Genomic DNA, 41,776 nt, shown 5'->3' on the forward strand with positions numbered 1-41,776 from the left:
GATCGCATAGCGAAGAATAGCAGAGCAAATCTATGCTATCATAACACCAATAGCAAAGGAACGTCAAGACATGGTATTACAATCATCTAACAATTATGGTAATTATGCCGTTCTCCGATTGGGTACAATCGCCGCATGAGTGAATCTGGAACGCTGACCAATGGAGAAGTTGCGCGGGTTTTTGAACGGATCGCCGGGATTATGGAGATCCAGGGCGAGAATGCATTCAAGATACGCGCTTACCGCAACGCCGTCGAAACCCTGAATACGCTGCCCGAACCGATCGCCCAGGTCGCCGCAGCCGGCCGCCTGGACGACATCCCCGGCTTTGGTGAGGCCATCCAGGCCAAAGTCAAGGATATCCTCGCGACCGGCACCACGGCTCTTTATGAGCGCATCAAAGACAAAGTCCCCGCCGGTGTTGTGGAGATGCTTTCCATCCCGGGACTGGGCGCGAAAACGGTGCGCCAGGTCTGGGAAGGCCTGAAGATCGAAAGCATTGCCGCGCTGGAGACCGCCGCGCAGTCGGGCAAGCTGACGGAACTGCCGGGTATGGGCGAGAAAACCGTCCAGAAGATCCTGCAATCCATCGAACGCTATCGCCGTTACAGCGGGCGAATCCGTATCGGGGACGCGCTGCCGTTGGCGGAATCTCTGATCTCAGCCATCCAAAATTTTCCAGGCGTCTCCGAAGCACATATCGCCGGAAGCGTGGCGCGTGGGCGGGAAACCGTGGCGAATATCAATCTGGCCGCCGCTGCGACATCTCCCGCCGAAGCGCTGCAAGGCTTCACGCAGCTGCCTCAAGTCAGCTCCATCGTCTCGCAGGACGAGCGCTCGGCGCTCGTCGTTCTGCACGGCGGCATGGAGGCGGACTTATTTGTCGCCGCGCCGGACGAGTTCGCGGAGCTGCTGGACGAACGCATCGGCTCGGCTGCTTACAATGAAGCGCGCCGAGCCCAGACAGAAGTTTCCGCCGACCTCCTGAAGCGAGTTCCCATGGAGATCCGTGAGAACGGCGGCGAGATCGAAGCGGCGCTCGCGGGAACGCTCCCTACCCTCGTGACGCTGGCGGACATCCGAGGCGATGTCCACGCGCACACGACGGCGTCCGACGGCAAGGTGACGATCCAGCAAATGGCGGTCGCCGCGAAGGCGCACGGCTACGAGTACATGGCGATCACCGACCATTCGCAAAGTCTCTATATCGCCAACGGCCTGACGCCCGACCGGCTGCGCGCGCAGATCGCCGAAATCCGCGCCCTGGAAGACAGCCTCGGGATCCGTATCTTCACTGGCTCTGAAGTGGATATCAAAGCCGATGGAACCATGGACTTCGACGACGATCTGCTCCAAGAACTGGACATCGTGATCGCGTCGGCCCACATGCACAACAATCAAGACAAAGATACACAGACGAAACGGATCATCAAGGCGATCGAGAACCCGAACGTCGATCTGATCGCGCACCCCAGCGGGCGCATCATCAACCGACGTGATCCGTTCGACTTCGATTTTGACGCCGTGGTCGCCGCCGCTCTGCGCACGGACACGGCGCTGGAGATCAACGCCGCGCCCGAGCGCCTCGACATGAGCGATGTCCACGCGCGGCAGGCCGGCGCCGCAGGCGTCAAGATCCTCATCAACACCGACGCCCACTCTATTGAAAATTACGATCTGATGCGCTACGGCGTGCTCGTGGCCCGCCGCGCCTGGCTGACGCCCCACAACGTATTCAACACCCGCCCGCTCGCCGAGTTCGAAGCCTGGCTGCGCCGATAGGAAACTTCATGTCTGTTCCGTCCTCTACCCTTGGCCTGCTCTACGATCCCATCTTACTGGAACATGTGACGCCGCGCGGGCACCCCGAGCGTCCGGAGCGCGTGCAGGCCGTCATCGACGGACTGAAAAACAGTCCGATTTGGAATCAGGTCGCCCACCTGCCCGTCACCCCCGCGACATGCGAACAGCTTCGTCTTGTTCATACCGAAGCGCATCTTCGTCTGATTGAGGAAACATGCGCGTCGGGCGGCGGCTTTGTGGACGGCGGAGACACCTATGTCTGCCCGCGTTCCTGGCTGGCGGCCCTGACTGCCGCCGGAGCCGCGATTGGGGCCGTGGACGCCGTTCTGCACGGAGAGTTCAGTCGCGCCTTCGCCGTTGTCCGCCCTCCCGGTCACCACGCGACGCCGCTCGGTCCCATGGGCTTCTGTCTGTTCAATAACGCGGCCATCGCCGCCGCGCACGCCGTGGCCGCCCATCACCTGGAGCGCGTCCTCATCGTGGACTTCGACGTCCACCACGGCAACGGAACTCAGGACGCCTTTTACAACGACGCGCGCGTTCTGTACTTCTCCACGCACCAAAGTCCCGCCTATCCGCACACGGGCGGAGCGCTGGATGTCGGTGAGGGCAATGGCGTCGGTTTCAATGTCAACGTCCCGCTCCCGGCCCACGTCGGCGACGACGGCTTTCTCGCGGCGTTTGACGAAATCCTCATGCCCATCGCCGATCGATTTCACCCACAGCTTGTCATCGCTTCCGCCGGTTACGACGCTCACTGGCGCAACAGCAAGTACGTTCAGGGGATCGACGAGCGTATGACGACCACCGGCTTTTACGCGCTGTCGGACCGATTGCGGGAGATATCGGACAAGCACTGTCCTAGACGCTTAGTCGGGATTTTGGAAGGCGGATATGATCTAGAATCGCTGGCGCTCGGCGTACAGCAAACACTATCGTCATGGCTGGGCCAGCCGCCATTAGACGATACGATCGGAACGCCGCCAGGCGGCGCGGATTCGGCGGAGACGCTGGAACGATTGTGGGTGAAGCTCCGGGGGATTCATGGGCTGTGAGAAGACGCCCCGGCCCGATTGAGGGGCGGGGGGGGCGTCTTACCCTTCAAAGCACCGAGCTGCAAACCGCTCCAAATTCTCATTCACCTCATCGTAACATTCCAACAGATTCAAATGGCCGCAGTTTTTGTGGATGACTAACTCAGCGTCGGGAATGCGCGCCGCCATCTCCCGCTGGATTTCTATCGGCATGTTGACATCCAAATCGCCCGTCATGAGCAGCACGGGGACTGAGATTAGGGGCAGGGCTTCGCGGGCGTCAAACCCGAAGCAGGCGATTGCGCCAAGGCCCGTGGCGCCCATGGAGAAGCGGGCGCAGCGCTCCGCGACGAAATCGTTCTGCCCTCGGCTTTCGCGGCCGCAGTGCAGGCCGTACATCAGCGCCATATGCAGACAACCGGTCTGCCAAATGCCACGAGCGCCGATTTCGAACAGCGTCGGCCATTTGGCGAGGATCTTCCCCAGAGGCTCCCAAAGAATTTTTCGCGTGGGAGCGAGCCAGCGGCGGCCACGCATCGTTTCCAATAATGGCCGGTCGGTTCCCGCCAGCATCGCGAGGCCCCGGACATGGCGCATCTGTTCTGGGAAGCGCTCCGCGAAGAGCGGCAGCAGCATGGCGCCCAGCGAATGGCCGACGAGAAGGCAGCCGTCCGGATGCCGCCCCGCGCCGCTCGCGTCGAATATAGCCGCCATGTCGAACAGCAAAGTGTCCACGGAATAATCGTCATTGATGGGTTCCGCCGAACGACCGTTGGCGCGCATGTCCCAGGCGATCACCCGATAGTTTTTACTGAGCGCCTTTTTCTGATAGTACCAAATCTCCTGTGTCAGCGACCAGCCGTGACAAAGAAGAATGGCGGGCGCGTCCGCCGGACCACACTCTTCCCACGCCAGCGCCACGCCGCCCGCGCCGAGCGTCACGCCCCGGCGCTCCGGCGCAATGGTCTTCGGTTCATCCTCGCTCATCGGACGCAAGTACCGCAGCCACCAGCGCCCCGTAAGCGACAGCACAACAAGCGCTAGGCCGAAGAGCTCGTCCGCGCTCGCGCGACGCTCTTTGAAAGCTTTGACAATCTTCACAACGCCGGCGAGAAATGCGATTACGGGGGTCGGTAAAAAGAAAAGCGCGAACAAGGGAAGCCACATAGTGATCCATCATTACCCGCGAAGCACGGCGGCGAAAACAAAGATGATCGCCATGTCGAACACCAAACCATGCCAGAGGATCGGCACGATGATCGAACGTGTCCGCCGATAGATCCAGGCAAAGAACAACCCGGAAAGCATGATGCCGAGCACCGTGAGCTCCGCCCAGCCGGGACGCAGCAGCAGGCGGATAACGAGATAGTGCCACCCGCCGAACGCCAGCGCCGTCCAGATCGCGCCGAAGGTCCAAACAGCGTCTCCCATCCCGCGCAACTCATTCAGCACCACCCCGCGCCAAAACAGCTCTTCCAGTGTGGCGTTGACGGGAATAAAATAAAGCGCCAATGGAATGAGAAGCTGCGTGCGAAAGCCACGGTGCGTGACGACGGACAATACATCGTTTGCGTCGAACAGGCGGCTTCCAATCGCATGATACGCGGCGATAGAGGCGGGGATCGTGATCGCCGTCACAAGCGCCAGCGCCGCCCACTCGCGCGGCGAAGGCCACCGGAGCGCATCGCGCCAGAGCTTGCGGCCCCAATAGATCGCCGGCGCCAGGCACAGGCCATGATAGAGGGCGAACGTGACCGCAAGGTTATCGAACCGGTAAAGGCCAAGCCAGACCGCCGGCCAAGGCAGCAAAGTGAGCAGCAGCACGAGCAGGAGGCGGCGCTCCATGCGTATCCATTGAAGTTTCTTCACGCACTCACGTTAGCATAACCTCTTTCCCGAAGTCAAGGGAACTTTGACGGCCCGGCGCGGTGTTTTGATTTTATAGGCCGATGTGCTAGAATGGATGGGGCGCGGACGGCTCGCGCAGAGGAGTACAGAGGTGACCAGCAGTATCGAACATGACGTGCGCAATGTAGTGATTATCGGTTCCGGACCAGCGGGACTGACGGCGGCGATTTACGCGGCGCGAGCAAACCTGAATCCGCTCGTGATTGAAGGCGGCGCGCCGAACTTGCCCGGCGGACAACTGATGATCACATCGGACGTCGAAAACTTTCCTGGTTTCGCCCACGGGATCATGGGACCGGAGCTGATGGACCAGATGCGCCAGCAGGCAGCCCGCGTCGGCGCGGAGTTCTGGACGGAAAATGTGACGGACGTCGACTTCACGGACCGCCCGTTCCATATCAAAACGGACGGCGATCGGGAAGTTTACGCGAAGACGGCAATTGTGACGACGGGGGCCTCGGCAAAGTGGCTGGGCCTGCCGTCGGAAACCGCGCTCTACGGCAAGGGCGTCTCCGCCTGCGCCACCTGCGACGGCTTTTTCTTCCGCAACCGCGAAGTGATCGTGGTCGGCGGCGGCGACACCGCGCTGGAGGAAGCAAACTATCTGGCGCGCATGGCCTCCAAAGTGACCCTCATCCACCGGCGCGAGTCCCTGCGCGGCTCGCATATCATGCAGAAGCGCGCGCTGGATAACCCGAAGATCGAGATTGCCTGGAACAGCGTTGTCACCGAGATCCACGATCCCAAAGAAGGCAAAGTGACGGGCGTTACGCTCCACAACCTGAAAACGGATGAGGATTCCTTTCTGGCGACCGACGGCCTGTTCATTGCGATCGGTCACCATCCGAACACCAAGCTGTTCGAAGGAAAGCTGACGATGGACCCGCAAGGTTACATCATCACCACAAGCGGCCGGCCTCTCACCAGCGTCCCCGGCGTCTTCGCCGCAGGCGACGTTCAGGACACGATCTACAAGCAAGCCGTCACCGCAGCCGGATCCGGATGTATGGCGGCGATTGAGGCGGAACGGTTCCTGGAAGAGGAAGATTCGCACGGGTAAGACTGAGGCCCTCATCCCTACTCCGGCCGCTCCCTCCGGGTGACCCACCCCGGCGCTTCGCGCCACCCTTCCCATGGAACTGGGAAGGGTAATTAGGAATGGGTTTCGCAGGCAGCTTTCGTCCGATAGTCTCCTTCCAACCCTTCCCAGCTTCATGGGAGGGGTGGCGCGAAGCGCCGGGGTGGGTCACCCGGAGGGAGCGACCAGGATTTAAGTAGAAGCGAAAGGGCGAATGGCCAGGAGATGAATAACATCGAACCCGAGTTCCAAAAAATCTACGATGTCGTCCGCGCCATTCCGCGCGGTTCGGTTCTTTCCTACGGCGAAGTCGCCAAAATCGCCGGCAGCACGGCGCGAACAGTCGGCTGGGCGATGGGCAATGTCGAAGACCCAGACGTCCCCTGGCAGCGCGTGGTGGGCGCGGACGGGTATCTGCGTATCGGCGCCCGATCGCCGGAGCTGAAAGCGAAGCAGCATCGGCTTCTTTTGGAGGAAGGCGTCGAGTTCCTGGAGAACGGCTACGTCGATATGGCCAAACAGCGCGACGCCGGCGCGCCCCCACCCGCGCCGCAAACCCTCTCCCTCGATTTGGACGAATAGGACTTCTCCTCCCCATGGTCATTCACGATATCAGCCTTGCCGTTTCACCCAAAACCGTCACCTGGGACGGAGTCGAGCTGGGATTTTCGCCGCTGTGGACCTGCCGGATCGGACCGGGAAGCGACTGCAACGTGTCGATGTGGACGGTGGGCGCGCATACGGGCACGCATGTGGATGCGCCGCTGCACTTTGTGGCGAACGGGGGCGATATCGCCGGCCTGGACCTCAACACGCTGGTGGGACCGGCTCAGGTCGTGGAGATTTTGGGGACGCAGGAAATTACGTCAGAAGATCTGGACACCGCTGGAATCGGCGAGGATATCGTCCGGGTAATCTTCAAGACGGACAACACGCAGCGACAGCTTGTACACGACACGAAGTTCCACGCCGATTACACCGGAGTTGGTCAGGAAGCCGCCGAATGGCTCGTCGCGCACGGCGTCAAATTGGTGGGAGTGGATTACCTGTCCGTCGGCGTATACGGAGAGAAGAACACCAAGGTGCATCAGACGCTTCTGGGCGCGGGCGTGGTCATTTTAGAGACATTGTCGCTGGACGAGATCGTTCCCGGCCGGTATCTGCTGGCCGCCCTTCCGCCAAAGATCGCCGATATCGAAGGCAGCCCCTGCCGCGCCATACTGATCGAGGAGTAGAAATTTATGAACGAAGCACCGCAGCCGATTTCGATGACGCGCATCGATTCCGACGATTTGATTCAAGACGAAGAAACCCCGGAAGCCATCGACTTCTCCATCATGCTGTCTCAGACACCGCCTGAGGAGTGGATCGCCTCCTTCACGGCAGCCTATCTCGCGCTTCACCACGACATCAAGCCCCCCAGCCATATCGAAGGTGACCGGATCTGGATCAGCTATCTGCCCAGATATAACGGCGAGCTACCCGCATATTTAAAGTTCTTGCAGGCCGTCGTCAACGAGTCGAACCGGCAGGTCCAGCTGACGTACGAAATCCATCAGAACAGCGCCAAAGACCAGATGCGCATGCAGTTCCGCGACCTGCTTCGGCAGACGGCGCTGCCTTCGTAAAAGACGCCACGCAAAAAATCCCCGCTGGAAACCCAGCGGGGATTTTTTTGGATGGCCCTCATCCCCTACTGAATCTTATTCTTCTTGTTGTACGCATCCACGGCGTTGCGCAGCTGCAAGGCGTACTTCGCGATCTGAACGCGCGCCTTGTCGTATTCGGAATCTGGAAGCAAAGCGAGCGGTTTGTCGAGATAGGTCTTGACATATCCTTCAGCCTCATCGATCATCGGTTTGGCGAGGTGGGCGTCCTTGGCCTCGCGGAGCGCGGCGTAGAACGTGGTGAGATAGCGGACGTCGTTGACGCCTTCCCGCAGCGCTTCCCATTGCAGGGTATCCAGAACGCCGCCCTGCGCAGGATAGGTCAGCATCCGGGGCCGATACGGCGCGAGCGCCGGCGGAGCGCCAGCGGACGTATCGTCGTAGGGATCCGTTCCGGTGGCGAACTGGTACTCAGGGACATAGGCGCCATAGAGGTTCGCACGCCAGAGCAGATATCCCGCGCTGAGGCGGTTGTCATGCGCATCCTCGTTCGAAGCATCCCAGTACCACCAGTCGTGCTTGTTGGACTTGCGGACGCCGTGCGTGCGCAGCAGTTCCTGCGGGTACTCGGAGTCACGGTCGTAAACGACGAGCGCCAGCTTATCCTGAAGCGTATCGTAGTCGCTCTGGCGCGTAACGTAGGTTGCGCCGCTCAGACCGGCTTTGTTCAGAGCCGCCAGCTGAAGACTCCCACTGTCGCTGGGATCGGCGAAGTAGACGAACTCTGGCGCATGGCTGTTCTGACGCTCTTTCTCGACATCGGCGGCCAAAGATGGCCCTTTGTAAACGTACGGGCCCAGCACGCCGGCGGCGGTGTACGCCTGGAGCGCATCGGGAAGCGTCTCGGCGCTGTCGTGCAGGGAAACGTAGCGAAAACCGTGCGAGACGATATTTGTCAGCTGTGACGCCAGCATGTCCTTGGTGACAAAGTCCGTCACCGAGTCTCCGGTCTCCGAAGGCAGGGTCGCCGGCGGAGCGTCGAGACGAGAACGCAGGTCGATCGCGTACTGCTTAGCGGCGCTCAGCAAGCGCATCGGCAGCACATCAACATCGATCGGAACCGTGACCGTTTTCGATCCAGGCGCCGTCACTAAGAAGCGTCCGCTATAGTGTCCCGGCTGCGCATTTCGCGGCGTCGCCAGGGTCACCCAGAACTGTTTGGCCGTATCCATCGGAATATCGGTCTGAGGCGCGCCGGTCAGCCGGATCTCTGGGGCTGGTCCGGACAGCGGAACTCGATCGTCTTTCACCAGGAGCTCCGGCGTCAGACCGGCTTCATCGGGATTACGCAGCGCGCTCGTCCCCTGCTGCTTCCAGACCTTGACCACACGCACATCGACGGCGGACTTCGGAAGCGTCTTCCCGACCGCCTGAAGATCGTCGGCCAACTGCACGGTCACATTGTTCATGGCCTGGCGGGTATAGATGCAGAAACTCGCCGCCTGCACCTGTTCCGGGCAGACCTGCAGGGTGATGCTGGAGCTTGTCCCAGAAGGCTCGGGCAGAGACCACGGATAGACAGGATCGAAGAGCGAAGCTGGAGTGAACACAAGCGTGCTATTCCCAGTCGCCGCCATGACGCGGTTGGCCGAGGGGAAAAGAACCGTGTTACGCCGCGCCGCCGGGCTCAGAATATCCATCTTGAAGGCGACCCGCCCACCATGGACCATCGCCGGAGCGGTCGCAAGACCATAATTTACGGTCGCCGTCGCAGACGGCGCGCCAAGCGGGGTCCAGGCCGCCACGTTTCCTTTTTCAAAATCGTCCACCGAATCGCCGGAGGTCACAGCGCCGCTGGCGTCGACGGTCACCCAGGTCAGGTCGTCAATCACCAGGGAAGATTTCGAGGGAACACCCATTTCGACCGCGAGCGCGTTCACCCGCGCAAACGCAGGCGGAACCACGGGACGCGTGGAGACCGCGCCCTGCGCATCCGCCGGCAGATCGAGATCCAGGCCGACCGTCTCGCTTCCGACCCGGTGCAGCGTAAACTTTTCGCGCGGCAAGAGGATTTCACGCCATCCCTTGAAGCTGACCTTGACAGGGTCAGACACCCAGGTGGGACGCAGCAGCGCCGAATCGTCGGTCGCCGCCGGCTCCAGCGCCATCAGACGGATACGCACCGTGGCCCCAGAGCCATCGCCGCGCAGCCAGAAACGCAGCCCATTGTTGGTCCCCATAGGCACGTCGCTGCGCCGCAGCATCAGATTATGCGCCGCGCCGCCCGCAAATGATCCCGCCCAGGGCGAGTTCGCGATCGCAGTCGGTGATGTGGAAATGGGTGGAGGGACAACAGCCGGAACAACAGGCGTGGGCGTCGTGCGCGGCTTCTTCAGCGGCGCCTTCTTTACGGCCTTTTTGGGAGCAACGGCCTGCGCCGCAAAAGAGGAATGGACGGCAAATGGCAAACAAAGCGCCAGTGAGGCGGCCAAAGCGACAGGACGAGAAATTGAGCGCGGCTTGCGGAAAATCGGCGCCGCGCCGCGCCGTGCGTATGGGTCAAAGTACAACCGGTAAATCCTCCAAACGAACTGTTCTGCCTGAGTGATGGTAGAGAGACGACAGCAGAGAGTACAAAAGTTCCCGGAAATACAATGAGTTTCCTGCATGTCCGCCACAATAAACAGAAACGGCCCTCCAGACATCATGCTTGGAGGGCCATCAAGATTAACCGCCTCGGTCGGGATCGAGCCATGGCGTCCCCGAATAGTACCATCGATCGACCCGCATTCCCTTGACATGCCCATCCGTAAACAGCGTTTCCGTCATATTATTGCTGTGACGGACTGTGGGGCCGGACCAATCCTCATTGGCGGATTGCCCATTCGCATCTTGTGGATCGATCAGATTCCACGCGGTATGTTTCGGCAGATTGGGAACCAGATACGGCGCGGCTGAGATTGTCGTCGTACCGCCGTCCGCCATCAAAACCGTTGTTGACGGCGACACAACACGACTGAGGGGAATCAATCCATATATCACATAGGCGTTCGCCACGTACGATGTATGAAAAGGCTTGGTGTAACCCATCGAGCCATTCGCGGCCGCCCAAACAGGGATGGTCTTTGAATCGGAATCGTCTGGGCACTGGAATATCTGCTGGCTTTTTGTGTATGTCTGTAATATTTGCGGCCATAGAATCGCATGCCCTTGGGCGCAAACGCCGATGGGATAGCCGGGGATATCGCACACTTCTGCGGGTGTGTAGTACTCGTCGTAGTCTTGCGTATACTGCATGACGCCAAGGCTGATCTGCCGTAAATTCGAAAGGCAGGAAGTTTGGCGCGCCTTTTCACGAGCTTGCGCAAATACGGGGAATAATATTGCCGCGAGAATCGCGATAATCGCGATCACAACGAGAAGCTCAATGAGTGTAAATCCGGACCGCTTCATAAGATATTCCTCTTTAACAGCAGTTTATTTTCAGTTTAATTATAACACAGCTTGGTAGATAATTCACACATAAATCTATTTTATTCGTATTCTCACACTCATATAATTACGACTGTCTGCTTACATCTAAAGAGATACTTTTTAATTGATCAGCAAGACACAGTCGTACGGAATTGACATAAGACGTATTTCAGTCCATAATAAACCAGTTCTAAACCAGTTTGCAAGAGCGAAATTCACATGGGCCGTCACATCAGCGAAGTCGAGAGCCGTCTGCGGGATTATCTGCGGCGGCCGGAGCAGTCCGCCGGCGACAAGCTGCCCGGAGAGCGCGATCTGGCGTTGGCGCTGGGAGTGGGCCGCACGGCGCTTCGGCCGGCCCTGAAGGCGCTGGAGGATGAGGGCGTCATCCGCCGCCACGCGCGATCCGGCGCGGTGCTCGTTTCCATTCCTGCGCCGGCGGGGCGCGGCGCGACAATCGCCGTGGTGGCGCCCCTGCAAATTGGAGACGATCGGATCGACGGGAACGAGCCATGGTGGATCCATCGCGTCGTGTCGACCATTGAACGCGTCGCGAGCGCGGCCGGCGCGGAAGTCGTCCTTTATGACCAATCCCCTCTTGTCGCCGATCCCTGCTCCGTAAAAGACCTCGCCATTCGGGCGGCCCATGAGGGCGCGCAGGCCGTGATTCTCCTCCATGCGGTCGGGGCCCGCGCCAAGACTTCCCATGCGCTCGCGGTGCTGCACGACAAGGGCGTTCACCCGATTATTATTTCATCACGCAGTTATCCGGGACTCGCCAGTCAGGTCTATTTTGATTCCGGCTGGGGGACATATCTGGCGGTTCGGCACGTTCTGGAGCATGGACACACGCGCATAGGTTTCGTGGGCGGCTCCAGCGGGCATGAATGGGTGCGTGACCGTCTCGCCGGATACAGATCGGCGCTGGAGGCGGCGGACATTGAGGCGTCTGCGTCGTGGATCGTCGCGGATGACGAGGGAGAGCGCGCCGTGACGCCGGCGGACGGCGCCGCCGCGCTCCGGCATTGGCGCGCGCTGCCGGCGGATGAGCGTCCGACAGCGATCATCGCCGCGAATGACATTCTCGCGGAAGGAGTGCTTGCCGAAGCGGACGCTCTGGGATTGTCACTGCCCGGCGACTTCTCTCTGGTCGGCTTCGACAACGACCCGGCCGCCATGCGCCTGGGGCTCACCACCATCGAGCGCCCCACCGAAACGCTGGGCGACGCTGTGGCGCGCACGGTTTTAGAGCGGCTCGCCGCCGGCCCTGAAGCGGAAAGCGTCACCCTTCGCCTGCGTCCCGTTCTGATCCCGCGAAAAACCGTCGGTCCACCGCCGAAATAAAGTTCTTGATCGACTAAACTCTCTGCCTCGCCGCAATATTATTAGATACGGAGAAAGTAAATGACCACCCCCAAGATACGTATCAGCCGCGCCGGAACTCTCACCATCGCACTCGGAGCCGCAAGCGCGCTGACGATTATGGCGCTCTGCCCAGCGGCCAAGACCGAACCGCAGAAAGTTCATGCGCCCAATGAGCTGCTGACCGGACAGGCCGCCATCAATTCCGACTGGACCGACGATCAGCCGGGGCTGCGCCGCCATGTGACCGTTGCGGACCTGCCGGCCGCCTATGATACACGTTCCGTGGACAATGGCGCGCATATGGTTCCCAAGCCCGAAGGCGCGATTCCCAAAGCGCCCGCCGGTTTTACCGTCGAGGCGTTCGCTACCGGCCTGAATAATCCACGCAAGATCATCACAGCGCCCAACGGCGACCTGTTCATCGCGGAAAGCGGCCCAAATCGGGTCCGTGTGATCCGCGATACGGACGGCGACGGCAAGCCCGACTCGAACGAGATCTTCGTCGAAGGCCTTAAGCAGCCGTTCGGCCTGGCCTTCTATCCCAGCGGCGCTAACCCCAAGTATCTCTACGTCGCCAATACGGACTCCGTCGTGCGCTTCCCCTATCAAAACGGCGATCTGAAGGCGACCGGAGCGGGCGAGACGATCATCGACGATATCTCCGGCGGCGGACGCCTGCGCGGCGGCGGACACTGGACGCGTGACATCGTGTTCTCCAAGGATGGGAAGAACCTCTTCGTTTCCGTCGGCTCCCGCTCCAACGTTCAGGAAAACGATGGCTTGATCGAAGTGGAAAAGCGGCGCGCGCGCATTTTTCAATTCGACGCCGACGGCAAGAACGAGCAGGTCTTCGCCAGAGGCATCCGAAACCCGGTCGGCATCGCCATCAACCCAGTCACCGCGCAGCTCTGGACTTCGGTCAACGAGCGCGACGGCCTGGGCGATAACCTGGTTCCCGATTATGTGACCCATGTTGAAAAGGGAGGCTTTTATGGCTGGCCCTACTACTATATGGGCAACAACCCGGACACCCGCGCCAAGGGCGCCCCGACGGATCTCGGCGCCAAAGTGCTCGTTCCAGACACCCTGCTTCAGTCGCACTCTGCTTCGCTCGCCATGACCTTCTACACGGGCAAGCAGTTCCCGCGCGAGTATGCGAATGACGCCTTCGCCGCCCAGCACGGCTCCTGGAACCGCGCCCGCCGCACGGGCTACAAGGTCATTCGCGTTATGACGAAGAACGGCAAAGCCACGGGCGCCTATCAGGACTTCCTGACCGGCTTCGTCACCCCCGAAGGCGATGTCTGGGGACGCCCGGTCGGCGTGACCGTCGGCAAAAATGGCGATCTGTTCGTCACCGATGACGGCTCCAATACCGTCTGGCGTGTTTCGTACAAGAAATAGGCGCGAAGAGATACGAGTCTCATAGATCAGGAGGCGGCCGATGAAATACAATAGCTTGGGACGCACCGGGGCGCAGGTGAGCAATCTCTGCCTGGGCGCCATGACCTTTGGATGGAAGACGGAAGAGGACGAAGCATTCCGGATCGTCGACCGGTTCATGGAAGCGGGCGGCAACTTCGTGGACACGGCGAATGTTTATGGACGCGGTAAGTCCGAGATTATTACGGGTAAGGCGCTTGCGCGCGATGGCAAGCGCGATCGAATCTTCCTCGCGACCAAAGCGCACGGTAAGATGAATGACGACGATCCCAACGCCTGGGGCAATCACGCGTTCAACATCATTCGCGCCTGCGAAGCGTCCCTCCAGCGATTGGGCGCGGACCATATCGATCTGTACCAAATCCACCGTCCGCAGTCGTCAATCCCGATCGACGAGACCCTCCGCGCGCTGGACCATCTTGTCCGATCCGGCAAGGTTCGCTATATCGGAACCAGCACCTACGCCGCCTGGCAAGTGCTGGAGTCGCTGTGGGTTTCCAAGGAATACGGCCTCAGCCGCTTCGTTACCGAGCAGCCGCCGTATAACATTCTGGACCGCCGCATCGAGCGCGAATTGATCCCGCTGTCACAGTCCTATGGGATTGGCATCATTCCATGGTCGCCCCTCGCCGGCGGCAAGCTGACGGGGAAATACAAGCGCGATCAAGCCGCGCCGGACAACTCACGAGAAGATCCTGCGAAGTTCGCCGAAGGAACCTGGAAGGCTCTCGAAGGGCTGGACACCATCAGTCAGGAGAAAGGCGTCACCCCCACAGCCTTCGCGCTGGCGTGGCTGAACGCGATGCCCGGCGTCACAAGCCCGATTATCGGTCCGAACTCCGTGGCGCAACTGGAAGACAACCTCGCCGCATCCGAGGTCGAGATTACCGACGAAGACAAAAAGCGTGTGGACGCTCTTGTCGCTCCGGGAACGCACGTCGAGGATTATTACAAAGCGGACTTCGGACCCAACGCACGCTGGTAGTCACATAACAATTGTCGTGGAGAAAAAGCAAGCATGGAATTACGCAGGGTAGGCCGAACGGGCCTGCAAGTTTCGGAGATTTGCCTGGGTACGATGCAGTTCGGCTGGACGGCGGATGAAGCAACATCATTTGCCGTCATGGATACCTTCCGTGAGGCTGGCGGAAACTTTATCGACACCGCCGACATTTACTCGAACTGGGTTGGCGACGCTTCTTATGGCGGCAAGACCGAGGAGATCATCGGGAAGTGGATCGCGGCGCGGGGCGTCCGTCAGGACGTCGTGCTCGCCACCAAGGTCCGTGGAAAGATGTGGGAAGGCGCGAACGGCGAGGGCCTGTCGCGCGCCCATATTATACGCGCATGTGACGAATCGCTGCGGCGTCTTCAGACCGACTATATCGACCTTTATCAGTGCCACTGGGCCGATCTGAACACGCCGATCGAAGAAACGCTGGAAACACTCAACGATCTTGTCCGCGCCGGGAAAGTACGCTACATTGGCGCTTCCAACTACCCGGCTTGGCGCTTGATGGAGGCGGTTTCCCTCTCCGAGCGCCGCGCACTGGCGCGGTTCGACAGCTACCAGCCCGAATACTCACTGATGGAGCGGCAGCTGTTCGAATACGAAGCCGCTCCGTTCTGTAAGCACTACGGTCTTGGCGTCATCCCCTACTCTCCCCTTGCGGGCGGCTTTCTGACCGGCAAGTATCGCCGCGATACTCCCAGCCCGGACAGCGTCCGCGCCAAGGGGAATCTGGAAAAGTACGGGAACGATCAGGGCTGGGCCGCAATCGACGCCTTAGACGAGATCGCCAAATCGCATGGCAAAACCGTCGCGCAGACCGCGCTCGCATGGCAGCTTTCCAACCCCATTATTACCGCCCCAATCATCGGCGCCAATACGCCCGATCAGCTGACGGACATTCTGGGGGCGATTGGGTATCGGCTGACTCAAGAAGAGATGGCGCGCCTGAACGAGACCACCCAATGGAAACGCAACTGGCGTCCGATCTGGGATTGATCAAATCAAAAAGAGCGCCCGGGCCGATTGGCCTGGGCGCTCTTTTTTGTTTCGTGACCGATTACTGTTCGCTGCTGTTCTGCTCGTCGTCCGATGTCACCAGCGGATTCGGCGAGGAGTTGACGGCGATGATGTACCAGAGATCGTCCTTATGGCGCAGAGTGTAAGCGACATAAACGACTTTCTCTTCACCGGGAGCCGGATCGCCCGCCTGATCGTACGGCTGATCGCTGTCGAACGGAACCGTGTCGGTATCCTTCACTGCGGTGTCGCCGCTCGTTGCGTCGTCCGAGGTGCGGTAGATGTGCTTGCCATAGGCCGTGACATCACCGTTCTTGGCCTTGCGCAGCCGCGTGAACTTGAACGATACGGTGGACAGGCGGTCCAGCGCGTCGCGGGTGATTTGTTCGAAGTCGCCCGACGCGATCGAGTAAGCGTATTTGCGCTTCAGCAGGATGCTGACCTTGGTGTCGTCATCCCGCAGATGCTTGCGCAGCGTCGCGATGTTTCCGCTCGACCAGGCCTTGGCGATATCCGCGAACGCCGCCTGATACGTACCATCCGTATAAGCAGACTTCACGGCCGCCTTTGCGGTCTCGCCGCCTTCGCGGATATCCGACGCCCGGTCTTCACTCGTCGTGTAGTAGTTTGTCTGGTTGTAAGTCACCTGATACGACGGCTGATAGAACGGCAGATATGGGGTCGTATAGACAGGATAGTACGGCTGGCTGAGAACGATCACCGACGGGTTGCAGATATACTGCGGGAAGCCGCCGTAGATCGTGTAAACCGAGGGATAGATGTTATCCCCATATCCGTAGCTCGTGTAGTTGCCGTAATAGTAACCACCCAGCAGCACTGGGCCGTTGGTAATGATGGTGGTTCCACCACCGCCGTAGACATAGTTGTCGTGGTGATGATGCCGATCATCATTCCAATTCTGGTCCCAATCGCGCTGTCCCTGCGGGGTTGTCACGCGGATCGGCTGCGAACTTTCCGGATGCAGTCGGCGATAGCTCTCCTCCGCCATATCCAGCAGTGGATTGTAGGGACGCTTGGTTTCGGTGGAAGAACCGCCATTGCGGCCTCCGCCCCGTCCGTTCCGCGCCGTCGAGTTATTCGAATTGGAGTCATTTCGGTTCGATCCACCCTGACGCCAAAAATTGTTCTGACCGCCGTTATTGGCGCCGCGCGATGGGTCGGTTGTGTACCCATTCTGCGTCGCGCCTGTTCCCATCGGAGGGTTGCCGTTGTTGTTGATGACGGCTCCCGGCGCGATAGCGCCACCATTGCGGCGGACATTTCCATTGGACTGTCCAAACCCATTTCCGCCGTTATTGTTGCCGACGTTATTGTTATATACCGGCGGGGTCACGGGCATGGATTGCTGCGGCGGAGGCGTGTACTGCCTGGGAGGTCCCGGAACCGGAATATATTGAGATGGCGGCGCCACGCGGGTCGGCGCGGGCGGCGGGGTGATATTGACGCGCGGGGGCATGTTCTGCGGCGGCGCTGGCTGTGACGAAGGCGCATTGCGGCTATTGTCGGACGACGACGAGCTTCCGCCGGTCTGTTGCTGTTGCTGATGACCGGCGCTGGGGCCGCCACTGCGCCGGCCAAAGCCCCCCATGGATTGCGCGGAGGCCGACGTGACCGCCAAGCCGCCGGCGAGAGCGGCGGCCACGAGGGCGCGCAGGGTCTGACTTCGTTGTGAATCGTAATTGCGTGAATTTCTAAAGCGCATCGTGTTTCCTCTCCTAGGCGTTGGTTTGGAAGCAAGCGCGCCTCCAGACACAGCATGATATGGTTAAATGACGGTCGCTGCGCCGCAATTGTTCCACAACGCACAAATTAATTCATTCCCAATAATATTACCCTCTAAGCGGCTGCCGCCAGTTCCGGAAAGCGCGGTTCGGAGGAGGAAAACTGTGGGTTCCACAGGGTCTCCCGTCGTGCGATTTCTTCGGCGATCAAGCGCGCCATGGCGGGATGCTCGCCGGCGGTGCGTGCGTACAGTGGCGCGAGATCCTCGTCGTTCATAGACGCGAGGATGCGCTGGTACGCATCATGATAATGTCTCAGCATCGTCCGAAGTTCCTTCCATGTTACGGCGGCGGCTCATACGCCAGGCAAAGCCGTCCATCCAAATATCAAAACCGATGTATAACACCCAAAGGATTACGGCAAACCCCAGGATTAATGTTGTGGTAAACGAAGAATGGAAGCTGCTCGACATGACCGCGAAGATCTCCTTCACTCCATCCGAGCTGAACTTCCCATGGCGGAAGACAAGGTCCCATGTGTTAAACCGAGAAATTAGCCCCAAGTAGACCCCAAGTGAACACAGAAAAAACCCCAGCGGCTTCGCCCACGCAAGCAGCTTCCCAACTCGGGCGCGCGCCAGCCGCTCCAGCGGCCAGATCGCCAGAAAGAAGGACAGCAGTCCCGCGCCGCTGTAGACGATATAAAACCCGGTCGAAACCAGAAGGCTTACCAGAGCATCGCGGCTGCGCGTCGCGTAAAAAGAAATACGGCTCGTGGTCAAATCCTGGAGATAGTGACGCCACTCCGTCAGCAGATAGCAGGTATTCGGCAGAAACAAGAGCCAAACCAGCAGCACCGGCGCCCACAGCCACCACCGAACCCGGTTGTCACGGCGCACGTCCTCCCGCACGCCCCGCGCGACGATCAGCGCGAGCACCACGGGAATCGCCGCCAGGAACAAGTTCCAGATGACGTTATGGGCCGGACGCAGCATAACATATTGGAGCATAATGGTTTAGGAGCCCTGCCCCGCCGCCTGCACGATCCGCTCCAGCGCGCCTAAGTAATCATGGAAGGCTTTTCGTCCGGCGTCAGTGGGGGTGTAAGTCGTATGCGGCTTCTTGCGGACGAACTCCTTGCGACTCAAAATATAGCCTGCATCCTCTAATTTAGTGAGGTGGATGGAGAGGTTGCCGTCGGTGACGTTCAGTGTCTCCTTGAGGAACCGGAAGTCAGCCTCCTGGCTCGCCATCAGAGCCGACATGATCCCTAATCGCACCTTCTGGTGGATGATCTCGTCGAGCGATTCGACCGATGCGAACAGCGCCGATGGGGCGCCCTCTGCTACCATCCGTGACGCCTCGCAATCGCCACGCCGTAGACGATATGAAAGCCGCCGAACGCGATGGCCATCATCGGCAGCTGATACGAAAGAGAAAGAAGCAAGGTGACCGCCCCGGCAAGCACGAAGGCGACGCCGAGATAGGTGACGGGGCGGGCGGAGAATAAGCCGACGGCGCTGATGGCCAGCCCATAACAGAGCATCCAGATTCCGCAGATGTGAAGCGCGAGGCCGTGCATGGAGAAAAAGGCGGTGAGAACCGCAGCGCCGAGAAACGCCGGAAGCGCCGCTATCGCGACATGCGCGCCGAGGCGTGAAACGACGTGCTTCCCCACCCTGCGCGCGCGGATCTTGTTGCAGAGAAACTCCGCGCTGACGGCCAGGATCAGCGCCGTCAGCCAGATGCCCGCAAGCGTCGGCAGAGCGCCTGGCGCCGTTTGGCCGATGTCATGGCGCAGAGCGACGACCCGATAGGTCGCCCAAACAGCCGCCAGCGCGATCAATCCGATCAGGACTCCGGACCATCCCGAAAGCGTCGAATACTGCGTCGAACGCTCCATCGTTTGCCGGATGACCCGGAGGTTTTCCCGCGCTTCATCCAGCGGGGAGATCAATGCGGACATGCTTGAACCTCTCAAAACTTTAACATACAAAGTGCTTTGATTACAGTATAGCAAATACGAGGCGCGGCTGTCAAGAAGAGATCGCAAATTCGCATCCACCGTTATTTTCCAATGGGGAGCAAAGCCATCTTCCCATCCAATTGTTCTCGTCCGTCAATTGACATTCAGAGTAAAAAATGCTATTCTGCTGTTAGATTTACCAGGACGAGGTTGTAGATAATGAGCGAGCCGCTGGGGACCTTTTCATTCGTATTGCACTCCCATATCCCCTATGTCCTCGCCCACGGACGCTCTCCCCATGGAACCGATTGGCTTTCCGAGGCCGCCGCGGAAACATATCTTCCCCTGCTCGACGTTTGCCATCGATTGATCGATGAAGGTCTTTCGCCGAAGATCACCCTTGGGCTCACCCCCATTCTTGTCGAGCAATTGCGCGATCCCACTTTCCATGACGAGCTGCTGGGGTATCTGCGGGAAAAGATCAAATCGGCCGCACAAAATGAGGAACAGTTCCGGCGCGAAGGCAACTATCATATGGCCTATCTTGCCCGTTACTGGGAAGATTGGTACACAAAGGCGCTTACGGATTTCCGGGACCGTTACGGCTGCCATATCGTCGGCGCGTTCGCCGCGCTTCAGGATGCCGGTCATATCGAGATCATCACCAGCAGCGCCACGCATGGTTACTCCGCTCTGCTCTCTCAGGATTCGAGCATCCAGGCGCAGGTGAAGCAGGGGATCGCCGCCTACAAGAAGCACTTCGGACGCAGTCCGCGCGGTTACTGGCTGCCGGAATGTTCCTATCGGCCCCGTTACCATTGGGTGGCGCCCGAGACCGTGCCGGGCGTCACCAAGACGGCGCATCTGCGCAAAGGAGTCGATGAGTTCCTTTCGGAAAACGGCATTGAGTTCTTCTTCGTGGACGGGCATCTGCTCAAAGGCGGCGAAGCGCTTGGCGTTTACGCCGATAAGTTCGGTCCGCTCAAAGAGATCTGGAAGCAGTTCTCCAAGGAAAGCGTCAAGGTCGAATACCGTCCTTATACTCCCTACCAGGCGTACAACGTCAACTCGTCGGGCGATCCAGATCAGCGGCCCGTCGCCGTTCTAGGACGCGACGCGGCGACCGGCACGCAGGTTTGGAGCGGCGAGCACGGCTATCCGGGCGACGAGTGGTACCTGGAGTTCCACAAGAAATACGTCACCCCGAACGAGAAGAGCCTTGGGCTGCGCTACTGGCGCATCAGCCAGGACAAGGCCGATATTGGGGCGAAGCATCTGTATGAGCCGCATCAGGCCGAGGCGCGATCGCGCGATCACGCCGCGCACTTCATTCCTCTGATCAAGGGAGTATTACGCGAGCAGAACGATCCCTCCTCCGTCATCGCCGCGATCTATGATACGGAGCTTTACGGGCATTGGTGGTTCGAGGGACCGCAGTGGCTTTACCATGTGATCAAGCAGCTGGCGCAGGATCCTGAAGTTGAGCTTCGAACCGTCAGCGAGTATTTGGAGGCGTACCCGCCCAAGAATACCGTGAACCTACCCGAAGGCTCTTGGGGTGAGGGCGGTTTCCACTTCATCTGGCTGAACGAGGAAACCGCGTGGTCGTGGAAGCTCGTTTACGAGACGGAGATCGAGATTTCGGCTCTGGCGCGTGAGTTCGGAGACAATGAACCCGCCGCGCCGATCCTTAAGCAGGCGGCGCGCGAAGCGCTGCTGCTGATGGCGTCGGACTGGCAGTTCTGTATTTCGACCGGCGGAGCTAAGGATTATTCCGAGATCCGCCTGAGAAACCACTACGACAACTTTAAGGCTCTTTCTTCCCTGGTTCGGCGGGCCGCGTCGGGGGAACAATTGTCCATAGGCGACTGGAAGAACATCGCCGAATGCGAAAGCCGAGACTGCGTGTTCCCCGACATCGAACCGAAGTGGTTCGCCGAAGTGGAGCGCCCGGCGACGGAATAGACGCTTAGTTTTCGCTCGATGACTGCATAATATATCCGATGATCACAATCGGCCAACGATGGAAGAGCTGTTTTTAATAGCGTACTTGGATGAGGAGATAACAACATGAAAGCCGTTGTGATGGCGGGCGGAGAAGGCACACGGTTGCGTCCGCTCACCTCGAACCGACCGAAACCTTTAGTGCCGATCTTGAACAAGCCCTGTATGCAGCATACGATCGAGCTGCTCAAGAGATTTGGCGTGACAGATATCGTCGTGACGCTCTACTACTTAGCCGATGAGATCGAAGGTTACTTCGGCGACGGCTCGGAGCTGGGCGTCAATTTGATCTATACCGTGGAAGACACTCCGCTCGGCACCGCCGGCAGCGTCAAAAAAGCCGAAGAGTATCTTAAAGACGACACTTTTATCATCGTCTCTGGCGACGCCCTGACGGACATCGATTTGGAGAAGGCTCTAACCTTCCACCGCGAGCATGAGTCGATGGCGACTCTGGTCCTCCAGCATGTGGAGAACCCGCTGGAGTTCGGCGTTGTCATTACGGACGAAGAGGGACGTATTCGGCGATTTTTGGAGAAGCCAAGCTGGGGCGAGGTGTTTTCGGACACCGTCAACACCGGCATGTATATTCTGGAGCCCTCCATCTTCGAATACATGGAGCCGGAGAAGTCTTACGACTGGTCTCAGGACATCTTCCCGCGGATTTTGCAGGAAGAAAAGCCGATGTTCGGCTACGTCATGGGCGAGTATTGGACGGACGTGGGCTCCCTGCAGCAGTACCGCCAGGCGCAGTACGAGATGCTCCAGGGCAAGACAGAACTGCCGATCGAAGGACGCCGCGAAGGCGGCTCGATCTGGATCGGCGAAGGCACGGAGATCGACCCGACGGCCCAGCTGATGGGACCGCTGCTGATCGGCAAGAACTGCCGAATCAAGGCTGGCGCGCACGTCGGCCCGGAAACCGTGATCGGCGATAACTGTCTGATCGAGGAAGGCGCCATCCTCCAGCGCGCCATCGTCTGGGACAGCAACTATATCGGCGCCCGCACAAAGCTGACGGGCTGCACCATCTGCTTCCGGAATACCATCAAAGACGATTGTATTATCCAGGAGGGCGCGGTGGTCGGAGACCGGTGTCATATCGAAAGCGGCAGCAACATCCGCCCACTGGTCAAACTCTGGCCGGATAAGATCATCGAAGGCGGCTCTGTCGTCACAATGAGCCTGATCTGGGGCAGCAAGTGGCAGGGATCGCTGTTCCGAAACCTGGGCGTCTCGGGGATCGCCAACGTCGAAATGACGCCGGACTTCCTGACCAAGCTCGGCGCTTCCTATGGCGCCTTCTTGAAGAAGGGCTCGACCGTCATCACCAGCCGCGACTCGGCGCCAGTCTGCCGCATGCTGAAGCGCGCGCTGATCGCCGGACTCGCCTCGGTTGGGGCGAATATTCTCGACAACGAAGGCATGCCGCTTCCGCTGTCCCGCCACTCGATCCGGGCGAATAACGCCGCCGGCGGCGTGCACATCCGTCTGGCGCCCGATCAGCCCAATTTGGCCCTGGTCGAGTTCTTCGACAAGAACGGCATCTATCTTTCGACCAACGGTCAGCGCAAGATCGAAACGATCTTCTACCGCGAGGACTTTGGCCGGACCGATCCGAACGAAGTCGGCGAGATCAATTACGTCTCGCGCGCCATCGAACGGTACAGCCACGACTTCTTCCGGCTTCTGAACATCGAAGCCGTACAGAACTGCGGTTTCAAAGTCGTCGTCGATTACTCCTACGGCCGTATCTCGGGCGTCCTGCCCCAGATGCTCGGCCAGCTGGAAACCGAGACGATTGCGCTAAACGCCTACACGGATCCGAAAAAGGCTCCCAAGACCAAAGCTGAGCGCAAGGCGCTGGTGGAGAACCTGGCGGCCACCGTCTCCACGCTGAAAGCGAGCCTCGGAGTCGCTCTGGAGTTTGACGGCGAGCGTTTATCGGTCGTCGATGAAACCGGCAGTATTCTGTCGGGCGCCGACCTGCTCGCAACCTTCGCCCTGCTCGTGGCGCGCGCCAAACCCGGCGCCCAGGTCGCCGTTCCGGTCACGGCCCCCTCCTCCATCGAAACTGTGATGGCGCAGTACGGCGGCGGAGTCATCCGCACCAAGACCGACGTTCGCTCCTTGATGGCGACGGCGTCCGAAGGCAAGGAAGGGATCGTTCTCGCGGGAGACACCGAAGGCGGATTCATCTTCCCGGAGTTCAACCCGGCCTTCGACGGCCTGTACTCCTTCGCGAAACTGCTGGAGATGCTCGCCGTGCAAAACACGACCCTCAGCGAGGTTCGCTCGCTGCTGCCGAAGTACTACATGGCCTCCGAGATCGTCAACTGCCCGTGGGAAGTCAAGGGCCGCATCATGCGCGTCCTCATGGAAGACACCCACGACGCTCACACGGAGCTGATCGACGGCATCAAGATCTACCGCGACGGCGGCTGGACCCTCGTCCTTCCCGACGCCTCCGAGCCGTACTTCCGCATCTTCGCCGAAGCCGAAACACAGGACAAAGCCAACGAAATGGTTCATCGCTACGTCCTGCGCATCAGCGCTCTCAAGTAGCAAATCCTGCTCAAGCACTAAAAAAGCCCGTTCGCCTTTGGCGAACGGGCTTTCTTTTCATCGCTATCAAATGGGTTAAAAGGGAGGGTAAGAGTGTATAATCAATCCAAAATCAATCCGAATTCTCCATCCGCTGCACGTCAATAACCCATGTCTATTTCCAAGCTTTCTGTTTCTCTTCTTCTCTTGACCGCAATTGCCACGCCAAGCCACGCCAAATCCCCCTCCTGGGACACTCAAAGCGACACATGGGTCGCAGGAGACGCGCTTGGGCGCGCCCTGCCCATGGCAGCGGAAGCCGGGCTTCCACGCGCGAATAAAACCGTCGGAATGTTCTACTTTCTGACCTTTGCGCATGAGCAAGATGCGATTTACGACAACTCGAAGATCTTGGCCGCGCATCCTGAGGCGATGCGCGATATCCATAGTCCCGCGTGGGGCCCTTTGCTTGCCGCGCATTATTGGGGCGAACCGCTCTTTGGCTACTACGCGAGCGACGATGAATGGGTGCTGCGCAAGCATGCCCAGATGCTTTCAAACGCCGGCGTCGATGTCGTGATCTTCGATAACTCCAACGCCGTCACATACGACAAGGCGCGCAATACACTGTGCCGCGTCTGGGAGCAGATGCGCCGCGAGGGTTTGCGCACGCCGCAGATTGCCTTCCACTGTCCATTTGGCAATGGAAACAATATTGGAACCGTAACGCTCAACAAGCTCTATGAGACGATCTACGCGCCGGGAAAATACTCGGATCTGTGGTTTCGCTGGCAGGGCAAGCCGCTGATCATCGCCTACCCAGGCTACGCCGATCCCACGGCGCTGATGCAGCTTGAACGACAGCAGGCGGACAACTTGGCTGGCGGCGACACGCTCGGCCAGACGTTTACCATCACCCAATCATTTCAGGAGGCCGGCGGTGTATTTCCCACCTGGGCGACGAAGAACTCGGGACTGACACTTTCGTTGTATGCCGACGGCCCCCAGGGTAAGCGACTCGCTCAGAAGTCATTTACCAATGTCAACGACAGCGCCACATTAATGGTCGGAACGGGCAAGGCGTTGCCGCCGGGCAAATACTATCTGGAAATCTCGCGCTCCGTGGGACACATCGGCTGGTGGACCCACGGCGGCGCCGCCGCTTTGGCGGGCGCGTATCAAACCGGCGAGCCTGTCCTCGGCAGCCGCTACCTGCGCATGCGATACACGGAGGGCAGTGAGCCGGAGGTGTTCGCCTCTCCTGGCCAGTCCCTCACGCCGGCTACGGCCGAAGAACGCGCGCGCACACTGCGTGAATTCTTTACCTATCGCACGCCGATTGCTCCATACAACATTCCAAAGCCAGACCCCGGCGCATGGGCGTGGCTGCAAATACACCCGCAAGCGCCACAGACCGCGCCTGATGGCTCTGTGGAAGAAATCTCAGTCGGCGTGGCGCAGAACTACAACGCAATCGTGAATAATACGGCCCCAATGAGCTTCCCAGGCGCCTTCGGACGCAGTTACCACAACGGCAAGGAAGACACGACGCCGAATGCGGTGAACTGGGGTTTCAACTTCGATGAGCAGTGGCGGCGCGCGCTCCAGGTCAACCCGCCTTTTGTCTTTATCACGGGCTGGAACGAATGGGACGCCGGGTTCTACGACGATTGGGCGGGCTTTCACGCGCCGCCGCCGATCTTCGTGGACGAGTTCAATCAAGAATTCAGCCGGGATATTGAGCCGATGCGCGGCGGGCACGGCGACAATTACTACTACCAGCTCGCCGCCAACGTGCGCCGCTACAAGGGCGTTCATCCGCTGCCGCCCGTCGCGCCCCACCCCGTAAAAATCGACGGGCGCTTCGATGACTGGACAAGTGTGGTCCCTGAGTTTCGAGATGACTTTGGAGACACCGCCCATCGAAACGCTCCCGGCTTCGGAACTCACGCCGCCTATGTCAATAAGACGGGCCGAAACGATATCATCACGGCCAAGGTCAGTTATGATGCAAAGAACGTCTATTTCTATGTCCGGACAAAGGCGAACTTGACGGCGCATACGAACCCGGACTGGATGCGGCTTTACCTCAACACTGACGCCGACAATCGCACGGGATGGCTGGGATACGACTTTGTGGTGAACCGAACGCTGGACGGTAAAATGACCAGCATAGAACGAAATCTTGGGGGCTTTGATCGCTGGCGTCTCATCTCCCGTACTCCTTACCGCCTACGGGGGAATGAATTGGAGATCGCGATCCCACGCGCTAAGATCGGCGCGAAAGTACTGCCGGCGGCAATTGACTTCAAGTGGGCGGACCACTGCCATTCTCGCGGAGACTGGACGGATTTCACACTGAACGGAGACGCCGCGCCCGACGATCGGTTCAATTACCGCGCGAAACTAAATCAGAATGTGAAACCTTGAAAATCGGTAAAATAAAGCAAGGCAGCGGATATAATACCATGTAGTGCGCACCCGATCCTTCAAATAAACATGCGCTTGGAGCCACCTCAATGCCGCTCGACACTCTGCTCAACACCGCTCTTTTACAGTCTGCGGATTCTCTGCGCTATACGATCGGCGCAGCCATGGCTCTGGAATTTCCAGACCGATCCGTGATTTCCAGCTCAGACGGGCACTTCAATCTGGAGGGCTACGCCCGCGCTGGATTTTGTTCCTACGAGCCTGATTCCAAGATCTTCGCGAGTATGGCGACACGGTGGCATGGCTACAAACGCGGTGTCGCGGAAGGGATCGAAGACGGCTTCTTCCATATCCGCTGGCGTGACGCGGAAATCAAAGTCCTCTTCGCCACCTGGTCATTCGCATATTGCCGCACACGACACTATTGGATCGTCAGTCAAGATAAGCAGACAGCGACCGACTTTCTGGAAGCCGTTTGCGACTGGGACTCTCAGCCGGAAAACGTGGTGCTGGTCTTTGATAACGGACAGTGGGCAAAGAGCCCGGAGCTCTATCAGTCCATCAAGAATTCGACCTTCGACAATCTGGTGCTGCCGGCGGCCATGCGCGATCAGCTTCAAGCTGACTTCTCGGATTTCTTTTCATCCCGCAGTGTCTATGAGCGCTACTCCGTTCCGTGGAAGCGCGGCGTATTGTTCCTGGGCTCGCCCGGAAACGGAAAGACGCACGCCGTCAAGTCACTGATCAATTGGCTGGACAAGCCATGTCTGTACGTCAAGAGTTTCAAAACGCGCTACGGCAACGATCACGAAAGCATTCACGCGGTGTTTGCGCGCGCCAGGCAGACAACGCCATGTCTGCTGATCTTCGAGGATTTGGATTCTCTCATTGATGACGGCAATCGCTCATTTTTTCTCAACGAGATGGATGGCTTTGAGACGAACACAGGAGTTGTTGTGATCGCAACGACGAATCACCCGGAACGCCTGGACTCGGCGATCCTTGACCGCCCCAGCCGCTTCGATCGAAAATATACGTTCGAGCTTCCCGCCGAAACGGAGCGCCTGGAGTATCTTTCACGGTGGAACATGGCAAGCCAGGAGGAAATGCGGCTTTCCGATGAAAGGCTGCAAAAGATAGGCAAGGCCACAGCCGAGTTTTCCTTCGCATACCTCAAGGAGCTGACGCTTTCTTCCATGATGGCCTGGATCGCCAATTCCGAATCAGGCTCCATGGACTCGATCATGACGAAACAAGTGATGACGCTGCGCGATCAGATGAAGACATCGAATGATGCCCGCTTAGACATGCTTCCCCTGATCAGCGATCAGGATGATGAGGAATAAAAGAGAAAGGGCGGGACGAAAAATCGTCCCACCCTTTCTCTCGTGAATTTCGCAGTACTTCAAATCAATACTTCAAAAGCGCTTGGATATCATAGTCGCCAAGAGCGGCGCGACCGTTCAAAAACTCCAGCTCGATCAAGAAGCTAAATCCGACGACTTTGCCGCCGAGCGCCTCCACAAGCCGTGCGGCGGCGGCGGCGGTGCCTCCGGTCGCCAGCAGGTCATCCACGATCAGCACGCGCTGGCCGGGCCGGATGGCGTCGCGATGCACTTCCACCGCATTGGCTCCATACTCCAGCGCATACTCTTCCCGAATGGTCTCATGCGGCAGCTTGCCGATTTTGCGAATGGGGACGAAGCCTAGCCCCATCGCCAAAGCGATAGGCGTTCCAAAGACGAAGCCGCGCGACTCAATGCCGATGATGATGTCGGGCGCTTTGCCGGACGCCCATTCGACGCAATGATCGATGATTTCCTGGAACGCGGCGTAGTTCGCCAGGACCGGCGTGATATCTTTAAAGAGAATCCCCGGCTTTGGAAAGTCGGGGATGTCACGGATCAAGCGGGAAGCAAGCAGTTCGGTCACTCAGTATCCTCAATGAACTAGCGATAGGGATAGTAGGTCGGGCTGGTATTGATCACGGTCGGACCGTTAAACCCGTACCCGGGCCATCCCGGCAGAACCGTCACACCAGGCGCGGAAAAGCCGGAACCACCGGTATTGACGATCCCGTTCTGATAGTAGGGATTGTAATTGCCGCCATAGTAGCCGAAGTACGGATTGTACGCCATCGGGGGGTATGCCGGAGCGGCGTTCGCGACGTTCGGATCCACCGGAGAGCCATCGGGATTGACGGCGGCGGGATCGACTACCGGAGGCGGAGGAGTTGTCGCCTCCCGGAACGTGCGATACGGCAGTTCCAGGATCGGCTTACCAGCGCCTGTGTAGCCAATGATCTTCCCTGCGGTAGAGCCGGCGCCGTTGCGAGGCGTGATGGCGTAAAAAGTTTTCCACAGCGTGTGCGACTGGCGCGCGATCGACGCCGCCGCTTGCTTGACGGTCATCTCGTCTCCATTGAATGTGACGGAGCCGTCAATATTCTCCGTCATCTTCGCGACGGCGCTATCCACCTCGGCCACGGTCTGGATGGCGTCGCGTACGGACATCGTTCCAGCCTTAAAGTGGACAGGCGCATCGGAGTCCATCACGGGCGCCGGCGTGGAAGTGTCCGCTGATGCGCTGCGGACGACAATGACCTTTTGAAAATCTGCGTTCAGCGCATTCGCCAATTGGTTGATCGCGTCGAGACGGGCGCCCGGGCCCTGCAAGTCGCTGACGGAGAATGTTACGCGGGCGTTCGGGTCAATGCCCTGCTTGAGGGAAATCGTCACGCCAAGCTGATTATCAATCTGCGCGACGGCGTCGCTGACAGGTATGGAATTGAACGAAAGGGAAGACGCCGCCGAGGCCGGAAGAGCGGCGCTCAAGGCAATGATGGCGGCAAGTGGCGCCAATGTCCGGCGCTGAAATATGTTGACCGATGTTTTCATGGGACCAATACCTCCGTAAACGTTCGACATGGGTAGAACATTGCTTACTAAGATCTTGTTCCCGGAATTCGAGCCCTGCAAACGGAAGTTTGCAGGGCGCAAAAGGCCAAGGGGAACGACTAGCCAGCGGCGGCGGCGACAATCGCCGCAAAGTCCGCGGGCTTCAAGCTCGCGCCGCCGATCAAACCGCCGTCGATATGCTCCTGTGAGAGCAATTCGGCCGCGTTGTCGGGCTTCATGGAGCCGCCGTACTGGATGCGGACGGCGCTGGCCGTCTCGGCTCCGTAGCGGCTCTCGATGGTGGCGCGGACGACGCCGCAGACGCGGTTCGCTTCATCGGCGGCGCAGACTTCGCCGGTCCCAATCGCCCAAACGGGCTCATAAGCGAAAATTACCTGCGTGCTGACCAGCTCTGCAGAAATTCCTTCCAAAGCCTTCACAACTTGATCGGCCACGGTAACGTCGGTCGCACCGTCCTTGCGCTCGCCCAGCGTTTCGCCGATGCAGATGATCGGGATCAGGCCGGCCGTCAGAGCAGCCTTCGCCTTCACGTTAACGCCGGCGTCGGTCTCGCCAAACGCCTTCAGCAGGTCGTCGGTCAAGCCTTCCTCGGCGACGCCGAAACGGCCGCGCGTCTCCGAGTGGCCGATCAGAACGTACTTCGCGCCGGCGTCCAGGATCAGCGGCGACGACACATACGATGTGTATGCGCCGCTCGTCTTCCAGAACACGCCCTGCGCAGCCGTTGCGACAGACGTGCCTTCGAAAGCCTTGGAGACCGAGTACAGCGCCGTGTAAGGCGGACAGATAACGATATCCACCGAGTCTTTTCCGGCGACGAGCGGCGTCAGCGCCTCGGCGAAGGCCAGCGCCTCACCGACCGTCTTGTTCATTTTCCAGTTGCCGGCAATGATCTTCTTACGCATAAAGAGAGAAACCTTTTCGTTGCTTTTCAGTAATTACGGTTGGCGGAACAGGGTCTGGTCGCGGCGGCGGCCGACGGAGATCATCGTGATCGGCACGTCGATCAGCGCTTCGATCGTCTCGATAAAGCGACGGGCGTTGCCGGGAAGCTCTTCGTAGGTCTTGACGTTGCTGACATCTTCCTTCCAGCCCGGAAGGGTCTGGTAGATCGGCTTGCAGCGGCTCAGACGCGCCTGATCGCTCGGGAAGTCCTGAATGGTTTTGCCGTCCAGTTCGTACGCCGTAGCGATCTTGACTTCCTCGAAGCCGCAAAGCACGTCCATATGGCCCACGTACAGGTCGGTCAAACCGTTCACGAGCGAGGAGTAGCGCAGCGCGACGCCGTCAAGCCAGCCGCAGCGGCGAGGCCGTCCGGTGGTAGTGCCGTACTCGGCGCCGCGGTCACGGATCAAATCGCCGATCTCGTTCTCAAGCTCGGTCGGAAAAGCGCCCGCGCCGACACGCGTTGTGTACGACTTGGAAACGGCGATGATCTGATCGATCTGGGTCGGCCCGAGGCCCGTACCAATACAGGAACCGCCGGCAGACGGGTGCGAGGAGGTAACGTAAGGATAGGTGCCGAGGTCAATGTCCAGAAGCGTCGCCTGTGCGCCTTCGAACAGGACCTTCTTGCCGGACTTCGCGGCGTAGGCCACGCGCAGCGCGGTGTCGTCCACATAAGGGCGCAGCGCTTCGGCGTGCGGCGTCAGGGCCGCAATGATATCTTCGGCCTTCAGCGCCGGGACGCCATAAATCTTTGTCAGGAGTTCGTTTTTGAGCTCCAGAGCTTCGGTCAATCGCGCCGGAAATAGATCGGGATCGACAAACTCACGCATCCGGATTCCGGTGCGCGCCGCTTTGTCCTGGTACGCCGGGCCGATTCCTCGTCCCGTGGTTCCCAGAGCATTTTTGCCCTTGCGCTTCTCTTCCAGCTCGTCGAGCAGGTTGTGGTAAGGCAGCACGACATGTGCGTTGCCGCTGATCTTCAAGTTGTCGCAGGTCACGCCGCGTCCCTGAAGATGGTTGATCTCACCGACAAACGACGCCGGGTCGAGGACAACGCCGTCCGCCACCACGCAAAGCGTTTCCGGGTGCAAAATGCCCGCCGGAATCAGGTGCAGCTTGTACTCCTGATCGTCCACCACAACCGTGTGGCCCGCATTCGATCCGCCGCCCCATCGGACTACAACGTCTTTGTCGTGTGCGAGATAGTCAATGAGCTTGCCTTTCGACTCATCGCCCCACATCGCTCCCACAACCACAGTGTTCGCCATCTTGCTCGCCCCTTTTAAGGCTGCCTGCATCGTTGGCAGCCGACCCGAAATTATAGCACCGGGCTAAGGGCAAAGTCAACCGCGATTACAGCAAATGGAGATTGGAGAAAGACGAGGAGAGAAAGAAGAAGACGAAAAAGAAGCAAGCGTCCATCGGCAATTCGGGCGCCGGCGGTTAAAACCGCGCCTGCAAAAGCGCAGAAACCCGCCTGCGCGGGTTGCAAATGCCGGTATGTGATTATCATGACAGTGGACTATCGGCATTGAGTCCACGCAGGTGGACTTTGGCGCACTTGCAGGTGCGGTTTTAACCGCCGGCGCCGTTCTCATGGCCAGAATTACGGAACCGTTCGCTCTGCCTTTTCCCAGGCGGCCTCCATCGCCGTCCATCGGTCGGCGGAAAGCGTGGGAGCTTGGATCTTATTATCAGCAGCGAGCGACGCCGGTTCTCCCAGGCCGCGCAGACGCTGCGAGAGCTGTTTCAGGGCGTCGAGAGCCGCCAGACAGCGCGGGCAATGGGCCACATGCCACTGAACGTACTTGCGTACCCATCCGGTCAATTCCCCATCGACGAGCGCGGAAAGGAGGGAGCGGGTATGCCAGCATGGCCGGATAGGCTGTATTGTCTGCGGTTCTTTCACAATCGTCTCCGGCTGCGGGCGTAATCCACAAGCTGCGCGTGCAGCATCATGCGCGCCCGGGAAAGGCGCGATCGGACGGTTCCAATAGGGATTTCCAGGGCGGCGGCGGCTTCCGCATAGTCGAGTCCTTCGACATCGACCAGCATCACGCACATACGCAGCGGCTCCGACAGCGACGCCAGCGCACGCTCCAGCTCTTCGTCCATGATCCCCGAAAGCAGCGCCGTGTCCGGACGGTCCTCGGAAGCCGCATGCGCGCTGGGCGGCGCTATCTCGCCGCCGCGCGTCAGGGTATCGACATCGATCCCGGCGTCCCATTTCTTGCTGTGTCGATAACTGTTAATGTAGTCATTCGTCATGATGCGCAGCAGCCAGGCGTAGGCGTTGCTGCCGGGGGTAAAGCGTCCCTGTAGAAACGCCTCATAGCCGCGCACGAGCGCGTTCTGCACGAGGTCCGCCGCGCGGTCGTCGTCGCCCATCGCCATGCGCCGGGCGGCGCGCAGCAGCCGCGCCTGGGTGTCACGGGCGATACGCCCAAACTCCGCGCGCGCCACGCCCGGAGGTCGTGAGTTGTTCGGCTCCGGCGCCGTTTCGTTCTGCGGCTTGCGCATCACGAAACCCCGCCTTCTCTGTATCGCGAGTTCCATGTTACGAGGTAACGAATGGCTCGCCTATAAAGTTCCATATTCGCCGAAACGGCTTGTTCTCCTAATATTGCCCGCGATTGACGATCAATGCCCGGCGAAATCCGATAACATTCACTACACTCCATCAAACTTCGCCAATGCGTCCAAGTATTCGATCGTCGTGTTGACAAATTGCGCGTGCGACCACGTCAGCGGCGCCACGGACAGCGGCTCCAGGGTAAATGGGTTGACTTGCTCGGACAGTATTCCCGTATGCCGCGCGCATACCCCCACCCACTCCAGCAGATCGAGCGAGCGCGCCAGATCGTGGGACGACTTCGCAGTAGCAATATACCATTCGGCGAGCCAGAGCGTGCAGATGATCCATGGATTTCCGGGGACTTTCGCGAAGTCGTCGGTCACATGGAAGTAGTAATCCCGCTCGTAGCGCGCGACGCCGCCCGCGCCCGCGTGCACCCACAGCTTGCGGCCGATCGCCTCCATCATCGCAGTCACGTGCGGGTCATCGGCGAGAAGAACGCCGAAGGCGAAGACGGCGTAAGACGAAGAATCGACGGTTAAATCACGCTCGATGGCGCCGTCGGCATGGACCATGACCATGCGCGCGAAATGACGCGCGTCGTTGTCCCAGAAGTGCGTCAGGATCGACTGCCGAACTTCTTCGCCAGCAATCTGATACTTCAGGCGGTCAGCGTCGTGACCGAAGATCGCGGCGAATTGGGCCGCTGCAAAGAGCGCCGCGCAGACCGTCGAAGTCGTGTAGATGTGTGTTCCGCGCCGCTCTTCCCACAGATCCCAGCTTGGCAGCGGCAGCTTGCTGTCGGCATAGCGATAGGACGCCATGAAGTCCGAAGCGGGTTTCACGAACGCCTCATACATACGAGCCGCGAACTCCGTATCATTGTACTTCTCGAAGTGCCGCCATAGCGACCAGACCACGAGCGCCGTGCCGTCTTCCTGGATCGGCGTTTCGCGCCCGCCGTCGGGGGTTGCGTAGGCATGCCACGAAGCGCCGACGGTTCCGTCCGGGCCGTACTTGTGCAGCAGCGCTGCGGGGTTCTTAGGAAGAACGCGCGCACAGAACTCGAAAAATGGCTTGGTGATCTCCTCCACGCCGATCTTGTCCAAGGCAGCCGAGGCCAGGGCGCCGTCGCGCGGCCACATGTAGGAGTAATGCGCGCGCGCTGTCTCCATGATGTCGCTGTCGTTGGACGCTAAAATCGCGCCGCGCTTGTCACACTGCGTGCGCACAATCAAAATACTGCGGACAAAGACCTCGGCGACGCGGGGCGGCAGCTTGTCCAAATCCTCGCGACGATGACCATATGCTTTCCAGTACGCGCCGGTTCGACGCATCGTCTCATCGAACTCCGTCTTCATGGACGCATGCAGTGTGACCGCTGCTTCTAAACTTGCCGCCGCCGCCATCCACACGCGCAGCGTCTCCCGCCCATGCGCGGGAAGCGCGAGCGAATAGCTTGCGACGCTGTCCACGGAGCCCTGCGCGATCGCGTTCATGGACAGCACGCCATCCTCGGCGTCCCGCCAGGCGCCCTCGGCGCCGCGAAAGCCCTTCTCGCCGCAGGCGTATTGAAAGATACGCCCGCTCGTCTCCGAAACAACTTCGCCGACATAGCCAGAAAACAAGAAGTAACGGTCCCGCTTATAATGGACCATTGCGTCTTCGTAGGGATAGTAGAGGGCGGTGTCGCCGATGTCGGATTCGTCGATACGCAGGTCGTGCGCAAAGAAGAGCCGGACATCGCGGTCTCCATCCCATAAGTTTTCGACGATCACATGCTGGAGAAAAAGGTTGCGGTCGTGCGCGACGGCTTGCCGAAAGGTGAGGAGCAGGCCAAGGTCGCGGCTGCGCGCGGTGCACTGCGTGATGAGGGTCGCGTCTTCGTAACCGATCCGCCATTCCCAGGAATCGTCGAGCCAGGAGAAGCGCCCCTCCCCCGTCCAAACACCGATTCGGCACCGATAACCGCCGACGTGGTTCGCCCAGCCGACATAGGGATAGTAAATATCGCGGACGGAGAGATGACGGTCGAGATTGACGAGCAATTCTCCGTTGCCGAGCACAATGTCGCGTGGCATAAAACGGCGGTCTCCCAGAGATTTTCCGTAGGATACCCGCGCGCGGCGAAGTTCGTCAACGAAAGATCATGTCCGTACGCCGAGTGGGTACAATACCGTCATGTCAAGTTTGAAAAACGATGTTCGAAACACAGATTCCGAAGGCGGAGGCGAATTGGCGCGCGATGTGCGCACTCTGGGAAACGCGCTGGGGCTGGTGCTGCGCGAGCAAGGCGGGGCTCCTCTCTACGAGCGCGTGGAGAAGATCCGGGCGCTCACCAAGGAAGCCCGCCGCAGCCGGGGCGCCGATCCGGCGGAGCGGGAGCTCGACGCCCTGTTCGCCGGCATGGACTTCGCCACCGCGCTGCCGGTTCTCAAAGCCTTCACCACATTCTTCCAGCTGATCAATTTGGCAGAGCTCAAGGAGATCGCCCGGGTCAACCGCCGCCGCTCAGCCGAAGCGAGCGCCGCGCCGCGTCGTGAGTCCATCCGAGAGGCGGTTCGCGCGCTGAAGGAATCCGGGGCGGATGTCCAGCAGATGCGCGACCTCGTCCGTGCTCTGTCGATCCAGCTCGTCTTCACGGCGCACCCTACCGAATCCCGGCGGCGCAGCGTCCAGCAGAAGCTTCATCGATTGTCGGACGTGCTCACTCGCCAGGAAGATCCCCTGCTTTCACACAGCGAGGCGCAGGGGCTGGAGGCGGAGATCGCCGCCGAGGTGGAGATTTTATGGCAGACCGATGAAGTCCGGCAGCGGCGTTTGTCCGTGCTCGACGAAGCGCGCAACGTCCTCTTTTACTTCAGCCAGACATTGATCGCCGTCACTCCCAAAATTTACGACGACCTGCGCACGGCGCTGGCCGAGTATTATCCCGGCGAAACCTTCGACATCCCTTCGTTTCTGGAATACGGCTCGTGGATCGGTGGCGACCGCGACGGCAACCCGACCATCACCCTGGATCACACGGCGGAAATCCTGCGTCTGCACGCCGATCTCGCCCTGTCCTATTACATCCCGGCGATCCGTGGCCTGAGCGACCGTCTGTCGCAGTCTCGCCACTATGTCGGCGTCTCGGAGGAGCTGGAGCAGTCTCTCTTAAAGGACGCGGCGCTGCTGCCCGATGTGGCGGTGGAAGCGGCAAACCGCAGCCAGACCGAACCTTACCGTCGGAAAATGGAGTTCATTTGGGAGCGCCTTCGCCACACGCAGCGCCGCCTGAATGGTCAAGCGGCCACCATTCCCTACGAAAGCGCCGACGACTTCCTCCGAGATTTGGAAATCGTGGACCGATCCTTGCGGCAGAATAACGGCTGCTTCGCCGCCGAGCGCACCCTGGCGCCGTTCCTCAACCAGGTTCGTGTTTTCGGCTTCCATCTCGCCCGTCTGGATATTCGGGACCATAAAGAGAAATATATTGGCGCTCTCGCCGCCGTCTTCGCACCGCTGGGCGTGGATTGGAACGCCCAGGACGAAGATGCGAAGATCGCGCTGCTGGAGCGAGAGATCGCCAACCCGCGCCCGCTGATCCCAGCCGAATTGGATTACGATGACACGGCCAACGAGACGATCAATCTTCTGCGTCTCGCCAAAGCCAAGACCGAACAGATCGGCCCAGAAGCGATCGGCTCGCTGATCATGTCTATGGCCTCCACGGTTTCGGATGTGCTCGCCATGCTGCTGCTGGCGAAAGAAGCGCGCCTGCTGAAGATCGAGGGCGACCATTTCGTCTCCAGCATCGACGTCGTCCCGCTGTTCGAAACGATCGCCGATTTGGAAAACGCCCCGCAGGTTCTCGATACGCTCCTATCCAATCCCGTCTATCGCAAGAACATCGAAGCGCGCGGCAATCAGCAGGAAGTCATGGTCGGTTATTCGGACAGTAACAAAGACGGCGGATATGTCACAGCGAACTGGAAACTTTACGTCGCGCAGACAAAGCTAGCCGAAGTGTCTCAAAAGCACGGAATCGCGCTTCGTATCTTCCATGGCCGCGGCGGCGCGGTGGGACGCGGCGGCGGCCCGGCGAACAAGGCGATCCTGGCTCAGCCACCCGGCAGCATCCAAGGACGCTTGAAGATCACCGAGCAGGGTGAAGTCATTGCGGCGCGATACTTCGATGAACGGATCGCCTATCGCAACCTAGAGCAGACCGTCCACGCCGTACTCACTGCAAGCGCCGAGGCCGCCAAGCCCGGCCACTCGGAACCGAAGCCGGAGTGGATTGCGGCGATGGACGAGATTTCCGACGATGCATTCAAAGCCTATCGCGGTTTGGTCTACGAAGATCCCGAGTTCGTACGGTTCTTCCATGAGGCGACGCCCATTGGGGAGCTGGCCCAGCTCAACATCGGATCGCGCCCGCCCAAGCGCACGGCATCGGATAAGATCGAGGATCTGCGCGCCATTCCCTGGGTCTTTTCCTGGATGCAGAGTCGCTACACCCTCCCCGGCTGGTACGGCGTGGGCGCATCCATGGGCCGCTACGCCGCCCGATCGCCGGAGCATTTGAGCCGTCTTCAGGAAATGTATCAGAACTGGGCGTTCTTTCGAACGACTTTGGACAACGCGCAGATGTCCCTGGCGAAAGCAGACATGGATATTGCCGCGAAATACGCCGGCCTGGTTTCAGATGAGACGCTGCGGGAGCGGGTGTATGGCGTGATCTCACAGGAGTATCGCGACTCGGTGGAGATTGTCTGCAAGATCATGGGGGGCGGCGCGCTGCTGGACAACAGCCCAGTGCTGCAGAAATCCATTCGGCTGCGTAATCCGTATGTAGACCCACTGAGTTATCTGCAAGTGGAGCTGCTGCGCCGGCTGCGCGAGGTTCCGGCGGAAGATGGGGCGACACAAGAAGGAGCGGACGCAATACGCGGCCAGCGCCGCGACCTGCGCGCGGCGGTGCTGCTTTCGATCAACGGCGTAGCCGCCGGTCTGAAGAATACAGGATAGACACGGGGATGGGAAACGGAAGAAGCGGGCGGAGGTCAGTCGTCGACCTCCACCAGCCCTTCTTCGGTTCCCACTTTGTGGATATACACTGGGACATAGCCGAAAGTGCGGTAAAAACGAAGCGCGAGCTCGCCTTCATCGGCGTCCGAATCGACGATATTTCCCTGATAGACGGCGACATACCGTCCATAATATTCATCGATCGTTGTCTGCGCCAGCTGATTGAACGCCTGCACTTCTTTCCAGAAGGGCGCGTCCTCGATATCCTCGCGCAGCCATGGCATCGATGACAGGCTGACTTGCGCCGTATCCGTCGCCGACGAATTGCTCTCGTCGTTTTGATGCTCTGGGTCCGGCTGGGCGGGGAATGTGTGATCTGATACGCCGGTCATTACAAGAACCTCCTGTCCAAAGTATAGCAAAAGGGGCAGGAGGAGTCAAGCGAATTTCCAACGAAGACCAAAGTAGTTAAGATTACAGAAGCTGAAGTGATCCAAATAACGATTACCGGCCGAGCTTTAAGATAGTCCCGATGAGAATAGCTTCGCTTCCGATTCGTAGGTGTTGAATGGGTCCTTGAGCTCCAGATGCAGGCGCTTCGAGAGATAGATCAGGTCCCAGTCAATCACATAGTCGCGGTAATTGGTCGCCAGAAGCTTGTCGATAACCATCCCCCGGCCCTTCGCGCGCGTCGTCTGCGGCGGCGTCGTCATCGCCTCGAAAATACGCCGGTCCGTGGTCACTCGCTCAACCAATCCCGCCTGCTCTAGACCATAGTAAAGTCCATCGTCAGGGCTGACATTATGATATTCCAGGTCCAGCGAATGCAGAACGTCGTCGCCCCACTTCACTTCCCCGTCGGCTTCCATGAACTCTTCCAGCATCTTGCGCTTGGCGACCCAATCAAGTTTGTCCGCCAGCAAGTACGGGTCCTTCTCCAGCATATCGAGCACGTATTCCCACTCGCCCAGCATGTGATCCGTCTGCTCATCGCGTCCCGTGTAACGCTTCTTAGCGGCGTTCAAGTAGAGACGCTGAAGATCGACGGCTTTAATTGTGGACCCATCCTTACGCGTCACGATCCACTTCCAGGTCGGGTCGCGTGAGACGCTTTTCAGCGATTCGAGAGCGTCGCGAAGCTCGACATCGTGCAGCACCACGCCGTCTTCAATCAAGTCCAGACAGATACTGGTCGTGCCGACTTTCATCAGAGTTGCATACTCGCTCATGTTGCACTCGCCGAACAGAATATGCAGGCGGTGCATGTTGAGATAATTGTAGTACGAATCCCACTTAGGGTTGATGATCGCCCGATTGAAGCGAACGCGCGATGAGATTGTCTTGACGATATGGTCGGCGCGCTGCGATAATTGGAAATCGACGGTAGGGTCGACTTCGACGCCGTAGAAATTGCCGACCCACTGATAATCCACCTCGTAATCCGAGATGGTCATAATATTATTCTTGAGGCTCTTGTAGTTAAGCCGGTGCCCGCCCACGCGTCCGACGCCGGCGAAGATCTGCCGGGTCACCAAAAACGGCATCAGGCTCGCCAGAGCTTCCAGGAAGTTCTGATCGTCGATCTGCACGAGATAGTTCTCATGACAGCCGAACGTGTGGCCGCCAAAGTGGTCCACGGAGTTGGAATGGAAAGAGACTTGATCCTGAAGATTGAGCTCACGCAGCAGCCGATTGAGAATGACGCGCCCCGCCTTGTCGTAAGCGACGATGTCTTTGAACTCGGTGCATTCCGGCGTGGCGTACTCCATATGCGAGCCGACGGCGTCAATATAAAGACGCCCGCCGGACCGCAGGAAACCGCCGCACCGCGCCGGCTCGAAGGCGTAGTCGCGCGCGTGCAGGTCGATCAGCCCTAGCTTGTCCTTGTAGAACGCGTGATCTTTCACCATCTCGACGATCATCTCGGGGGTGCCGGCGGCGTCATCACGGACCATGCAGCCGAACTCGGTCTCGATCCCAAAAATTCTCTTTTCCATCCCCACCCGCCTTTATTTCTATTCCGTGCGATACGCAGTCAGTGTTTCAGACAGTTCGCTCTCGGTCAGCAGCCGAAACTTGCTTTCGCGCGTGGTGTTACGCTCCAGCACGCCCGCTTCCAGAACCCAGCCCTTCGCCAATTTCTCCTTGATGAAGGCTGAGACGTCGCTCTTGCCTTCGCCTTCGGTGGAATAATCAGCGTCGGCGCGGTCCTCGGCGTCCAGGTGCTTGGCGCCGACGCCCCAGGCGTAAACGCCGGCCGTAAGGGCCTGGGCTAGTGTGGGAACGCCGCCGCTCGTCTCCGTGGTCAGATGCTCACGCATCCGATCCTCGGCGTACGCCGAGCCGGCGACGACTGCGTGGCCGAGGCTGCTGGAAAACTCGCCGTCATAAGAAAGGGTCACAATCTGATCGCGCTCGGCCTTTTTGCCCAGTTCGACAAAGATACCCCGGAAGACGATCGGCTGCGCGAACGGATCGCTGTAGACCTTCTTGATCGCCGGCGAGATTCGGAAACTGACCATGCGCTGAATGCTGACATCGTCGGGCGAGCGCGAGAAGCCTTCCGAGTGCGCGACATCAATCGCCGCGCTTCGGATCTGCTCGATATCGCTGTGATTGCCGATCGCGCTGAACATTAAGCGATCGTAGATCTCATACACTTTGCGCTGCGTCTGCCGTACGGAGACCAATAAGACGCCCGCGTCATACGTCAATGCGACGACAGGACTGCCGTCCTTGAGACGGTCTTCGATAAATTCATTTCGCTGCTGGATACTCTCGTTCCAGTCGTAAGGGCTATAGGAAGGCAAATGTTTACTCCTGCGTACTGGGACGGCGATTAGGCGCGGCCGAGCGCGGTCTTAATTTCGTCGTCCGTGAAATCGTGAATACCGTCAGCGGTAATGTACTTGGCCGCCGGCAGGAACTTCGCCGAGCCGCCGGTGGCGGTGTCGAGATCGGCGGCGATCTCCAGCAGCGTGATCGTTTCCTTCAGCGCCGTATTTCGGTCCATCTCGCGGAACGGCCCCTTGGTGCGCAGGATATACTCAAACGCGCCTCGGATCGGCCCCGAGCCGCTGCCGGCCGCGCCATACTCAGCTGTCTCGAACTGGCCGCCCATGGCGTCGTAGAAGTAGATACGTCCCTGGTTCTCCTCGGTGTCGAACGTCGAGAGAACCGGGATAAATGCGCCGATCCCTTGCAGGGCCGCCGGCATGTTGTTCGCGATCACGCGCTGCAATTCCATCAGCTTGCCTTCCATCGACATGGGCTGAAGCTGGGAGCGCTCAAAATACTTAAACGTATGGCGCAGATAGCGCACGACTTCGATGCTCTTGGCGAACGAGCCTGAGATGGAGATCAGCGTATGATCGTCGAGCGCCAACACTTTTTCGGCCTGATCGTACATGATCGTGTAGCCGGCGGTCGCGCGTCGGTCGGCGACATTGATCAGGCCATCTTTATACTTGACAGCGATGACGGTCGTCCCGTGCGTCTCAATGTCTTTGTAACCCGGCACGTTCGGAACGGGCGTGGGCATCGGCAATCGGTCGGCGGCGACGATGCCCTGGGTAATCAATTCCGAGAGCGAGCCTCTCGCTTCGGTGGATGGGAATGGCATGGGTACTCGATCCTTCAGTCAATCATCTTGTACAGACGCTTATCACAACGCCAGCGGATAGGAGCCGGCGGTTGAAACCGCGCCTGCAAGAGCGCGGAAACCCACCTGCGTGGGTTACATCATCTTTGGCAATATCGTCTTGATGTGCGATTAAAAGCATTGAGTCCACGAAGGTGGACTTTGGCGCACTTCTAGGCGCGGTTTCAACCGCTGGCTCATATCCGCTGGCAATTAGACGCCTCTAATTAGCGGCTCGCGCAATCTACTCCCCGC

General features: G+C 59.3%; 35 protein-coding genes. 15 read left to right on the forward strand and 20 right to left on the reverse strand.

Annotation, left to right across the window (positions count from 1 at the left end; translation table 11 throughout):
- Positions 1–135 precede the first annotated feature (135 nt).
- Both ABIZ35_RS12410 and ABIZ35_RS12415 read left to right on the forward strand, forming a co-directional pair.
- On the forward strand, positions 136–1,782 hold the full coding sequence (locus tag ABIZ35_RS12410; RefSeq protein ID WP_348220222.1) for a helix-hairpin-helix domain-containing protein: 1,647 nt from the start codon (positions 136–138) through the stop codon (positions 1,780–1,782).
- Positions 1,783–1,790: 8 nt separating this feature from the next.
- Positions 1,791–2,858 (forward strand): histone deacetylase, encoded by a 1,068-nt coding sequence (locus tag ABIZ35_RS12415; protein ID WP_348220223.1) that lies wholly within the window; start codon positions 1,791–1,793, stop codon positions 2,856–2,858.
- A gap of 39 nt (positions 2,859–2,897) precedes the next feature.
- On the opposite strand, the gene ABIZ35_RS12420 is transcribed toward ABIZ35_RS12415, so the two are convergent.
- Positions 2,898–4,004, reverse strand: a complete 1,107-nt coding sequence (locus ABIZ35_RS12420; RefSeq protein WP_348220224.1) for an alpha/beta hydrolase — start codon at positions 4,002–4,004, stop codon at positions 2,898–2,900.
- 12 nt (positions 4,005–4,016) lie between these two features.
- Positions 4,017–4,706 (reverse strand): CPBP family intramembrane glutamic endopeptidase, encoded by a 690-nt coding sequence (locus ABIZ35_RS12425; RefSeq protein WP_348220225.1) that lies wholly within the window; start codon positions 4,704–4,706, stop codon positions 4,017–4,019.
- A gap of 154 nt (positions 4,707–4,860) precedes the next feature.
- Here ABIZ35_RS12425 and trxB point away from each other — a divergent pair, with 154 nt between their 5' ends.
- The 4 genes from trxB (at position 4,861) to ABIZ35_RS12445 (ending at position 7,451) form a co-directional block, all read left to right on the forward strand.
- Positions 4,861–5,805 (forward strand): thioredoxin-disulfide reductase, encoded by a 945-nt coding sequence (gene trxB, locus ABIZ35_RS12430; RefSeq protein ID WP_348220255.1) that lies wholly within the window; start codon positions 4,861–4,863, stop codon positions 5,803–5,805.
- Positions 5,806–6,048: 243 nt separating this feature from the next.
- Complete coding sequence (locus ABIZ35_RS12435) at positions 6,049–6,405, forward strand: MGMT family protein (RefSeq protein ID WP_348220226.1); 357 nt, start codon at positions 6,049–6,051, stop codon at positions 6,403–6,405.
- A gap of 14 nt (positions 6,406–6,419) precedes the next feature.
- Positions 6,420–7,058, forward strand: coding sequence for a cyclase family protein (locus ABIZ35_RS12440; RefSeq protein WP_348220227.1), 639 nt, complete (start codon positions 6,420–6,422; stop codon positions 7,056–7,058).
- Positions 7,059–7,064: 6 nt separating this feature from the next.
- The gene (locus tag ABIZ35_RS12445) at positions 7,065–7,451 is read left to right on the forward strand and encodes a hypothetical protein (RefSeq protein WP_348220228.1); all 387 of its coding nucleotides are present in this window, start codon (positions 7,065–7,067) and stop codon (positions 7,449–7,451) included.
- Positions 7,452–7,516: 65 nt separating this feature from the next.
- Here ABIZ35_RS12445 and ABIZ35_RS12450 read toward each other — a convergent pair whose 3' ends face one another.
- On the reverse strand, positions 7,517–10,000 hold the full coding sequence (locus ABIZ35_RS12450; RefSeq protein WP_348220229.1) for a hypothetical protein: 2,484 nt from the start codon (positions 9,998–10,000) through the stop codon (positions 7,517–7,519).
- 157 nt (positions 10,001–10,157) lie between these two features.
- Positions 10,158–10,883, reverse strand: coding sequence for a prepilin-type N-terminal cleavage/methylation domain-containing protein (locus ABIZ35_RS12455; RefSeq protein WP_348220230.1), 726 nt, complete (start codon positions 10,881–10,883; stop codon positions 10,158–10,160).
- Positions 10,884–11,123: 240 nt separating this feature from the next.
- On the opposite strand from ABIZ35_RS12455, the gene ABIZ35_RS12460 reads away from it, so the two are divergent.
- The 4 genes from ABIZ35_RS12460 to ABIZ35_RS12475 are packed head-to-tail and all read left to right on the forward strand — an operon-like array spanning position 11,124 to position 15,720.
- Positions 11,124–12,248, forward strand: a complete 1,125-nt coding sequence (locus ABIZ35_RS12460; protein ID WP_348220231.1) for a substrate-binding domain-containing protein — start codon at positions 11,124–11,126, stop codon at positions 12,246–12,248.
- 60 nt (positions 12,249–12,308) lie between these two features.
- Complete coding sequence (locus ABIZ35_RS12465) at positions 12,309–13,673, forward strand: sorbosone dehydrogenase family protein (RefSeq protein WP_348220232.1); 1,365 nt, start codon at positions 12,309–12,311, stop codon at positions 13,671–13,673.
- Between the two features lie 40 nt (positions 13,674–13,713).
- Positions 13,714–14,697: an aldo/keto reductase gene (locus tag ABIZ35_RS12470; RefSeq protein ID WP_348220233.1), complete on the forward strand. Its 984-nt coding sequence runs from the start codon at positions 13,714–13,716 to the stop codon at positions 14,695–14,697.
- A gap of 33 nt (positions 14,698–14,730) precedes the next feature.
- The gene (locus tag ABIZ35_RS12475) at positions 14,731–15,720 is read left to right on the forward strand and encodes an aldo/keto reductase (protein WP_348220234.1); all 990 of its coding nucleotides are present in this window, start codon (positions 14,731–14,733) and stop codon (positions 15,718–15,720) included.
- A gap of 61 nt (positions 15,721–15,781) precedes the next feature.
- Here the strand turns inward: ABIZ35_RS12475 and ABIZ35_RS12480 are convergent, their stop codons facing one another.
- The 5 genes from ABIZ35_RS12480 to ABIZ35_RS12500 all read right to left on the reverse strand — a co-directional run bounded on the left by ABIZ35_RS12480 (position 15,782) and on the right by ABIZ35_RS12500 (position 19,449).
- Complete coding sequence (locus ABIZ35_RS12480) at positions 15,782–17,464, reverse strand: hypothetical protein (protein ID WP_348220235.1); 1,683 nt, start codon at positions 17,462–17,464, stop codon at positions 15,782–15,784.
- Between the two features lie 134 nt (positions 17,465–17,598).
- Entirely contained in the window at positions 17,599–17,805 is a 207-nt protein-coding gene (locus tag ABIZ35_RS12485; RefSeq protein WP_348220236.1) for a hypothetical protein, read from the reverse strand.
- Entirely contained in the window at positions 17,786–18,493 is a 708-nt protein-coding gene (locus ABIZ35_RS12490) for a DUF1361 domain-containing protein (protein ID WP_348220237.1), read from the reverse strand. Before ABIZ35_RS12490 ends, ABIZ35_RS12485 begins: the two co-directional genes overlap by 20 nt.
- Positions 18,494–18,499: 6 nt before the next feature.
- Positions 18,500–18,835 (reverse strand): transcriptional regulator, encoded by a 336-nt coding sequence (locus tag ABIZ35_RS12495; RefSeq protein WP_348220238.1) that lies wholly within the window; start codon positions 18,833–18,835, stop codon positions 18,500–18,502.
- On the reverse strand, positions 18,829–19,449 hold the full coding sequence (locus ABIZ35_RS12500; protein WP_348220239.1) for a hypothetical protein: 621 nt from the start codon (positions 19,447–19,449) through the stop codon (positions 18,829–18,831). Before ABIZ35_RS12500 ends, ABIZ35_RS12495 begins: the two co-directional genes overlap by 7 nt.
- 219 nt (positions 19,450–19,668) lie before the next feature.
- On the opposite strand from ABIZ35_RS12500, the gene ABIZ35_RS12505 reads away from it, so the two are divergent.
- The 4 genes from ABIZ35_RS12505 (at position 19,669) to ABIZ35_RS12520 (ending at position 27,773) form a co-directional block, all read left to right on the forward strand.
- Positions 19,669–21,414: a 1,4-alpha-glucan branching protein domain-containing protein gene (locus ABIZ35_RS12505; RefSeq protein WP_348220240.1), complete on the forward strand. Its 1,746-nt coding sequence runs from the start codon at positions 19,669–19,671 to the stop codon at positions 21,412–21,414.
- Positions 21,415–21,519: 105 nt separating this feature from the next.
- Positions 21,520–24,018 (forward strand): mannose-1-phosphate guanyltransferase, encoded by a 2,499-nt coding sequence (locus ABIZ35_RS12510; RefSeq protein ID WP_348220241.1) that lies wholly within the window; start codon positions 21,520–21,522, stop codon positions 24,016–24,018.
- Between the two features lie 285 nt (positions 24,019–24,303).
- The gene (locus ABIZ35_RS12515) at positions 24,304–26,427 is read left to right on the forward strand and encodes a hypothetical protein (protein ID WP_348220242.1); all 2,124 of its coding nucleotides are present in this window, start codon (positions 24,304–24,306) and stop codon (positions 26,425–26,427) included.
- 89 nt (positions 26,428–26,516) lie between these two features.
- Positions 26,517–27,773 (forward strand): ATP-binding protein, encoded by a 1,257-nt coding sequence (locus tag ABIZ35_RS12520; protein ID WP_348220243.1) that lies wholly within the window; start codon positions 26,517–26,519, stop codon positions 27,771–27,773.
- Between the two features lie 64 nt (positions 27,774–27,837).
- Here ABIZ35_RS12520 and ABIZ35_RS12525 read toward each other — a convergent pair whose 3' ends face one another.
- The 7 genes from ABIZ35_RS12525 to ABIZ35_RS12555 all read right to left on the reverse strand — a co-directional run bounded on the left by ABIZ35_RS12525 (position 27,838) and on the right by ABIZ35_RS12555 (position 34,949).
- Positions 27,838–28,350 carry an adenine phosphoribosyltransferase gene (locus tag ABIZ35_RS12525; RefSeq protein WP_348220256.1) on the reverse strand — a complete coding sequence of 171 codons (513 nt, stop codon included), beginning with the start codon at positions 28,348–28,350 and terminating at the stop codon, positions 27,838–27,840.
- Between the two features lie 26 nt (positions 28,351–28,376).
- Positions 28,377–29,324, reverse strand: a complete 948-nt coding sequence (locus ABIZ35_RS12530) for a hypothetical protein (RefSeq protein ID WP_348220244.1) — start codon at positions 29,322–29,324, stop codon at positions 28,377–28,379.
- Positions 29,325–29,443: 119 nt separating this feature from the next.
- Positions 29,444–30,250, reverse strand: a complete 807-nt coding sequence (tpiA, locus tag ABIZ35_RS12535) for a triose-phosphate isomerase (RefSeq protein WP_348220245.1) — start codon at positions 30,248–30,250, stop codon at positions 29,444–29,446.
- A 33-nt stretch (positions 30,251–30,283) separates the two neighbouring features.
- Positions 30,284–31,561, reverse strand: coding sequence for an adenylosuccinate synthase (locus ABIZ35_RS12540; protein ID WP_348220246.1), 1,278 nt, complete (start codon positions 31,559–31,561; stop codon positions 30,284–30,286).
- Positions 31,562–31,899: 338 nt separating this feature from the next.
- A complete protein-coding gene (locus tag ABIZ35_RS12545; protein WP_348220247.1) occupies positions 31,900–32,202 on the reverse strand; it encodes a zf-HC2 domain-containing protein in 303 nt (100 codons plus the stop codon).
- On the reverse strand, positions 32,199–32,813 hold the full coding sequence (locus tag ABIZ35_RS12550) for a sigma-70 family RNA polymerase sigma factor (protein WP_348220248.1): 615 nt from the start codon (positions 32,811–32,813) through the stop codon (positions 32,199–32,201). Before ABIZ35_RS12550 ends, ABIZ35_RS12545 begins: the two co-directional genes overlap by 4 nt.
- Positions 32,814–32,963: 150 nt before the next feature.
- A complete protein-coding gene (locus tag ABIZ35_RS12555; RefSeq protein WP_348220249.1) occupies positions 32,964–34,949 on the reverse strand; it encodes a glycoside hydrolase family 15 protein in 1,986 nt (661 codons plus the stop codon).
- Between the two features lie 100 nt (positions 34,950–35,049).
- On the opposite strand from ABIZ35_RS12555, the gene ppc reads away from it, so the two are divergent.
- The gene (ppc, locus tag ABIZ35_RS12560; protein ID WP_348220250.1) at positions 35,050–37,881 is read left to right on the forward strand and encodes a phosphoenolpyruvate carboxylase; all 2,832 of its coding nucleotides are present in this window, start codon (positions 35,050–35,052) and stop codon (positions 37,879–37,881) included.
- 35 nt (positions 37,882–37,916) lie between these two features.
- Here ppc and ABIZ35_RS12565 read toward each other — a convergent pair whose 3' ends face one another.
- The 4 genes from ABIZ35_RS12565 to ABIZ35_RS12580 all read right to left on the reverse strand — a co-directional run bounded on the left by ABIZ35_RS12565 (position 37,917) and on the right by ABIZ35_RS12580 (position 41,503).
- The gene (locus ABIZ35_RS12565; protein ID WP_348220251.1) at positions 37,917–38,273 is read right to left on the reverse strand and encodes a hypothetical protein; all 357 of its coding nucleotides are present in this window, start codon (positions 38,271–38,273) and stop codon (positions 37,917–37,919) included.
- Positions 38,274–38,399: 126 nt separating this feature from the next.
- Positions 38,400–39,878, reverse strand: coding sequence for a proteasome accessory factor PafA2 family protein (locus ABIZ35_RS12570; RefSeq protein WP_348220252.1), 1,479 nt, complete (start codon positions 39,876–39,878; stop codon positions 38,400–38,402).
- A gap of 18 nt (positions 39,879–39,896) precedes the next feature.
- On the reverse strand, positions 39,897–40,691 hold the full coding sequence (locus ABIZ35_RS12575) for a hypothetical protein (protein WP_348220253.1): 795 nt from the start codon (positions 40,689–40,691) through the stop codon (positions 39,897–39,899).
- A 29-nt stretch (positions 40,692–40,720) separates the two neighbouring features.
- Entirely contained in the window at positions 40,721–41,503 is a 783-nt protein-coding gene (locus tag ABIZ35_RS12580; protein WP_348220254.1) for a proteasome subunit alpha, read from the reverse strand.
- Positions 41,504–41,776: the final 273 nt, after the last annotated feature.

Origin of the sequence: Capsulimonas sp. (assembly GCF_039929585.1) — a bacterium.
Lineage (GTDB): Bacteria > Armatimonadota > Armatimonadia > Armatimonadales > Capsulimonadaceae > Capsulimonas.

Bases quoted from the DNA above. Each gene is read 5' to 3' on its own strand.
- ABIZ35_RS12435 (WP_348220226.1), top strand. From the start codon at position 6,049: ATGAATAACATCGAACCCGAGTTCCAAAAAATCTACGATGTCGTCCGC.
- ABIZ35_RS12520 (WP_348220243.1), top strand. From the start codon at position 26,517: ATGCCGCTCGACACTCTGCTCAACACCGCTCTTTTACAGTCTGCGGAT.
- ABIZ35_RS12515 (WP_348220242.1), top strand. From the start codon at position 24,304: ATGGCAGCGGAAGCCGGGCTTCCACGCGCGAATAAAACCGTCGGAATG.
- ABIZ35_RS12550 (WP_348220248.1), bottom strand. From the start codon at position 32,813: ATGCGCAAGCCGCAGAACGAAACGGCGCCGGAGCCGAACAACTCACGA.
- ABIZ35_RS12440 (WP_348220227.1), top strand. From the start codon at position 6,420: ATGGTCATTCACGATATCAGCCTTGCCGTTTCACCCAAAACCGTCACC.
- ABIZ35_RS12490 (WP_348220237.1), bottom strand. From the start codon at position 18,493: ATGCTCCAATATGTTATGCTGCGTCCGGCCCATAACGTCATCTGGAAC.
- ABIZ35_RS12580 (WP_348220254.1), bottom strand. From the start codon at position 41,503: ATGCCATTCCCATCCACCGAAGCGAGAGGCTCGCTCTCGGAATTGATT.
- ABIZ35_RS12420 (WP_348220224.1), bottom strand. From the start codon at position 4,004: ATGTGGCTTCCCTTGTTCGCGCTTTTCTTTTTACCGACCCCCGTAATC.
- ABIZ35_RS12565 (WP_348220251.1), bottom strand. From the start codon at position 38,273: ATGACCGGCGTATCAGATCACACATTCCCCGCCCAGCCGGACCCAGAG.
- ABIZ35_RS12510 (WP_348220241.1), top strand. From the start codon at position 21,520: ATGAAAGCCGTTGTGATGGCGGGCGGAGAAGGCACACGGTTGCGTCCG.
- ABIZ35_RS12485 (WP_348220236.1), bottom strand. From the start codon at position 17,805: ATGCTGAGACATTATCATGATGCGTACCAGCGCATCCTCGCGTCTATG.
- ABIZ35_RS12455 (WP_348220230.1), bottom strand. From the start codon at position 10,883: ATGAAGCGGTCCGGATTTACACTCATTGAGCTTCTCGTTGTGATCGCG.
- ABIZ35_RS12570 (WP_348220252.1), bottom strand. From the start codon at position 39,878: ATGGAAAAGAGAATTTTTGGGATCGAGACCGAGTTCGGCTGCATGGTC.
- ABIZ35_RS12495 (WP_348220238.1), bottom strand. From the start codon at position 18,835: ATGGTAGCAGAGGGCGCCCCATCGGCGCTGTTCGCATCGGTCGAATCG.
- ABIZ35_RS12505 (WP_348220240.1), top strand. From the start codon at position 19,669: ATGAGCGAGCCGCTGGGGACCTTTTCATTCGTATTGCACTCCCATATC.
- ABIZ35_RS12470 (WP_348220233.1), top strand. From the start codon at position 13,714: ATGAAATACAATAGCTTGGGACGCACCGGGGCGCAGGTGAGCAATCTC.
- ABIZ35_RS12445 (WP_348220228.1), top strand. From the start codon at position 7,065: ATGAACGAAGCACCGCAGCCGATTTCGATGACGCGCATCGATTCCGAC.
- ABIZ35_RS12500 (WP_348220239.1), bottom strand. From the start codon at position 19,449: ATGTCCGCATTGATCTCCCCGCTGGATGAAGCGCGGGAAAACCTCCGG.
- ABIZ35_RS12415 (WP_348220223.1), top strand. From the start codon at position 1,791: ATGTCTGTTCCGTCCTCTACCCTTGGCCTGCTCTACGATCCCATCTTA.
- tpiA (WP_348220245.1), bottom strand. From the start codon at position 30,250: ATGCGTAAGAAGATCATTGCCGGCAACTGGAAAATGAACAAGACGGTC.
- ABIZ35_RS12540 (WP_348220246.1), bottom strand. From the start codon at position 31,561: ATGGCGAACACTGTGGTTGTGGGAGCGATGTGGGGCGATGAGTCGAAA.
- ppc (WP_348220250.1), top strand. From the start codon at position 35,050: ATGTCAAGTTTGAAAAACGATGTTCGAAACACAGATTCCGAAGGCGGA.
- ABIZ35_RS12475 (WP_348220234.1), top strand. From the start codon at position 14,731: ATGGAATTACGCAGGGTAGGCCGAACGGGCCTGCAAGTTTCGGAGATT.
- ABIZ35_RS12460 (WP_348220231.1), top strand. From the start codon at position 11,124: ATGGGCCGTCACATCAGCGAAGTCGAGAGCCGTCTGCGGGATTATCTG.
- ABIZ35_RS12465 (WP_348220232.1), top strand. From the start codon at position 12,309: ATGACCACCCCCAAGATACGTATCAGCCGCGCCGGAACTCTCACCATC.
- ABIZ35_RS12480 (WP_348220235.1), bottom strand. From the start codon at position 17,464: ATGCGCTTTAGAAATTCACGCAATTACGATTCACAACGAAGTCAGACC.
- ABIZ35_RS12410 (WP_348220222.1), top strand. From the start codon at position 136: ATGAGTGAATCTGGAACGCTGACCAATGGAGAAGTTGCGCGGGTTTTT.
- ABIZ35_RS12530 (WP_348220244.1), bottom strand. From the start codon at position 29,324: ATGAAAACATCGGTCAACATATTTCAGCGCCGGACATTGGCGCCACTT.
- ABIZ35_RS12555 (WP_348220249.1), bottom strand. From the start codon at position 34,949: ATGCCACGCGACATTGTGCTCGGCAACGGAGAATTGCTCGTCAATCTC.